The 56872-nt window shown below is 73.4% G+C and carries 50 protein-coding genes and 1 pseudogene (1 of these 51 cut by a window edge); 23 read left to right on the forward strand and 28 right to left on the reverse strand.

Features of this window, described 5'->3' with window-relative positions; genetic code table 11:
• Positions 1 to 80 precede the first annotated feature (80 nt).
• Positions 81 to 707, forward strand: coding sequence for an ankyrin repeat domain-containing protein (locus ACFVZH_RS32860; protein WP_384903127.1), 627 nt, complete (start codon positions 81 to 83; stop codon positions 705 to 707).
• Between the two features lie 22 nt (positions 708 to 729).
• On the opposite strand, the gene ligA is transcribed toward ACFVZH_RS32860, so the two are convergent.
• Both ligA and ACFVZH_RS32870 read right to left on the reverse strand, forming a co-directional pair.
• A complete protein-coding gene (gene ligA / locus ACFVZH_RS32865) occupies positions 730 to 2805 on the reverse strand; it encodes an NAD-dependent DNA ligase LigA (RefSeq protein WP_384903128.1) in 2076 nt (691 codons plus the stop codon).
• A 91-nt stretch (positions 2806 to 2896) separates the two neighbouring features.
• Positions 2897 to 3799: a sulfite exporter TauE/SafE family protein gene (locus ACFVZH_RS32870; RefSeq protein WP_384903130.1), complete on the reverse strand. Its 903-nt coding sequence runs from the start codon at positions 3797 to 3799 to the stop codon at positions 2897 to 2899.
• A gap of 85 nt (positions 3800 to 3884) precedes the next feature.
• Here ACFVZH_RS32870 and ACFVZH_RS32875 point away from each other — a divergent pair, with 85 nt between their 5' ends.
• Positions 3885 to 4664 carry an AraC family transcriptional regulator gene (locus ACFVZH_RS32875; protein WP_384903132.1) on the forward strand — a complete coding sequence of 260 codons (780 nt, stop codon included), beginning with the start codon at positions 3885 to 3887 and terminating at the stop codon, positions 4662 to 4664.
• Positions 4665 to 5167: 503 nt separating this feature from the next.
• Here the strand turns inward: ACFVZH_RS32875 and ACFVZH_RS32880 are convergent.
• Positions 5168 to 6448, reverse strand: coding sequence for a ricin-type beta-trefoil lectin domain protein (locus ACFVZH_RS32880; protein WP_384903134.1), 1281 nt, complete (start codon positions 6446 to 6448; stop codon positions 5168 to 5170).
• A 231-nt stretch (positions 6449 to 6679) separates the two neighbouring features.
• Between ACFVZH_RS32880 and tpx the strand changes: the two genes are divergently transcribed.
• Positions 6680 to 7180: a thiol peroxidase gene (gene tpx, locus ACFVZH_RS32885; protein ID WP_384903135.1), complete on the forward strand. Its 501-nt coding sequence runs from the start codon at positions 6680 to 6682 to the stop codon at positions 7178 to 7180.
• Positions 7181 to 7320: 140 nt separating this feature from the next.
• Here tpx and ACFVZH_RS32890 read toward each other — a convergent pair whose 3' ends face one another.
• Positions 7321 to 7731 carry a Fur family transcriptional regulator gene (locus tag ACFVZH_RS32890; protein ID WP_384903137.1) on the reverse strand — a complete coding sequence of 137 codons (411 nt, stop codon included), beginning with the start codon at positions 7729 to 7731 and terminating at the stop codon, positions 7321 to 7323.
• 199 nt (positions 7732 to 7930) lie between these two features.
• Between ACFVZH_RS32890 and katG the strand changes: the two genes are divergently transcribed.
• Both katG and thpR read left to right on the forward strand, forming a co-directional pair.
• Positions 7931 to 10162 (forward strand): catalase/peroxidase HPI, encoded by a 2232-nt coding sequence (gene katG, locus ACFVZH_RS32895; RefSeq protein WP_384903139.1) that lies wholly within the window; start codon positions 7931 to 7933, stop codon positions 10160 to 10162.
• Positions 10163 to 10375: 213 nt separating this feature from the next.
• Entirely contained in the window at positions 10376 to 10993 is a 618-nt protein-coding gene (gene thpR / locus ACFVZH_RS32900) for an RNA 2',3'-cyclic phosphodiesterase (RefSeq protein WP_384903141.1), read from the forward strand.
• A 101-nt stretch (positions 10994 to 11094) separates the two neighbouring features.
• Here thpR and ACFVZH_RS32905 read toward each other — a convergent pair whose 3' ends face one another.
• The 3 genes from ACFVZH_RS32905 to ACFVZH_RS32915 form a co-directional block, all read right to left on the reverse strand.
• Positions 11095 to 11517, reverse strand: coding sequence for a hypothetical protein (locus ACFVZH_RS32905; protein WP_384903143.1), 423 nt, complete (start codon positions 11515 to 11517; stop codon positions 11095 to 11097).
• Entirely contained in the window at positions 11514 to 11933 is a 420-nt protein-coding gene (locus ACFVZH_RS32910) for a MarR family winged helix-turn-helix transcriptional regulator (protein ID WP_384903145.1), read from the reverse strand. The genes ACFVZH_RS32905 and ACFVZH_RS32910 overlap by 4 nt, the downstream gene beginning before the upstream one ends.
• Positions 11934 to 12107: 174 nt before the next feature.
• Entirely contained in the window at positions 12108 to 12527 is a 420-nt protein-coding gene (locus tag ACFVZH_RS32915; protein ID WP_384903147.1) for a hypothetical protein, read from the reverse strand.
• 291 nt (positions 12528 to 12818) lie between these two features.
• On the opposite strand from ACFVZH_RS32915, the gene ACFVZH_RS32920 reads away from it, so the two are divergent.
• Positions 12819 to 14213 (forward strand): phytase, encoded by a 1395-nt coding sequence (locus ACFVZH_RS32920; RefSeq protein WP_384903149.1) that lies wholly within the window; start codon positions 12819 to 12821, stop codon positions 14211 to 14213.
• 785 nt (positions 14214 to 14998) lie between these two features.
• Here ACFVZH_RS32920 and ACFVZH_RS32925 read toward each other — a convergent pair.
• The gene (locus ACFVZH_RS32925) at positions 14999 to 15568 is read right to left on the reverse strand and encodes a DinB family protein (protein ID WP_384903151.1); all 570 of its coding nucleotides are present in this window, start codon (positions 15566 to 15568) and stop codon (positions 14999 to 15001) included.
• A 159-nt stretch (positions 15569 to 15727) separates the two neighbouring features.
• Here ACFVZH_RS32925 and ACFVZH_RS32930 point away from each other — a divergent pair, with 159 nt between their 5' ends.
• The 5 genes from ACFVZH_RS32930 (at position 15728) to ACFVZH_RS32950 (ending at position 20089) form a co-directional block, all read left to right on the forward strand.
• Positions 15728 to 17038, forward strand: a complete 1311-nt coding sequence (locus ACFVZH_RS32930) for a hypothetical protein (protein ID WP_384903153.1) — start codon at positions 15728 to 15730, stop codon at positions 17036 to 17038.
• Between the two features lie 465 nt (positions 17039 to 17503).
• Positions 17504 to 18007: an NUDIX domain-containing protein gene (locus ACFVZH_RS32935; protein WP_384903155.1), complete on the forward strand. Its 504-nt coding sequence runs from the start codon at positions 17504 to 17506 to the stop codon at positions 18005 to 18007.
• The gene (locus ACFVZH_RS32940) at positions 18004 to 19422 is read left to right on the forward strand and encodes a phosphotransferase (protein WP_384903157.1); all 1419 of its coding nucleotides are present in this window, start codon (positions 18004 to 18006) and stop codon (positions 19420 to 19422) included. The genes ACFVZH_RS32935 and ACFVZH_RS32940 overlap by 4 nt, the downstream gene beginning before the upstream one ends.
• The gene (locus ACFVZH_RS32945; RefSeq protein WP_384903159.1) at positions 19419 to 19544 is read left to right on the forward strand and encodes a hypothetical protein; all 126 of its coding nucleotides are present in this window, start codon (positions 19419 to 19421) and stop codon (positions 19542 to 19544) included. The genes ACFVZH_RS32940 and ACFVZH_RS32945 overlap by 4 nt, the downstream gene beginning before the upstream one ends.
• Entirely contained in the window at positions 19541 to 20089 is a 549-nt protein-coding gene (locus ACFVZH_RS32950; protein WP_384903161.1) for an NUDIX domain-containing protein, read from the forward strand. The genes ACFVZH_RS32945 and ACFVZH_RS32950 overlap by 4 nt, the downstream gene beginning before the upstream one ends.
• Positions 20090 to 20161: 72 nt before the next feature.
• Here the strand turns inward: ACFVZH_RS32950 and ACFVZH_RS32955 are convergent, their stop codons facing one another.
• A complete protein-coding gene (locus ACFVZH_RS32955) occupies positions 20162 to 20785 on the reverse strand; it encodes a hypothetical protein (RefSeq protein ID WP_384903163.1) in 624 nt (207 codons plus the stop codon).
• Positions 20786 to 20864: 79 nt separating this feature from the next.
• Positions 20865 to 21998 (reverse strand): FAD-dependent monooxygenase, encoded by a 1134-nt coding sequence (locus ACFVZH_RS32960; protein ID WP_384903164.1) that lies wholly within the window; start codon positions 21996 to 21998, stop codon positions 20865 to 20867.
• Between the two features lie 355 nt (positions 21999 to 22353).
• Between ACFVZH_RS32960 and ACFVZH_RS32965 the strand changes: the two genes are divergently transcribed.
• The 3 genes from ACFVZH_RS32965 (at position 22354) to ACFVZH_RS32975 (ending at position 27139) form a co-directional block, all read left to right on the forward strand.
• Positions 22354 to 23226: an alpha/beta hydrolase family protein gene (locus ACFVZH_RS32965; protein WP_384903166.1), complete on the forward strand. Its 873-nt coding sequence runs from the start codon at positions 22354 to 22356 to the stop codon at positions 23224 to 23226.
• 99 nt (positions 23227 to 23325) lie between these two features.
• Positions 23326 to 26295 carry a LuxR C-terminal-related transcriptional regulator gene (locus tag ACFVZH_RS32970; RefSeq protein ID WP_384903167.1) on the forward strand — a complete coding sequence of 990 codons (2970 nt, stop codon included), beginning with the start codon at positions 23326 to 23328 and terminating at the stop codon, positions 26293 to 26295.
• 76 nt (positions 26296 to 26371) lie between these two features.
• Entirely contained in the window at positions 26372 to 27139 is a 768-nt protein-coding gene (locus tag ACFVZH_RS32975) for a class I SAM-dependent methyltransferase (RefSeq protein ID WP_384903169.1), read from the forward strand.
• Between the two features lie 53 nt (positions 27140 to 27192).
• Here ACFVZH_RS32975 and ACFVZH_RS32980 read toward each other — a convergent pair whose 3' ends face one another.
• The 5 genes from ACFVZH_RS32980 to ACFVZH_RS33000 all read right to left on the reverse strand — a co-directional run bounded on the left by ACFVZH_RS32980 (position 27193) and on the right by ACFVZH_RS33000 (position 34965).
• The gene (locus tag ACFVZH_RS32980; protein ID WP_384903171.1) at positions 27193 to 29283 is read right to left on the reverse strand and encodes a pectinesterase family protein; all 2091 of its coding nucleotides are present in this window, start codon (positions 29281 to 29283) and stop codon (positions 27193 to 27195) included.
• Positions 29284 to 29475: 192 nt separating this feature from the next.
• A complete protein-coding gene (locus ACFVZH_RS32985) occupies positions 29476 to 29907 on the reverse strand; it encodes a hypothetical protein (RefSeq protein WP_384903173.1) in 432 nt (143 codons plus the stop codon).
• A 66-nt stretch (positions 29908 to 29973) separates the two neighbouring features.
• On the reverse strand, positions 29974 to 32010 hold the full coding sequence (locus tag ACFVZH_RS32990) for an NAD-binding lipoprotein (RefSeq protein WP_384903175.1): 2037 nt from the start codon (positions 32008 to 32010) through the stop codon (positions 29974 to 29976).
• Between the two features lie 96 nt (positions 32011 to 32106).
• Positions 32107 to 32916 carry an NPP1 family protein gene (locus ACFVZH_RS32995; protein ID WP_384903177.1) on the reverse strand — a complete coding sequence of 270 codons (810 nt, stop codon included), beginning with the start codon at positions 32914 to 32916 and terminating at the stop codon, positions 32107 to 32109.
• 57 nt (positions 32917 to 32973) lie between these two features.
• Positions 32974 to 34965 (reverse strand): ricin-type beta-trefoil lectin domain protein, encoded by a 1992-nt coding sequence (locus ACFVZH_RS33000; protein ID WP_384903179.1) that lies wholly within the window; start codon positions 34963 to 34965, stop codon positions 32974 to 32976.
• A 267-nt stretch (positions 34966 to 35232) separates the two neighbouring features.
• On the opposite strand from ACFVZH_RS33000, the pseudogene ACFVZH_RS33005 reads away from it, so the two are divergent.
• The 4 genes and pseudogenes from ACFVZH_RS33005 to ACFVZH_RS33020 form a co-directional block, all read left to right on the forward strand.
• Positions 35233 to 36204: pseudogene (locus ACFVZH_RS33005) on the forward strand (LacI family DNA-binding transcriptional regulator); the annotation flags it as partial.
• Positions 36205 to 36456: 252 nt separating this feature from the next.
• Positions 36457 to 37977 carry a glycosyl hydrolase family 18 protein gene (locus tag ACFVZH_RS33010; RefSeq protein WP_384903230.1) on the forward strand — a complete coding sequence of 507 codons (1521 nt, stop codon included), beginning with the start codon at positions 36457 to 36459 and terminating at the stop codon, positions 37975 to 37977.
• Positions 37978 to 38100: 123 nt separating this feature from the next.
• Positions 38101 to 39303 (forward strand): macrolide-inactivating glycosyltransferase, encoded by a 1203-nt coding sequence (gene mgt, locus ACFVZH_RS33015; RefSeq protein ID WP_384903181.1) that lies wholly within the window; start codon positions 38101 to 38103, stop codon positions 39301 to 39303.
• A gap of 29 nt (positions 39304 to 39332) precedes the next feature.
• On the forward strand, positions 39333 to 39731 hold the full coding sequence (locus ACFVZH_RS33020; protein ID WP_384903182.1) for a DUF4440 domain-containing protein: 399 nt from the start codon (positions 39333 to 39335) through the stop codon (positions 39729 to 39731).
• 55 nt (positions 39732 to 39786) lie between these two features.
• Here the strand turns inward: ACFVZH_RS33020 and secD are convergent, their stop codons facing one another.
• Together secD and ACFVZH_RS33030 are read right to left on the reverse strand one after the other, a co-directional pair.
• Complete coding sequence (secD, locus tag ACFVZH_RS33025) at positions 39787 to 42066, reverse strand: protein translocase subunit SecD (RefSeq protein ID WP_384903184.1); 2280 nt, start codon at positions 42064 to 42066, stop codon at positions 39787 to 39789.
• Between the two features lie 140 nt (positions 42067 to 42206).
• Positions 42207 to 42644, reverse strand: coding sequence for a hypothetical protein (locus ACFVZH_RS33030; protein WP_384903186.1), 438 nt, complete (start codon positions 42642 to 42644; stop codon positions 42207 to 42209).
• 204 nt (positions 42645 to 42848) lie between these two features.
• Here ACFVZH_RS33030 and ACFVZH_RS33035 point away from each other — a divergent pair, with 204 nt between their 5' ends.
• Positions 42849 to 43514: a lysophospholipid acyltransferase family protein gene (locus tag ACFVZH_RS33035; protein ID WP_384903188.1), complete on the forward strand. Its 666-nt coding sequence runs from the start codon at positions 42849 to 42851 to the stop codon at positions 43512 to 43514.
• A 27-nt stretch (positions 43515 to 43541) separates the two neighbouring features.
• Here ACFVZH_RS33035 and ACFVZH_RS33040 read toward each other — a convergent pair whose 3' ends face one another.
• Positions 43542 to 43994, reverse strand: coding sequence for a DUF4345 domain-containing protein (locus ACFVZH_RS33040; RefSeq protein WP_384903189.1), 453 nt, complete (start codon positions 43992 to 43994; stop codon positions 43542 to 43544).
• Between the two features lie 92 nt (positions 43995 to 44086).
• Here ACFVZH_RS33040 and ACFVZH_RS33045 point away from each other — a divergent pair, with 92 nt between their 5' ends.
• Positions 44087 to 44695 carry a TetR/AcrR family transcriptional regulator gene (locus ACFVZH_RS33045; protein WP_384903191.1) on the forward strand — a complete coding sequence of 203 codons (609 nt, stop codon included), beginning with the start codon at positions 44087 to 44089 and terminating at the stop codon, positions 44693 to 44695.
• A gap of 37 nt (positions 44696 to 44732) precedes the next feature.
• Here ACFVZH_RS33045 and ACFVZH_RS33050 read toward each other — a convergent pair whose 3' ends face one another.
• From ACFVZH_RS33050 to ACFVZH_RS33075, 6 genes are all read right to left on the reverse strand, one after another.
• The gene (locus ACFVZH_RS33050; RefSeq protein ID WP_384903193.1) at positions 44733 to 45656 is read right to left on the reverse strand and encodes a glutaminase; all 924 of its coding nucleotides are present in this window, start codon (positions 45654 to 45656) and stop codon (positions 44733 to 44735) included.
• On the reverse strand, positions 45653 to 46753 hold the full coding sequence (locus ACFVZH_RS33055) for an enoyl-CoA hydratase/isomerase family protein (RefSeq protein ID WP_384903195.1): 1101 nt from the start codon (positions 46751 to 46753) through the stop codon (positions 45653 to 45655). The genes ACFVZH_RS33050 and ACFVZH_RS33055 overlap by 4 nt, the downstream gene beginning before the upstream one ends.
• Before the next feature lie 459 nt (positions 46754 to 47212).
• Complete coding sequence (locus ACFVZH_RS33060) at positions 47213 to 47896, reverse strand: GNAT family N-acetyltransferase (protein ID WP_384903197.1); 684 nt, start codon at positions 47894 to 47896, stop codon at positions 47213 to 47215.
• 286 nt (positions 47897 to 48182) lie between these two features.
• On the reverse strand, positions 48183 to 48908 hold the full coding sequence (locus ACFVZH_RS33065; RefSeq protein ID WP_384903198.1) for a ribonuclease H: 726 nt from the start codon (positions 48906 to 48908) through the stop codon (positions 48183 to 48185).
• A gap of 79 nt (positions 48909 to 48987) precedes the next feature.
• Complete coding sequence (locus tag ACFVZH_RS33070; protein ID WP_384903200.1) at positions 48988 to 49923, reverse strand: AAA family ATPase; 936 nt, start codon at positions 49921 to 49923, stop codon at positions 48988 to 48990.
• Positions 49924 to 49925: 2 nt separating this feature from the next.
• Positions 49926 to 51131 (reverse strand): RNA ligase, encoded by a 1206-nt coding sequence (locus tag ACFVZH_RS33075; RefSeq protein ID WP_384903202.1) that lies wholly within the window; start codon positions 51129 to 51131, stop codon positions 49926 to 49928.
• A gap of 202 nt (positions 51132 to 51333) precedes the next feature.
• On the opposite strand from ACFVZH_RS33075, the gene ACFVZH_RS33080 reads away from it, so the two are divergent.
• From ACFVZH_RS33080 to ACFVZH_RS33090, 3 genes are all read left to right on the forward strand, one after another.
• A complete protein-coding gene (locus ACFVZH_RS33080; RefSeq protein WP_384903203.1) occupies positions 51334 to 51726 on the forward strand; it encodes a hypothetical protein in 393 nt (130 codons plus the stop codon).
• Positions 51727 to 51993: 267 nt separating this feature from the next.
• Entirely contained in the window at positions 51994 to 52575 is a 582-nt protein-coding gene (locus tag ACFVZH_RS33085) for a dienelactone hydrolase family protein (RefSeq protein ID WP_384903205.1), read from the forward strand.
• Positions 52576 to 52760: 185 nt separating this feature from the next.
• On the forward strand, positions 52761 to 53939 hold the full coding sequence (locus ACFVZH_RS33090) for a YncE family protein (RefSeq protein WP_384903207.1): 1179 nt from the start codon (positions 52761 to 52763) through the stop codon (positions 53937 to 53939).
• Positions 53940 to 54045: 106 nt separating this feature from the next.
• Here ACFVZH_RS33090 and ACFVZH_RS33095 read toward each other — a convergent pair whose 3' ends face one another.
• The 4 genes in view from ACFVZH_RS33095 to ACFVZH_RS33110 are tightly spaced (at most 4 nt apart) and all read right to left on the reverse strand, a layout consistent with a single transcriptional unit that may run on beyond the window.
• Positions 54046 to 54354 carry a hypothetical protein gene (locus ACFVZH_RS33095; RefSeq protein ID WP_384903209.1) on the reverse strand — a complete coding sequence of 103 codons (309 nt, stop codon included), beginning with the start codon at positions 54352 to 54354 and terminating at the stop codon, positions 54046 to 54048.
• Between the two features lie 4 nt (positions 54355 to 54358).
• Positions 54359 to 55276 (reverse strand): RimK family alpha-L-glutamate ligase, encoded by a 918-nt coding sequence (locus ACFVZH_RS33100; protein ID WP_384903211.1) that lies wholly within the window; start codon positions 55274 to 55276, stop codon positions 54359 to 54361.
• Positions 55273 to 56106: a hypothetical protein gene (locus tag ACFVZH_RS33105; protein WP_384903213.1), complete on the reverse strand. Its 834-nt coding sequence runs from the start codon at positions 56104 to 56106 to the stop codon at positions 55273 to 55275. The genes ACFVZH_RS33100 and ACFVZH_RS33105 overlap by 4 nt, the downstream gene beginning before the upstream one ends.
• A protein-coding gene (locus tag ACFVZH_RS33110) for a M6 family metalloprotease domain-containing protein (RefSeq protein WP_384903214.1) crosses the window boundary here: on the reverse strand, positions 56103 to 56872 show its 3' portion. Its footprint extends 982 nt past the window's final position; the window shows 770 of its 1752 coding nt (coding positions 983–1752); its start codon lies beyond the right edge, outside the window — the gene reads right to left on this strand; the stop codon is at positions 56103 to 56105. The genes ACFVZH_RS33105 and ACFVZH_RS33110 overlap by 4 nt, the downstream gene beginning before the upstream one ends.

Below are 56872 nucleotides of genomic sequence, written 5' to 3' on the forward strand. Positions count from 1 at the left end.
ATTAAACCCCCTGACACCGGCGCCACCCGTCCCCCCGTACGGGTGCCGCCGGCCCTCTCGTACGGACCTGGAGGACCGAGATGCGCGAGCTCAACCGCCGCCTGCTGGCGGCCGCCCGCCGGGGTGACGCCCACGAGGTCCGCGCCGCCCTGCACGCCGGAGCCTCCGTGGAGGCCCGCGACGAGGAGCTGCGCTCCCCTCTCCTGCTGGCCGCTCTCGGCAGCCACGTCGAGACCGCCCGCGTCCTGGTCGCGGCCGGAGCCGACCCCGACGCCCAGGACCGCCGCCACGACAGCCCCTGGCTCGTCACCGGCGTCACCGGCAACGTGGAGATGATGCGCGTCCTGCTGCCCGCGGGCCCCGACCTGACGCTGCGCAACCGCTTCGGCGGGATCTCGCTGATCCCCGCGAGCGAGCGCGGCCACGTCGCGTACGTCCGCGCCGTGCTCCGGGAAACCACCCTCGACGTCGACCACGTCAACGACCTCGGCTGGACGGCACTCCTGGAGGCCGTCATCCTCGGCGACGGCGGCCGGCCCCACCAGGAGGTCGTCGAACTCCTCCTGGCCGCCGGCGCCGACCCCGACCTCGCGGACACCGACGGCGTCCCGCCCCTCCGGCACGCGGAACGCCGCGGCTTCACCGCGATCGCGGCCCTGCTCCAGGCGGCGCGCGCCACGACAGGAGCCCCCTCCCCCGCCAGGTGAAGCACACCCCAGCCCGCCGGGTTCAGTCCAGGTAGGCGTCCACCAGCACGGCGAACGCCTCCGGGCTGAGGACCTCGACACCGAGCTCCCCGGCCTTGACCGCCTTCGAACTCGGCTTGCCGTTCGCCGACGGCGCGGCGACCAGGTACGTCGTCCTGGAGTTGACGCTGCCACCCACGCGCCCACCCGCCTTCTCGATCAGCGCGCCCATCTCGGAACGTCCCCATCCGTCGAGCGGACCGGTCATCTTCCCCGTCACCACGACGGTCCGGCCCGTCAGCGGCCCATCCGCCGGCTCCTCCGAGCTCTCCGGCCGCGGCTCGGTCATGTTGACACCCGCGGCGATCAACTTGTCGATGACCGGGGCGAGCGCGGCGACCTGCTCGACGATGACCGGCGCCTTCTCCGGACCGATGCCCTCCACCTCCTGGAGCGCGTCCGCGTCCGCCCCGCGGATGGCGTCCATCGTGCCGAAGTGCGCGGCGATCCGCCGGGACATGCTGCGTCCCGTGCCCGGTATCCCCAGCGCGCAGAAGACCCGGCTGAGCGGCCGTCCGGCGGCGAGCCGCATCTGCTCGGCCAGCTTCGCGCCCCGCTTGGCACTGCCGGCGGCGGCCGCGAGCTGCTCCTCGCCGAGCGCGAACAGATCGGCGACGTCCCGTACTTCACCCCCGGCGACCAGCGCGTCGACGTACTTCCTGCCCAGGCCGTCGATGTCCAGGATGTCGCGCCCGGCGGCGTACTCGATCAGCGGCGCGAGCGCACACGCGGTGCCCTTCCCACAGCGCCACCGCTCCTGACTCCGGTCGATCTCCCCACCGCAGTGCGGGCACTCCTGCGGCAGCGGGACCGGCACGGCGCCCTCGGGGCGCAGCTCGACCACGGCGGCCTGGACGCGCGGGATGATGTCGCCGGCCTTGTGGACCGTCACCGTGTCGCCGAGGTGGAGGTCGCGCCGGAGGATGTCGGCGGGGTTGTGCAGGGTGGCGCGGGTGACGGTGGAGCCGTCGAGCTCGACGGGGGCGAGTATCGCGGTGGGCGCGAGGACGCCCGTACGGCCGACTTCCCAGATCACGTCCAGCAGTACGGTCTGCCGCTCGACGGCCGGGAGCTTGTAGGCGATGGCCCAGTAGGGGAAGCGGCTGCCGACCCCCACCGCCGCCTGTTCGGCCGCGCTGTCGGCCTTGATGACGACGCCGTCGATGCCGAACGGCAGGGCGGTCCGCATCGCGGCGATGGCGTCGACCTTCCGGCGCGCCTCCTCCAGCGTGGCCACCACGTGCAGTCCCGCCGGGGTCGCGGCCGTCGTCCGGACCCCCGCCTCCTCCACCGCTGCCAGCGTCTCGGCATGGGTGGCCCCGACGGGCGGGAACGCCCCGCCGTCCAGCTCCACCGCGCCGTACGCCCAGAACGTCATGGCCAGCCGGTACGGCCGGTCCTTCGCCCTCAGCGTGCCCGCCGCACCGTTGCGCGGATTGGCGAACACCGCGGCCCCATGCGCGGTGCGCACCTCGTTCGCGGCCTCGAACTGCTCCTGCGTGAACAGAACCTCGCCCCGCGCCTCGAACGTCACCGGCACCGGCAACCGCTCGGGCAGACCCTCGATCGTGCCGATCACATGGCTGACGTCCTCCCCCTGCGTGCCGTCGCCGCGCGTGATGATCTGCACCAGCCGCCCGTCCCGGTACCGCGCGGCGACGGCCGCCCCGTCCATCTTCGGCTCGACGGTGAACCCTCCCACCGGCTCCTGCCCGAGCCGCCGCCGCAACGAGGCCCCCCACGCCTCCAGTTCCCCCGGCGTGAACACGTTGTCCAGGCTCAGCAGCCGCGCGGTGTGCACGACATCCCCGACAGGCGCCGCCCCATCCGCCACCCGCCCCGTCGGCGACGCCTCGACCACCCCCTCCGGATTCCCCGCCTCCCACTCCCTCACCGCCACCATCAGCCGGTCGTACGTCGCGTCGTCCATCACGCTGTACCCCGCCCCGAAGTACGTACCCGACGCCTCCCTCAACCGCCCGACGGCAGCCTCGTACTCTTCACGGCTGGACAGACCGGGCAGGCTGGAGCACGCCTCAACGGCGGAAGTCATCGTCATACCGATCATCCTTGCCCACAGCACTGACAACGCCCCTGACGTGCAGTTCCGTCGACCACAACCCCACCGCCACCACCCCGGCCGGGCGCACTCAGCCCGTGAGGCTCGTGTGCGACGACGGGTCCGACAGGAGCATGGCGAGGGCGACGGTGGTGAGCAGGCCGATGTAGGACCAGGCGTGGGTGCGGTCGGGGATGCGGGGTGGGCGGCGGCGGAGGAGGGCGATGACGGGGAGGGCGCCGAGGAGCAGGGCCGCGGCGGCGTAGGGGTCGACGAGGCCCACGAGGTCGGGGTGGGGCGCCGTGGTGTCGAGGGGTGGGGAGCCGGCGAGGGAGACGAGGGCGGCCGGGAGGGCGATGGCGAGGGTGAGGGGGTTGGCGAGCGCCGTCGCTCGTCGCATGGTGTGGCCGGCGCGGCGCATCGCGGGGACGGTCATGACGCTGCCGCCCACGCCGAGGAAGGCGGCGACGGCGCCGATGGGGAGGCCGGTGGCGGCGGGGAGCGGTCGGCTGGTGTCCGCCTTGGCCGGACGTGCCGGGGCACCGACTGAGCCGTGGGGGCCGGTGGCCCGTCCGCCGTCGACGTCGGCGTCGGCGTCGACAGGTCCGTTCCGGAGGAAGCCGGGGCGGAGGAGCAGGTCCAGGGCCGTGAGGGCGATGTAGGCGACGAAGGCCCAGCGGGCGAGGGTCGGTGGGGCGAAGCGGGCGGCGGCGGCGCCGAGGATCGCGCCGGTCGCGAGGAGGGGGAGGAGGGGGCCGGTCCCGCGCAGGGCGAGGAGGTCGCGCCGGGGGGTGACGGCGGTCGCGAAGGCGGCGTTGACGAGCATCACGAGGGCGGAGGTGGCGGTGGCGACGCGGATCGCGTCCGTGCCGAGGGCGGCGTCCGCCCACACCACGACCGGGACGGCGACGAAGCCGCCGCCGAACCCGAACAGCACGGTCGTCGCCCCGGTGAGGAGCCCGATCGCCACCAGCATCACCATGTCGATGTTCATGGGGTCCAGCCCACCAGGTGGGCGTACGTGCCCGCATGCGAAGGTCGGCGGTCTTCCTTCGCGTCTCGGCCACTACGGTGGCCCGGTGAAGAACATCCCGCTGGACGACGTCGATCATGTCGACCGGGCCGTCCTGCCCATCGGCACCGACTACCCGGACGGGCACGTCCTCGAATGGCACGAGCACCGGCGCGCGCAGTTCCTGTACGGCGCGACCGGCGTGATGGTCGTCGACACCGCCGACGGCACGTGGACCGTCCCGCCCGAGCGGGCCGTGCTGATTCCGGCCGCGACCCGACACCGGGTGCGGATGCTCGGCGTGAGCACGCGCAGTCTGTACGTGGAACCCGGCGCCGTTCCGTGGTGGCCGGCCCGCTGCACGGTCGTGGACGTACCTCCGCTGCTGCGCGAACTCCTGCTCTCCGCGGCCGACCTCACCGCCGACTACAGCCTCGCGGGGCGGGAGGGCGCGCTCGCCACGCTGCTCCTGCACGAGATCGCCGCGCGCGCCCCGCTGCCCTTCCACGTCGACATCCCCGCCTCCGGCGACCTCGCCGCCTTGTGCCGTGAGTACCTCGGCGCCCCGGACGCCGGTGTCACCAACACCGACTGGGCCGCCCGTACGGCCCTGAGCGAGCGGGCCTTCACCCGGCGCTTCCGTACGGAGACCGGTGAGAGCCCGGCCGTCTGGCGGGCGCGCGCACGGCTCCTGGCCGCCGTCCCCCTCCTCCGTACCGCCTCGGTGACCGATGTCGCCGGACGCCTCGGCTATGCCTCTCCCGCCGCCTTCACCGCCGCCTTCACCCGCGCGTTCGGCCTCCCGCCGTCCCGCTTCGGCGCGGGCCGTACGACCTCCCGGCCCTGACTCCGGCCGCTCAGCCCGGTCGCCAGGCTCCCCGCGCAGGCGCCCCGGCGGGAGCCGCCTTCCGTATGCCAGCAGGAGCAGGTCCTGCGCGGCGCCGCACAGGGGCCTCCCGCTGCCGAAGCTCCAGTCGACGTCGTCGGCACGGAGTTCGACGCCGCCGAGGCCCGCCCGGAAGAACGTGACGGTCCCGGCGTTCGGCGTCGATGGCCGCCTTGATGCCCGCGCGTGCGCCCGTGCGGGGTTTCCAGCCCCGTATCGCCTTCGAGGCCGCCGCCCCGTCGTTCCTCACGCGACTCGCGGCCCACGGGCTCGGCGTGGCGGTCGTGCCGGGCGTCCCCGCCGAGGGCGCGGAGGCTCACGGGCTGCACACCCTGGAGATCGTCGAACCCAGGATGCGCGGCGGCGTACGGCCCCTGGCGCCGAGCGCCCGCGGCAGAGTCGCGAAGCGGCAGAGCAGCGAGCGGCGAGCGGCGAGCGGCGAGCGGCGAGCGGATGTCAGCCGGTCATCGTGTCACCGTCCACTTCTGGTTGGGGGTGCCGGTGCAGGTGCAGATCCGGAGCCGAGTGCCGTCGGCGGAGCTTCTGCGGGCGGGGGCGAGGCACTTGTCGGAGCGGGGGTTGACGATCTCGCGGACGGAGTTGGCGGTCCAGCGCTGGGCTTCGGTGCCGTTGCAGTCCCAGAGCTGGACGGGGGTGCCCTCGGCGGTGCCGGCGGAGGTGACGTCGAGGCATTTGCCGAGTGCGCGGATGGTGCCGTCGGCCGCGAGGGTCCACCGCTGGGCGGCGGTGCCGTTGCAGCGGTACAGCTGGATGGGGGTGCCGTTGGCGGTCTTCGCGCCGGCGACGTCGACGCACGCGCCGCCGATGCCGGTGATGGGGCCGGAGGTGGTGGGGGCGTCGGCGGTGGTGACGCGGACGCGGTCGACGACGAGCTCCTGGGGGAAGGCGGTCGAGGCGTCGGGGTCGCCGGGCCAGTCGCCGCCGACCGCGAGGTTGAGAACGAGGAAGAAGGGCTTGTCGAAGACCCAGGTGTGCGCGCCGAGGTCGGCGGGTGTGCGGGTCTGGTAGACGGTTCCGTCGACGGACCAGGTGATCCGGCCCGGCGACCAGTCGACGGCGAAGGTGTGGAAGGCGTCGGCGAATGCCCGGCCGCCGGGCAGGGTGTAGGGGGCGCCGATGGCGTCGGTGCCGGAGTATCCGGGGCCGTGGAGGGTGCCGTGGACGGTGGCCGGTTCGGAGCCGATGTTCTCCATGACGTCGATCTCGCCCGAGTTCGGCCAGCCGACCTGCGGGAGGTCGTCGCCGAGCATCCAGAACGCCGGCCACATGCCCTGACCGCGCGGCACCTTCATGCGGGCCTCGATGTGCCCGTACCGTGTGCTGAACCGCCCGGAGGTGTTCAGGCGGGCCGAGGTGTACTCGCACGTTCCGTACCAGCACTGGTAGTTGCCGGGGTTGTCCTTGCGGGCGGTGATCACCAGGTGCCCCTGGCCGTCGAGGGCGGCGTTGCCCGTGCCCGCGGTGTAGTACTGCCGTTCGTGGTTGTTGACGTTGTCGCCGGTCTCCAGCTGCCACCGCGTGCCGTCGACGGCTGAGCCGGCCGGGCCGTCGAAGTCGTCGGAGAAGGTGACGGCGCCCGGCTTGGCCGCGGGGGCGGGCGCTGGGTCGGCGGCCGGGGCGGGGCGGGCGGATGCGGCGGGAGCGAGCGCCGCCACCGTCAGGGCGAGGGTCAGGGCCGTGACGGCGGAGGACAGGGGGCGTAGCCGTGAGCGGGAGGAGGGCATGACTCTCTCTTCCGGGGGGTGTGGGGGGACGGGTCGAGCCACTTCATCGCCTGTATGATTTAAGGAGTGAATTAACGAAGGGTCAAGGCTCGGGCGTTCTGCGGCGCGCCCTCCGCGACGGGGATACGCCACCCGGTCGACGCTCCCTCGGCGGCGCCCGTTTCGTTTCCGCAGGTCCGCACGCCGTACGATTCCCTCCGTTGCCGCTTACATCGTCCGAAGGAGATCCTCATGGCCCAGGTCACGCTGAAGGGCAGCCCCGTACAGGTCGGCGGCGCGCTGCCGCTCCCCGGTGGCAGCGCCCCCGACTTCACGCTCGTCGCCGAGGGACTGGCGGACAAGTCGCTGAAGGACTACGCCGGGCTGCGCAAGGTCCTCAACATCTTCCCGAGCGTCGACACCCCGACGTGCGCCTCCTCGGTCCGCGCGTTCAACGAGAAGGTCGCCGAGCTCGACAACACGGTGGTGCTCTGCATCTCCGCCGACCTGCCCTTCGCCCAGGCCCGCTTCTGCGGCGCCGAGGGCCTCGAGAACGTGAAGAACCTCTCGACGCTCCGCGGCCGCGAGTTCCACACCAACTACGGCGTGGACATCGCGGACGGGCCGCTGGCCGGTCTGACCGCCCGCGCCGTCGTCGTCCTCGACGAGAACGACAACGTCCTGCACTCGGAGCTGGTGGGCGAGATCGCCGACGAGCCGAACTACGACGCCGCCCTGTCGGTCCTGAAGTAGTCACCGCCGGATACGGCGTACGAGAGGAGCCCCTTCACCGGTCGCCGGTGGAGGGGCTCCTCTCGTGTGCCGTACGCGACCGCCGTACTCAGGAACAGCACTCACGAACAGCACTCACGAACAGGGCTCAGGGACAGCGCTCAGCAGCAGTCCGGGCACAGCCCGCGGTACGTCACGTCGGCCTTCGAGACGACGAAGCCGAAGCGCTCGGCGGGCGGGAGGGCGGCCAGCGGGTCGCCGTCCGGGTGGACGTCCCGGATGATTCCGCAGCCGGAGCAGACCAGATGCTGGTGGGGGCGGTGCGCGTTCGGGTCGTAGCGCTTCGCCCGCCCGTCCGTGGAGAGTTCCACGACCTCGCCCAGCGAGACGAGCTCGCCGAGCGTGTTGTAGACCGTCGCCCGCGCGATCTCCGGCAGCCGCGCCACCGCGCGCGCGTGCACCTCGTCCGCCGTGAGGTGTACGTGGTCCCCGGCCAGGACCTCCGCGACGACGCGCCGCTGGGACGTCATCCGCCAGCCCCGTGCGCGCAGTCGCTCCAGCAGGTCGTTCACGTCGGGTCACCTCTTCCGCTCGTCGATCGGCTCACCGGGACCTCGGGGCGCCGGCCGAGCCTCGGCCGGGCAGTTGGCGTGGTTCTTGACTTGGACTATGTCCATCGTAGGATCGGTTTCGTTGATGGCCAAGGCACTGGTCCCACCCATACGGCCGGTCCCGCGTCGACGAGGCCGCGGCCGGTCCGGAAGGATTCCCATGTCTGAGAACGCTGAGAACCACGACGCGATCGTCGCGAAGGCGGAGGGCGGCGGCTGTCCGGTCGCGCACGAGCGAGCCCCCCATCCCACCCAGGGCGGCGGCAACAGCCAGTGGTGGCCCAACCGGCTCAATCTGAAGATCCTCGCGAAGAACCCCGCCGTGGCCAACCCGCTGGGCGAGGAGTTCGATTACGCGGGGGCGTTCGAGAGCCTCGACCTCCCCGCGGTGAAGCGGGACATCGCGGAGGTCCTGACGACGTCGCAGGACTGGTGGCCCGCCGACTTCGGCCACTACGGCCCGTTCATGATCCGCATGGCCTGGCACAGCGCGGGCACGTACCGCATCAGCGACGGCCGCGGTGGCGCCGGCGCGGGCCAGCAGCGCTTCGCGCCGCTCAACAGCTGGCCGGACAACGGCAACCTGGACAAGGCGCGCCGCCTGCTGTGGCCGGTCAAGAAGAAGTACGGCCGGAACATCTCCTGGGCCGACCTCATGATCCTCGCCGGCAACGTGGCCCTGGAGTCCATGGGCTTCGAGACCTTCGGCTTCGCGGGCGGCCGCGCGGACGTGTGGGAGCCCGACGAGGACGTCTACTGGGGCCCCGAGACCACCTGGCTCGGCGACGCCCGCTACACCGGCGACCGCGAACTGGAGAACCCGCTCGGCGCGGTCCAGATGGGCCTCATCTACGTCAACCCGGAAGGCCCGAACGGCACTCCGGACCCGATCGCCGCGGCCCGCGACATCCGCGAGACGTTCCACCGCATGGCGATGAACGACGAGGAGACCGTGGCCCTCATCGCGGGCGGCCACACCTTCGGCAAGACGCACGGCGCCGGCCCGGCGGAAAGCGTGGGCGCCGACCCCGAGGCCGCCCCGCTCGAAGCCCAGGGCTTCGGCTGGAGCAACTCCTTCGGCACCGGCAAGGGCGGCGACGCGATCACCAGCGGCCTCGAAGGCATCTGGACGGACACCCCCACCGCCTGGGACAACAGCTTCTTCGACATCCTCTTCGGTCACGAGTGGGAGCTGTTCAAGAGCCCCGCCGGCGCCCACCAGTGGCGGCCGAAGGACGGCGCGGGCGCCGGCACCGTCCCCGACGCCCACGACCCGTCGAAGAGCCACGCCCCGACCATGCTGACGACCGACCTCTCGCTCCGTTTCGACCCCGCGTACGAGCAGGTCTCGCGCCGCTTCCACGAGGACCCGGCGGCCTTCGCGGACGCCTTCGCCCGCGCCTGGTTCAAGCTGACCCACCGCGACATGGGCCCCCTGGCCCGCTACCTCGGCCCGGAGGTGCCGTCCGAGGCACTGCTCTGGCAGGACCCGCTGCCCGAGGTCGACCACGACCTCGTGGACGCCGCCGACATCGCCGCCCTGAAGGCCGACGTGCTCGCCTCGGGCCTCACCGTCTCCCAGCTGGTCTCCACCGCCTGGGCGTCGGCCTCCTCCTTCCGCGGCAGCGACAAGCGCGGCGGCGCCAACGGTGCCCGCGTACGCCTCCAGCCGCAGAGCGGCTGGGAGGTCAACGACCCCGACGAGCTGGCGACGGTCCTGCGCACCCTGGAGGACGTCCGCGAGGCGTTCAACGGCGCCCGCACCGACGGAAGGCGGATCTCCCTCGCCGACCTGATCGTTCTCGCCGGCGCCGCGGGCGTCGAGCGTGCGGCGCGGGACGCCGGCTTCGACGTCGAGGTCCCCTTCCGGCCCGGTCGGGTGGACGCCGCCCAGGACCAGACCGACGTGGAGTCCTTCGCCGCGCTGGAGCCGGCCGCCGACGGATTCCGCAACTACCTCGGCAAGGGCAGCCGCCTGCCCGCCGAGTACCTCCTCGTCGACCGGGCGAACCTGCTCACGCTCAGCGCCCCCGAGCTCACCGTCCTCGTCGGCGGCCTCCGCGTCCTGGGCGCCAACCACCAGCAGTCCCCCCACGGCGTCCTGACCTCCACCCCCGGCGCCCTGACGAACGACTTCTTCGTCAACCTGCTCGACATGGGCACGACCTGGAAGGCCACCTCCGACGACGCCACCACCTTCGAGGGCCGCGACACCGCCACCGGCGACGTCCGGTGGACCGGCACCCGCGCCGACCTCGTCTTCGGTTCCAACAGCGAACTCCGCGCGGTCGCCGAGGTCTACGCGAGCGACGACGCCAAGGAGAAGTTCGTCCAGGACTTCGTGTCCGCGTGGGACAAGGTGATGAACCTGGACCGGTTCGACCTGTCCTGATCCGGAGCCCGGGCGCCGGTGAGCTGCCGCGCGCCCGGGCCTCCCCCATCGGCCGGGCGCGGGCCGCGGCCGACGCCCGGCCGCATTCCCCGCCCCGACGCCCGGCCGCATTCCCCGCCCCGGCGTCGGCCGCGGCCCCGACGACGCATACCCTCACCTGGTCACGGCGCACCGCACCCGGCGCCGGCGGCACCGCCAGGAGGGAACGGACTGATGACCGAGCTGCCCGCGAGCGACACGGACCGTCGCGCGGACGACGACGCCCGGGCGGCGACCGTGCGCGTGTTCATCGCCCTCGCGCCGCCCGACGACGCCAAGGACGAGCTGGCGCGGGCCCTCGGCCCCGCGTACGACGCGTATCCCCGGATGCGGTGGAACCGCATCGAGGACTGGCACATCACCCTGGCGTTCCTCGGCGAGCTCCCGGTCGCGGCCGTGCCCCCACTCCTTGCACCCCTGGAGGCCCTCGCGGCCTCCCGCCGCCCCGTGGAGCTGGCGCTGCGCGGGGGCGGGCACTTCGACGAGCGAGTGCTGTGGAGCGGGATCGACGGGGAACTGGAGGCACTGCACGACCTCGCCACCGACGTGCGTACCGCGGTCAGAGAGTCCGGCATCGCCTTCGAGGAGCGCCCTCTGCGCCCCCACTTGACCCTCGCCCGCGCCCGCCGCGACGACCTCGGCAGCGTCGTGGAAGCCGCCGCCGGCCTCTCCGCCTTCACCGGCCGCCCCTGGCCGACCGACCGCCTCCACCTGGTCGGCAGCAACTACGGCCGTGGCCCGGGGCCGATCCGCTACCGCGACATCCGCTCCTGGAGCTTCACGGGGCACTGAGTACGGCCCTGCCGCCTTGGTCCCGGCCGCCGCGCCCCTCCGCCGCCGGTCCTGCTGATCCCGCTGAGCCTGCTGGTCCCGCTGGTCCCACTGGTCGCGTCCTACCCGGGGAACGGGGCCAGGTCGGGCTCGACCCAGCCGTTCTTCGCCTGCGGGCCGGCCAACGTCGAAGGGCGGTAGAAGCGGGTCAGCAGACGCTTGTCGAGCAGCGCGGGGTTCCGGTCGAAGAACGCGTCGAACCCGCCCTCCCCGAATGCGGCCGCGTGGTGCCCTACCAGCTCCACCCAGGCCCGGCTGACGGTCGCATGGTACTTCTGGGGCGCGCCCGCGTAGCGGGCGGTGCGCTGGATGCCGTCGCTGACCAGACCGACCGCCGCGGGCACGCCGCACCGCCGCACGGCCAACCACGTCAGGTGGACGTGCTCCCGGTGGCCGAACCGCTCCGCGTTCGCCATCACTTCGGCCATCAACGCTTCGAAAGTGGGCGCGTCGTCGGCCCGCGCCTCGGGCTGGTGCGGGGTCACGAGGGCACCACCGTCAGGGCTTCCAGGGCGGTGCGCAGGGAGGCGACGACATCGGCCGTGAGGTGACCGAGCGCCCGATGCTCAAGGTCGGTGATGGTCTGCCGGATCGTGGTGGCGGCCAGGCGCCCGGAGGCGGTGAGCTCGATCAGCACCGCCCGACGGTCTCCCGCGCGGCTGCCCCGGGTGATGTGCCCACGTCGTTCCAGACGGTCCAGCACGCTCGTCAGCGTCGTGGGACGCGTACCCACGGCCGCCCCCAGCTCGGACACGGTCCGCCCGCGACCGTCCGCGAGGTTCGCCAGGGCATTGATCTCGGAGGCGGTCAGGTCCAGGTCGACGAGCTCAGCGGCGAGCACCTGGAGGGTGGCGTGGGTGGCCCGCTGGAGCGCCAGCAGGGCAGACCACTCGGATGGCACGGATTCGGATGATGCGGATTCGGATGATGCGGATTCGGATGTCACAATTTCGGACTATACGATTTCGTACTACCTGCTGCAAGTCCGGATCTTCGTCTGCGTCCCGGCCGCCGCCGAACACCTCACCGCCGACGACGGCCAGGGACGAGATAACTGCCCAAGTGGAGCCGAAGTTCAGCGGTACGGCTGATAGTCGTCGCGGTAGGCAGTGGCGCCGGGGACCAGCCGCCAGGAGCGGCTGTGCCAGGTCAGGGTCCATCCCTCCGGCGCGCGCTGCGCGGCGCCGATCCATGCGGCGAGTTCGGGCAGGGCCCGCTGCCGCAGGGCGTAGCGGGCGGCGGCCCGTTCGGTGGCCGGAAGCGGGGCGACGCGGATCCGGACGCTGGACCACAAGGTGGGGTGGATGCCGTTGCCGTAGTTGGAGGAGATCGGGGGGATCCACTCGACGTGCAGGAGGGTTCCGTCGTCATGGGGGCGCTCGTCGAAGCCCAGGTCGGCGGCACTTGTCACCTGCTCGCCGAGAGCGGCGCGGATGTCCGAGGTGGTGAGCGGCCACGAAAGGTCGCGGGGCAGGCGGCGGTTACGGGCTGGCATGGACATCAGGGTGACAGATGCCCCGGTGGAAGCGCGTGTGTATATAGCCCCGGGCCGGCGCTCTTCCCGGTCGCCCTACGCCAAGTCGGGTCGAATGCCGAGTGGAGACACCGCGGGGAGACAGGCGGAGGCCGGTCAGGGTCCCCGGCTCGGGCAAGGGGCCGCCGGTCTCCGCCCGTTCACCGGGCGTACGTCGGCGGGCGGGGTAACTCGTCATCCTGTGGCCGCCGTTGCGTCACGCGCGCCCAGCAGGGTCGGGCAAGGCCCATCCCCCTGCTGAGGAGATCCTGCGTGACGACCCCTCGAACGTTCCGTTCGCTCGTGCCGGCCGCGACCACCGCGCTCGTGGCTCTGGTGCTCGCCGGCCCGGCCCAGGCCGATCCCCTGTCCCGGTCCCAGGTGCCGTCCCAGGCCCTGGCCCCGTCCTGGACGCGGACCGCAGCCGACCCCCAGACCGCGTCCCTGGCCGCCGCCTCCCGCGACGCGCTGCCCGCCGTCACACCCCGGGCGGAGACGCCGGCGCTGCACGATGACGACGCGGGAGGGAACGCGGACGCCGATGACCCGGCGATCTGGCGTAACGCGGCCGCTCCGGGGCGGAGCCTGGTCGTCGCGACGGCGAAGGAGGGCGGGCTGCGCGTCTACGACCTGGAGGCGCGACCGGTACAGGCGATAGCCGCGCCGCCGGCGGCGCAGGAGGGGGATGCCCCCGGCCGGTTCAACAACGTGGACCTGGTTCACGGTATGAGGCTGTCCTCCGGTCGGGCCGATCTGGCCGTCACCAGCGATCGCGGGAACGACCGCCTGCGCTTCTACCGCATCGACCGGGACCGTGCCGGTGGCCCGCTGAGCGACGTGACCGACGCCGCCGCACCGGCCGTGTTCTCCAAGGACCAGGCCGAGGTGAACGAGCAGCGGACCGCCTATGGACTCGCGACCTGGACGGACCCGTCGAGCGGTCGCTCGTACGCACTGGTGAGCCGGCGCGAGCGTACGAGCATCGCCCTGCTGGAGCTGCTCCCGGCCGCAGGCGGGAAGGTCACGTACCGGAAGGTGCGCACCTTGGAGCTGCCCTCGACCTTCCGGCTGCCCGACGGCACCGCGTGGTCGCCCTGCGCCGAGCCCGACGAGTTGCCGCAGGTCGAGGGCATGGTCGTCGACGCTGCCGACGGCACGCTGTACGCGGGTCAGGAGGACATCGGCATCTGGCGCATCCGGGCCGACCTCACCGGCACGCCCGAACTGATCGACAGGGTGAAGGAGTACGGGGTCCCCGGCACCTACGACGAGCAGACCGAGGAGTGCACCCCGGGTGCCGACCCCGGCTTCGGCGGTTCCCGGCTCACCGCGGACGTCGAGGGCCTGACCCTGGTCACCGAGACGGACGGCGACGGGTACCTGCTGGCGTCCAGCCAGGGCGACGACACCTTCGCCGCGTACGACCGTGAGCGGGAAGACGACAACGAGTACGAGGGTGGCTTCCGGATCACGCCGGCCGGGACCGGCCTGGACGGTTCCGAGGAGTGCGACGGCGCGGCGGCCCTCAACGCGCCCCTCGGCTCCAAGTACCCCCACGGTCTGCTCGTCGTGCAGGACGGTCACGACTCCCCCGGGGACGACGACCGGCCCTCGACCAACTTCAAGTTCGTCGACCTGGGGAAGGTCCTCGACGCTCTCGACGACTGACCCGACGCACCGGCCCCACCGGCCCACCGATCCTGCGGGCCGGTCGGTTTCGGTCAGCGGCCGCCGTACATTCCGCGGCAGAGGTCGGCCGCGCCCATCGGTGCGTCGATCCCCTCGGCCTGGCGGCACAGCTGACGCATCTCGGGTGTCCGAGCGGGTGCCTGCTGCCGCTGACGCGCGGGCACCGAGCGGTTCCGCTTCGGAGTCCGGTGTTCGGCCGCCCGCTTGTCACCGGACTTCCCGGCAGCCGGCTTACCAGGCTTCGGCGCCGAGGCGCGCGGCCGCTTCGGCGCCCGCTCCGCATGGGTATGCGGGCGGCCGGGGGCCTTGACCCCGGCCGGCCGAGCGCCTTCCCGGGGTCCGGCATCGGGTACGGAGGCGGGCCGAGGCCCCGAGCGGGCCCCGGGGTCGACGGCACCGGGACCGGCATCGGTGTCGGCATCGGAGTCGGTGTCGATCAGGGCCTCCCGAGCGGCGGCCGGCGTCGGCGCGGGCCACGTCGGAAGCGGGGCCGGGGCGCGGTCCGCTGCGGGCGCCAGGTCGGCGGGACGAGCCGGTGGGGCGGGTGCGGGACCGTGCGGAACGGCGACGCATCCGCTGGTGAGGAGCGCTGCGAGGAGGAAGAGCGTGGTGCGACGGGGCTGCATGCGCCACACGCTGCCCGAGTGCGGCGGCGTGCGGCGCGCGGCACGGCCCGGGTCCACCATGACGAGTGAACCGGCCCGGCAGGTGGACAGGGCTCCGAAAGGCCGCCGGGGCCCGCTGACGTCAGCGGCGGGTGGTCCTCACTGGCCGACGCGGCCGTCGACGCACTCGCGCAGCAGGTCCGCGTGCCCGCAGTGCCGGGCGTACTCGTCGATCATGTGCACCAGCAGTTCGCGGATCGCGATGTCGTCCTTGCCCACGCGCTCGCCGAGGTCCGGGAAGCCGGCCAGGAGGGCGTCGGTGGTGGCCTGTTCGCGCTCCAGATCGGCGTACGCGGCGTCGACCACGGCCTGCTCGGCGACGGCACCGTGGAAGTCGGCGTCACGCTCGCCGTAGAGCTTCGGCAGCGGGTCGCCTTCGGTGACCCAGTTCTGCCAGTCCCGCTCCACCTCCGCGAGGTGGCGCAGGAGACCGAGCAGCGACATCGTCGACGGCGGGACGGAGCGCCGGGCGAGCTGCTCCGCGTCGAGTCCCTCGCACTTCATCTTCAGGGTGATGCGGTAGTCGACGAGGAAGTCCCGCAGGGTCGCGCGCTCACCGTCCGGGCTTGCGCCGTCCCTGTTGCGCGGGTCGTCGTCGGGGTCGGCCCACATGTCGGGGTAGACGGTTGCCTGGGTCCAGCGTGCGGGTTCGTCACTCATGGAGTCCATGATCGTCCCTCACGTACGCACTCTCCAGCGAGTTTCGCGATCGCTCCCAGGAGCCCGGCGACGGGGCAGGAAGTGATCTTGCATCGTCGCGGGAGTCATGGTCGGATGACATGTCTTTCACATGATCATTACTTTTGGGGGTAAGCAATGACCGGAAGCATGGACCGCCGTGCGCTCATACGCGGAATGGCGACGGCCGGTGCGGGGGTCGCGGCGGGGGCCGTGGTCGCCGGCGGTGGAACGGCCTACGCGGCGGGTGCCGGGGACGACCCGTACAGCGTCGACGTCATCAGCAAGGGCGCGGACCCGACGGGCGTCACGGCCAGCGACGCCGCCTTTCGGGCGGCCGCCGCGGAGGTGCTCGCCTCGTTCCAGCCCGACCCGATCTCGGGCGCGGTTCCGAAGAAGGTCCTGGTCATCCCGCCGGGCACGTACCTGCTCACGCAGCCCGACTCGCTGCTGCCGAACGTCGACGGCGAGGGGCACGGCGGGATCGTCGACGGCCTGTCGATCACCGGCTACGGCAAGCGGCTCTCGCGGATCGTGTACGCGCCGACCGCCGACGACACGACGCTCTGGACCAACTACCAGCGCTACAAGAACATCCGGATCTCCGGACTCACCTTCACCAGCACCAACGCCACGTCGAGCTTCTGCTACGCGTACTCGTCGGCCACGTACGGCGTCCAGGACACCTGGTACACGGACGTCGAGTGGCGCGGCAGCTGGAAGCGGGGCATCGGCCTGGACGGGCCGGCCACCACCTCCAACCTGAACAGCGAGATGGGCTGGGACCACTGTCAGGTCGGCGGCTCCTACTCCGACGCGTTCCTCGTCATCGGCATGACCCCGTCGGCGAGCCAGCAGGACCAGTTCCTCAACTACTGGTTCCGCGACTGCAAGGTGGAGTACCAGTCCGGGGTCTTCGTCAAGAACACCCGCGGCGGCTCGATGAACTTCACCGGCGGCTCCTACATCCTCACGGACACCGCGTCGACCGGCACCTTCTTCCAGCTCACCGCCGACGCCACCACCCGCGCCGACTCCACCATGCGCCTCTACGCGCAGGGCATCCGCTTCGAACTGCGCGGCACCGGCCACAAGGTCATCGACTCCCAGTGGTACAAGGGCAACATCACCTTCGTGTCGTGCGACGACACCGCGCACAGCTTCAAGTCCTGGGCCCCGAACGCCGTCACCCACGTCTACGACTACACCGCCAACGGCTCCCGCGGCCCCATGGTCCGCTACGTCGACTGCGCCCTCATGGGCTCCCACCAGGTCACCACCGGCAGCACCGCCACCACCTACGGCAAGCTCGTCTACGACGGCTGCCGCTTCATGGACATGACCACCGCCACCGGCCCCACCGGCTTCCTCCGCTGGACCGGCACCCTCGCCCCCCGCCACGAGGTCCGCGACTGCGTCGGCGCCTCCACCTACCTCCCCGACACCAAGAACCCCGCCTGACCCACGGGCCACCCCACCCGGCGCCGCCGCCCAGCCACCCCCGGCCGGCCGGCGGCGCCACCGCCCCCGCCCCCGCCCCGCACCATCGGACCACGACCTCGGGCCACGACCCCGTCATCGCGTCGGTCTGCCTCCGGTCACGGAGGGAGGGAAAGTCGTCGGTGTCGTGACGGCGTTTCGGACACGGGTCGCTCGGGGTGCGGCCGCGCGTCACCACGGTCGCCGCACGGGCCACGAACGAACTTTCGCGGGGGCAGGGGGTCCGGACTCCGTCCGAAACACAGGTGTTCGACATGCCTGTCTCCGTCGTTGAGCCCGGCATGAACGCAACTCCCGCCGTCGCGACGGCTGTCAGGTACCACGCTCCCCCGTCGAACGGCACGTCCCCGTCCTCTCCGCACGGAGAACCGGCCGGCACCCGGCGGGCCTCCCACCGGCCGTCTCCCCCGCGCAGGAGCTCCTGACATGGCGGCCTTCCCCCTCCCGTCCGGGGCCGTGCTGAACGTGGTCGGGGTGCATCTCTATCTGGAGCGCGACGGCATGGTGCTGCTGGGGCGGCGGCATCCCGACTCCGCGTACGCGGGCGGGTCCTGGCACACGTTGGCGGGGCACTGCGAGGCCGAGGCGGCGACCGCGTGTCTGGTGAGGGAGGCGTACGAGGAAGCGGGGCTGGTGATCGACCCGGGTGACGTCGACCTCGTCCACACCGTGCACATGGTCGACCGGCCGGGCGACCCGCCGCGGATCGGGTTCTTCTTCCGTGCGCGTCGCTGGCAGGGCACGCCCGAACTTCGGGAGCCGGACAAGTGCGTGGCCTGGAAGTGGTGGAGCGCGAAGGGCCTGCCGGAGCCGATCGTGCCCTACACCCGTGCGGCGATCGAGGGAATCCAGGCCGGTCGTGCCTACACGGAGCTGGGGTGGGGACTCCGCGCCACCGTCCGCGCCCCGCGCGAAGGAAGCGGCTCGTGAGCGGCGGCCCCCGCCACACCGTGCCGGTGGATGTGCACCTGATCGCGGTGCGCGACGGCGAGGCGGGGCCGGAGGTGTTGCTGTCCCGTCGGGCCGGTGATGTGTACGCGGCCGGTCTGTGGCATGCGCCGTCGGGGCATCTGGAGGACGAGACCGTCGTGGCCGGTGTCGTCCGCGAGACGTGGGAGGAGACCGGTCTCGTCGTGAATCCGGCCGACGTGCGCGCGGCCGTGACGGTGCATCACCGGCCGCCGGGTGGCCGGGCTCGGATCGGGCTCTTCTTCGAGGTCCGTCGCTGGCGGGGCACCGCGCGGATCAGGGAACCCGAGAAGTGCGACGCGATGGGGTGGTTTCCGCTCGACGCGCTGCCGGAGCCGATGGTGGCCTACTGCCGTGCCGGGCTGGACGCGTACCGGGCCGGCGCGCCGGTCGCGCTGCATTTCCAGACGCCCGCCGACCCGATCGCCCACGACCCGCGGTGCGACCGTCTCCACCTCGTCCCTGCCCGGGGTCCGGCGGAACAGGGGCCCGAGCCGGCGGTACGGGTCTTCACCGAGCGCTCCGTGGGCCGCATCGCCGCCTGGAGGGATGCCTCGTGGGCCCGGGAGAACAGCCGCGTGTGGCACGTGCGGGGCGCGGCGGGCGGCGAGTGGTTCGTGAAGGTGCACCAGAACCCGAGGTTCCATCGGCGTGAGGTGGCCGCTCTGCGGGGCTGGGTCCCCGGGTTGGGCGGTGCCGGGCCTCGTCTCGTGGCCTGCGACCCCGATCTGCTGACGGTCGTGGTGACCGTGGTCCACGGTCGGTCCTTGCACGGCGCAGTGCTGGCGGGGGCCGAGGAGCATGCGACGTTCGGGGCGATCGGCGCGCTCGCGGCCCGTATCCACGCGAATCCTCTCCCCCGGATCGGGGCCGAGGCCGCGCCGACGGGGCCGTACGACCGGAGGGATCGCTTCCTGGACACGGCACGGCCGCTGCTCGCGCCGGGTGACGAGGAGTGCGTCCGCTCGGCCGTCGCCGTAGCCCAGCGGCTCCCGCCGTTGGAGAGAGCGGTGACACACGGCGACCTCCAGCTGCGCAACCTCCTCCTCTCGGACGACGGCGCGGTGCACGTCATCGACTTCGAGCGGAGTGAACCACAGCCTCGTGTACGGGACTTCGTCCGGCTCCTCGGCTGTTTCGACGGCCGCCCCGATCTCGCCGAGGCGTTCTTCGACGGCTACGGCCGCCGCCTGTCCGCTGACGAGGTGACCCACCTGGTCGCGAGCACCGCCCTCGACGCGGTCTCCGGCATCGCCTTCGGGACCCGGGACGGCGACCCGGAACTCGTCGAGCGCGGCCGTCGCACCCTGGCCCGCCTGCGCGCGGGAACCATCTGGCCCCTGCCCGGCCATCCCCAAGGAGGAATCCCCCGATGAAGCCCGACACCGGCACACCGACGGCCGAAGCTCCCGCCCCGAAGCCGGGGGCCCCGATGGAGACCGCCGTCATCGCCCGGCCGTGCCACGCCGTCACCGTCTCCGGGGAGGGAGCCGTATGAGCTCGACGTGGCTGCCTCCGGAGGAGTACGCGGCCACGCTGCCCAAGGCTTCGCTCTTCGGCAGCGTGTTCTTCACGGACGAACACGAGCGGCCCGTCCAGCTCCACGCCGTCTACAGCCCGGAGCATCCCTGGCAGTGGCCCGGCGGGACGAGCGAGCCTGGCGAACGCCCCTGGGAGACGGCCGTACGCGAGACCCGGGAGGAGACCGGGCTTGCGGTGCAGGGGCCGCCGCGCCTGCTGGCGGCCGTGTTCGGACTGCCCGGCGTGGAATGGCCGCTCGCGACGGCGGGCTTCGTCTTCGACGGCGGAGTACTCACCGGCCGGCAGATCGCGGACCTCACACTCGACCCCGACGAGCACGACGAGGTGCGGATCCTCCCGGTCCACGAGTGGGAACCCCTCATGCCCGTACGGGACTTCGCCCGGCTCCTCGCCGTCATGGAGGCACGCCGGACGGGTGTGGCGGCGTACGTCGGAGCGTGGGACTGGGACATCGAACCCGGCGACGGGACGGTGATCACCGAGGGGACGGCAGGCCGCTGAGTTCGGCGTCCCGGCCCGCCGAACAGCGGGGCGAGCTCATTCCATGGGGTGACGGGCGGCTGGGCCCACCTCTCAGCTGCCGCTCAGCGGAGACGCCCACGTGGGGTCGTGTCGGGATCTCCTCGCGAGGTGGGCCAGCAGGTGCTCCGCCGCGATGGAGGCAGTGGCTTGCGGCGCGCCGACTGCGGTCAGGGCGGCGACAAGCCTTGCCGATGCTGTCTCCGGCACGTCCGTGTCGGTGAGGAGGGGAAGCAGCAGCAGGAAGCGGGTGGCCGTGTCCTGGACGCCTGCGGCCGCGAGGGACGGGCTGTCAGCGATCCGGATCAGTTCGTGCCATGTCAGCCCAGTGCCCGAGAAGTCTCCGTCCCAGCTGGCGATCTGCTCGACGTGGCTTCCGCCTGGATGGGTGAGGAGGTAGTCGGTGCCGTAGTCGCCATCCAAGTTGCGGTAGACCACCACGGCTCCGGGGCCGTCTTCTGCGGGCACCCTGAACGCCGGCCAGCGTTCAGGGTCGAAGAGGACCTCGGACAGGACATCGGCATCGGCGCCGTCCTCACCGAACCACTCCGGAACCGGGCGCTCGGCACACCCCCCGTCGCTGCACATCGACATGAGGTAGTTAGACCAGAAGCCCGGGTGGACCACCAGTGACTCGCCCGGCACCAACGGGCCGACGTCATATCCCTTGATCAGCACCTCTCCATCCTGTCACCAGCCACTGACACGGTCCGATCCGGTATCGGCAAGAGGGTGCTGCCCGGTTACGGAACAGCCCTCAGTACGGCTTCACCAGGGCGTGGGCGGCGCCGGGGATGCCGATTTCGAGGAGGGCGTCTTCCTCGGGGGTGGTGGGGGTGCCCATCTCCTGCTTGAGGACGGCGTGGGACAGGGCTTGGACCCAGAGGGCGCGGGGGCGGCGGCGGGACTCCCAGGTGTGGAGGGCGGTGGGGACGGAGGGGGTGGTGTCGAGGGATTGGGCGAGGACGAGGGCGTCTTCGAGGGCCATGGCGGCGCCTTGGGCGAGGTGGGGGGTGGAGGCGTGGGCGGCGTCGCCGGCGAGGACGACGCGACCCACGTGCCAGGGGGCGTCGACGGTGACTTGGGAGATGCGGGTGTAGACGATGGCCGAGGGGTCGGTGACCGTGGCGAGGGCTTCGGCGACGGGGCCGGAGAAGACGGCGAGTCGCTTCGCGAGCTGCTCGTGGGCGTGGTCGGGGTCGGGGCGGAAGTCCTCGGGTTCGGCGAACACGGCGCCCAGGTACATGAGTTCGTCGGTGATGGGGGTGAGGAGGGCCTTGGCCTCCTGTCCGGCGGTGGCCATGACCACGCTGCTGACGTCGGGGTGGCGCGGGACGGTGACACGCCAGTTGGCGAAGCCGGTGTAGGTGGGGGTGTACCGGTCGCCGTAGAGGTGGGTGCGGAGCGGGGAGCCGATGCCGTCGAAGCCGACGAGGAGGTCCCAGCGTGAGGTGGAGCCGTCGGAGAGTGTGACGGTGACGCCCTCACCGTCGTCGTCGAGGGCGGTGACGGTGGAGGCGTGCCGTACGGTCGCGCCGGCCGCGACGGCGGCGGCGTGCAGGATGGCGGCGAGCGCGGGTCGCGGGATGCCGTTGGCGGCGGGGACGTCGTCCATCCGCGGCTGGGGTATGCGCGCGAGGGTGTTGCCCGCCGGGTCGGCGATCGTCAGGAACTCCCAGACGAAGCCGGCCGCGAGGCATTCGTCGAGGACGCCGAGTTCGCGCATGACGTGGAGGGCGTTGGACGGCTGGATGATGCCGACGCCGAGCGCGGCCGGCTCGTCGCGGAGTTCGGCGACCTCCACGGTGTGGCCGCGGCGGGCGAGGGCGGTGGCGAGCGCGAGCCCGCCGATGCCTCCGCCGTTGATGAGGACGCGCAGGGCTGTGGTCATCGGGATCTCCAAAGCGTGAACAGGGAAGGGATCAAGTGCGGGGTGCGGGGGGGGCAGGGCTCGGGGTGCGGGGCCGGGGTTCGGGGGCTGGTCTGGCGCTTCATGATCACATTCCGGGTGCCCGCTGCGTACGGACTCGATGAGGGATCGGTGTGACGGGTGGGCGTTCCGGACGCTTCGGACCCTTTGAGGCCGAACGCCGGTGTGGGCCGGGGCTCTTCGGGTGAAGGCCGGTGATTCTGCCGATGCCCTTGGGACGTGCCGACCGGACAGTGGCGGGGCCAGATCACGGTGTGGCCGCGGCCCGGACGCTTCGGGCGGTGACCGCCCCACGACATGAGAGGACGACTCCGTCGTGACACGACTCTTCGGTGCGGCCGTGGCCGCTGCCTGTCTCACCCTGCTGCTCGCTCCCGGCGTCACCGCTCCCGCGGCCGCCGCGGGCAATCCGTACGAGCGCGGTCCCGCGCCGACCGTGGCGAGCATCGAGGCGCTGCGCGGCTCGTACGCCGTCGCCGAGACGGCCGTCTCGTCGCTGGCCGTCACCGGCTTCGGCGGGGGGACGATCTACTACCCGACGTCCACGAGCGACGGCACCTTCGGCGCGGTGGTGATCTCGCCGGGGTACACGGCCTACCAGTCCTCGATCGCGTGGCTCGGACCGCGGCTGGCCTCGCAGGGCTTCGTGGTGTTCACCATCGACACCCTGACGACGCTCGACCAGCCCGACAGCCGGGGGCGGCAACTCCTCGCGGCGCTCGACTACCTGACCCAGCGCAGTGCGGTGCGGGGACGCGTCGACGCGAGCCGGCTCGGTGTGATGGGGCATTCGATGGGCGGCGGGGGAACCCTCGAAGCGGCCAAGAGCCGGCCGTCGCTCAAGGCCGCGGTCCCCCTCACGGCATGGAACACGGACAAGACCTGGCCCGAGATCACCACGCCGACGCTGGTCGTCGGCGCGGACGGCGACACGATCGCGCCCGTCGCCACCCACTCCGAGCCGTTCTACGAGAGTCTGCCCGGCTCGCTCGACAAGGCGTACCTGGAGCTCAACGGCGCCACGCACTTCACCCCCAACTCGTCGAACACGACGATCGCGAAGTACAGCCTCTCCTGGCTGAAGCGCTTCATCGACGACGACACCCGCTACGAGCAGTTCCTCTGCCCGCTGCCGCGGCCGAGTCTGACGATCGACGAGTACCGGGGCACCTGCCCGCTCGGCTCCTGACGCTCTGTGCACCGTCACAGAGCCTGGTTCCCGGGTCTGGGCCACTGCCCAGCCCCGGGAACCTTCCGCCGTCCCGTACGGGTCGGTAGCGTGACCGCCGTGAGCGGAGCGACGCACACCGCCTCCCCCGGCCCGCGGCTGTACGACCGCGCGGCCGAACTCGCCGCCGTGGCCCGCCTGTCGGCCCGTGCCGCCGCCGGATCCGGCGGTGTCCTGTTCGTCACCGGCAGCCCCGGCGAGGGGCGCACCGCCCTGCTCTCCCGGGCGGCGTACGACTTTCCCGGGGCGGCGTACGTGGTGGCCGCACCCGGCCACCGGGGGCCGTGGAGCGCTGCTCGGGCGCTGCTCTCCGCGCTCGCCCCCACGCAGGCGGCCGGGCGCCGGGCGCTGCGGCTCGCACGGGGCGAGGGCGGTCTCGCCCGGGCCGTGGCCACGCTCACGGCCGAAGCGGGCACCGTACTGATCTGCGTGGACGACCTCCATCTGTGGGACGCGCATTCACGGGCCGCGCTCGCCGCGGCCTGGCGCGAGGCCGGGGGGCGGGGGCCCTCCGCGCCGGGGCGGGTGGGGTGGCTCGTGTCGGCCGCGCGCCATCACCGGTTCCCCGCTGTCCCGGGGGCGGAGACGGTACGGCTCGGCAGGCTGACCACGGCCGGGGCACGGGCCCTCCTCGGCGACCTGTGCCCGCTGGTCGCCCCGGCACCCGCGGTCGGGGAGCTGTTGCTCGACGAGGCCGCGGGGCATCCCGGTGTCCTCGCCGCGACGGTACGGCGCCTGACCACCGCTCAGCTCGCGGGGACGGTGCCCCTGCCACGGCCCGCGGTGGACGAGGGCGTCCTCGCCGAGGTGTACGGGGGGCTCCTGGACCGGCTCCCCTCGGCCTCCCGACGGCTGCTCGCCACGGCCGCCGTGGTGACCCTGGCGGGCCGCACCGGGGGTGTGGGGGCGGGCGCGGTGGCGTTCGGGGTCGCCGTCGGTGGCGGATCCGGCCCCGCCGGGACGCGGGGGGCTCGCCCGTCGGCCGAACCGCTGGAGGGGCTGGTCGCGGACGGGCTGCTGCGCCGGAGGGGCGGAGTGCTCGGCTTCGAGGACCCCTTCCTCGGGCGTGCCGCGCTCGCCTCGGCCCGGCCGTCCTGGCGAGCGGATGCGCGGGCCTCGGGGGCGAGCGGGTGGGTCGGGGGCGGCGGAGTGGCGTCGTCCGCCGCCGGGCCGTTGTCCACTGGAGAGGCGCCGTCGGCCGGAGGAGCGCCGTCGGCTGGAGGGATGTCGTCAGCCGCCGCACCGCGGTCCGCCGGCGGTACGCGGTCTGCCGGCAGGGCGATGACGGGCGCGGCACCGTCGGCGGATGGGGCGCCGACGACAGGGGCGGCCCCCTCGGTGGGCGACTCGACGGCGGGTACGGCGTCGACGATCGACGGCCCGGCTGCGGTCGCGCCCCGCCCGGTGGGCGGCTGTGAGGCGGGCGCGGCGCTCACGGCGGGCGGCTGTGAGGCGGGCGCGTGGCTATCGGCGGGCAGCCCGGCAACACGGGAAAAGTCGCTCTCGCGGAGTCAGAGCCATCGGGCCGATCGGTTGGGGCCGTCGGCCGCCGTGCGGGCGCTGTCGCCGGTGGTGCGGGGCCGGGCGCAGTTGGTGCGGGGGTTGGCGGCGTTGGCGGGTGGTCCGGTGATGGAGGCGCATGAGGCGCTGCTTCAGGCGGCGGAGCTGCTGCGGGGGCGGGCTCCGGTGGAGGCGTCGGATGCCCGGTTCCTGGCGATGGAGGCGGCGTGGGCGGGCGGGGACGTGGCGGCGTGCCTGGCGGCGCTCGACGGCGGTGAGGACGTGGGAGGTACGGAGCGGGACTTCGCCGATGGGCTGAGCGCGGCGTTGACCGTACGGCTGGACGAGGCGCGGACGGCGTTGGCGAGGGTGGTGGCGGAGGACGGCGGCGCGGACGATCCGAGGCTGCTGCTCCGGGCGGGGTCGGCCGCGTTGGTCCTGGGCGACACCGCGGCGGCGGCGCGGGTGCATGCGCGTGCGCTCGCCCGGGCGCGGGCGGAGCACCGCACCGCCCTGTTGCCCCACGCGCTCGAACAGCTGGCGTACGCCGAGCTGCGGGCCGGCCGGTACAGCCGGGCCGCGCGCACCGCGCGGGAGGGGCTGCGGACGGCGGAGGCGACGGGACAGCACAACGTGGCCGCGCACCAGCACGCCGTACTGGCGCTTGTGGCGTCGGTGGAGGGTGATGAGCCGGCGGTGGCGGAGCATGCCGGGCGCGCGCTCGCGACGGCGGGTCCGCACGGTCTCGTCCAGGCCGCGACGCTGGCGGAGTGGGCGCTGGCCCGGGACGAACTGGGCCGGGGGCTGGCCGGCCAGGCGGCCGCACGGCTCGTTCCGTTGGTCCGGCCGGGCCCGCGGGGCGGTCATTTCGCGCTGCGCATGCTGGCCGTCCCGTGCTTCGTGGAGGCCGCCGTCGCGGCCGGCCGGGTGGCGGAGGCCCGGGACGCGGCCGAGGAGTACGCGGCGTGGGCCGCCCTGGGCGTCGACGGTCCAGCCCAGGCGCAGTCGGCGCGTTGCCGGGCGCTGCTCGCGGAGGGCGAGGGGCCGGCGTACTGGTTCGGTGAGGCGGTGCGGCGCCACGACAGCTGCGGCAACGAATTCGAGCGGGCCCGCACCCTGCTCGCGTACGGCACGTGGTTGCGGCGCCGTCGGCGGCCGGGTGACGCGCGCGGCCCGCTGCGCGACGCTCTCGTGACGTTCGAGCGGGCGGCCGCCGGGGGCTGGGCGGAGCACGCGCGGTCCGAACTCCGCGCCACGGGGGGTGCCTCGGGCGGTACGACGGACCCGGCGGCGCTGTGCGAGCTGACCCCGCAGCAGCAGCGCATCGCCCGCCTCGTGGCGCGCGGGGCCACCAACCAGGAGGTCGCGGACCATCTCTGTCTCAGCCCTCGTACGGTCGATCACCACCTGCGGGGCGTCTTCGCGCGGCTGGGCATCCGTTCCCGTGTCGAGCTGCCCGGTGTGGTGGACGGCTGGGACGCGGACCGGCAGGCGCGGGTGTCCGCGTCGCCGCGGGTGCGGGGGCGATGATGCCGCCCGAGAGCGGCGGAGGGCGTTTCGGCTGGTCGCCCGGGGTGGTGGGGCGGTCGGCACGGATGATGAGGGGATGACGCGCACTTTCGAAGATCTCGTGGCGGAGGCGTCCGAGGCGTCCGTCGACGGCTGGGACTTCTCGTGGCTCGACGGGCGGGCGACGGAGCAGCGGCCCTCGTGGGGCTATCACCGGTTGCTCGGTGCCCGGCTCGCGCACGCCTCGGCCGGGCTCGACGTGCAGACGGGCGGCGGGGAGGTCCTCGCCGGTGTGCCGACGCTGCCGCGGACGATGGTGGCGACCGAGTCGTGGCCCCCCAACATCGCGCGGGCCACCGCGCTCCTGCATCCGCGGGGCGCCGTCGTCGTGGCGGATCCCGACGAGCCTCCGCTGCCGTTCGCCGACGCCGCGTTCGATCTCGTCACCAGCCGCCACCCGGCGACGGTGTGGTGGGCGGAGATCGTCCGCGTCCTGCGGCCGGGTGGCACGTACCTCGCCCAGCACGTCGGCCCCGCCAGTGTCTGGGAACTGGTCGAGTACTTCCTGGGGCCGCAGCCGGAGGCGGCCCGGCACCGGCACCCCGACGACGAGAGCGCGGCGGCGCGCGCCGCCGGTCTCGAGATCGTCGATCTCCGGTCCGAGCGGCTGCGGATGGAGTTCCACGACATCGGCGCGGTCGTCTGGTTCCTGCGCAAGGTGATCTGGATCGTGCCGGGGTTCACGGTGGAGGCCCATCTGCCCCGGTTGCGCGCGCTCGACGCGCGGATCCGCGCGGAGGGGCCGTTCGTGGCCCACTCCGCGCGGACGCTGATCGAGGCACGCAGGCCGGACGGCGACACCTGAGGCACCGGGCGTGCCTCCGCCCGGCCGTCAGCCGGCGTGCCCCCGCCCGGCCGTCAGCCGGCGGTCGGAGTCCAGCCGCCGAGCCAGTTCGCGGCGGACTGGGCGGCTGCCTCGGTGTCCGTGAGGTGGGGGCGGTCGGGGCCGGCCGGGCCTGCTCCGGGTCCGGTGTTGTGGTACTCGGCGAAGCGGTCGGCCTTCCAGGAGAAGCCGCCCATGTCCGTCCAGGGTGTGGTCCTGACGCCGGCGCCGAGCACGCTGTCGCGGACGGTGGTCTGGGGGTCGAGGGTCGCGTCGCCGCCGGCGTGCCAGGGGCGGCCGAGGTGGAAGGTGCCGGCGGCCACGTCTCCGTTGACGGTGGAGCGGGTGATGAGGAAGCCGTTGCGGCCGGCAGGGGTGCTCGGCGCGGTGAGGTAGCCGGCCGAGGTGCCGTCCCAGCGCTTCTTGAGGGTGAGGACCGACCGGTCGATGACGGCCGTGGCCCGGCCGAAGACGAAGTCGACGTTGCCGATGACGTAGGAGTTGGTGACGTGGACGCGGCCGGTCCTGTCGCGGGCGGCGGTGTCGAGGAGGAGGGTGTCCTGGTCGCCGCTGATGACGAGGCTGTCGAGGACGATCCGGTCGGCGGCGGTGCGCAGGGCCACCGCCTGGTGGCCGTCCAGTGTCCGGTGGGCCGCTTCGTCGAAGTCGTTGGAGATGCTGAGGTTGCGGGCCTGGAAGTCGTCGGCCTCGACGGCGACGGTGGCGCTGCCGCCCGTGCCGTACGTCCCGGAGCCGTCCGGCTTGGGGGTACCGGAGGCGTGGCCCTCGACGATGAGGGTGTCCTTGCGGCTGCCGCCCGTGCCCTCGATGGTGACGTGGGGCTTGTTCGCGGGGATCTTGACGGTCTCGCGGTAGACGCCGGGGGCGACGCGGATCACGACGCGGGAGGTGTTGCCGGCCGGGACGGCGTCGACGGCCTTCTGCACGCTGGTGTACCGGCCGCTGCCGTCCTTGGCGACGGTGAGGGTCGTCGCCGCGACGGGCGTGGCCGAGGTCCGTGCCGGCGTCGGGGTCGGAGTCGGAGTCGTGCCGATGGTCGTACGGGGTCCGGCGCCGGACTTGAGCAGTGCGGGCACGTCGGCCGTCGGGTCGAGCGTGTACGGGTAGGAGGACTTCGGGTCGAAGGCCGTGCCGCCGCTCTCGTTGCGGCCGGTGGTGCCGGAGAAGAGGTTGCCGCGCTGGACGAGGGCGGCGCCGGCGTCCTTGATCACCGGGTTGTTCACACCCTGGAAGTAGCTGTTCTCCAGGACCATGCGGGTCTTCCCGCGGGCGTAGTTGCCGTAGGACGAGGTGATGGCCGTGCCGGTGTCGTCCTGGAGGAAGTTGTTGTAGAGGTGCGCGTGGGCGACGTTGTCGGTGGACGGGTTGCGCTGCTCGGTCTCGCGGAACCAGTTGTGGTGGACGGTGAGGTCGGCCGTGACGTTCTCCGTCCACCCGATGCCGAAGGTCTTGTTGTTGTTGCTCAGCCGGTTCCAGGACACCGTGACGTACGTGGTGTCCTTGCGGCTGTCGATGAGGCCGTCGGCCATGTGCCGCAGGTCGTTGTGGTCGATCCACACGTGGTGGGCGCCGTCCATCTGCACGGCGTCGAAGTCGTGGTCCTTGTCGTTCCAGATGCCCTGGTAGGCGTCTCGGATCGTCAGGTTCCGGATGATCACGTTGTGGACGCCGGGGCCGAGGAAGAAACCGCCGCCGACGATGTGGCCGGCGGTGCCCGAGCCCACGATCGTCTTGTCGGAGGCGACCCTGATCTCCTTGCCGACGGGGTTCATCGCGATCGTCCCGGCGACGACGATGACGTACGGCTCCGGGGCGGTCGCGTACTTCTCCAGGTCGGAGAGGGTCCGTACCGTGACCGTCGCCCCGTCCCGACCGCCGTACGTGCCGTGCTGACCGAGCGCGTCGACCGAGGCGAATCCGTCGGCGACGGCCCGCGCCCAGGCGGGCGCCTGCGCGGCCGTGGCCCGGGGGCGCGCGTCCTCGCCGAACGCGCCGAAGGCCGTGCCGTACGCCAGGAGTCCGGCCGCGGCGAGGACCGCCGGGACGCCGATCGCCCATGCCCTTCCGCGCCGGCGGTGCCTCGCCCTGCTGCGGGTCTCACTCACGTCGTGGGTCCTTCCGTCCGTGGGGGGTGGCCCTGGCCTCGGGAGAGGCCGGGCGAGGGTGAGTCGCCACCACGGCGGGAAAGGTTGCCGCGCCACGCGCGTCGGTTTCGCGTTCGGTCCGCAGTCGGTTTCGCGGTCGGTTCGCGGTCGGTTCGCGGCCAGTTCCCAGTCGGTTTCGCGTTCGGTTCGCGGTCAGTTCGCGATGAGGGCCTCGGCGAGACCGATCGCGGGACGGCCGAGCAGCGTGGTGAGTGCCTGCCGCTGGCGTTCCGTCAGGGGCCACAGGAAGACCGCCGCGTCGGCGTCGGCGTGCGCGCAGGCGGCGGCCGCCTCGTGGATCTTGCCGTGGCTCAGCACGGTCCGCCGGGAGAGCGGCTGGGACATCTTCCGCGCTCCGCCGCGGGAGACGCCGCGCCGCTGGACGACCTGTCCGACGACGCGGGCGCCGCGGGCGGCGAGTTCCGTGGCCGCCTCGTCCATGAGGGCCTGGAAGTCCCGCTGTCCGGCGGAGAAGTAGCCGACGAGCACGATGTCGGCCCCCGTGATCGTCACGGTCGCGGCCCGCCGCGGGGGTCGTGCCGCGCGGCGGGCCGGTTGCCGGTCGCGTCGGTGGAGGTGGTGCACGGACCGAAGGTTAGCGGGGCCGCCGTCCGAGGAGGTACGGGGTTTCCCGTCCGGTCCGTGGCCCGTTCAGTCGCCCGCCGCGATGACCACGACCTGGTCGGCGGGGTGCCAGTGCCGGACCTGGGCCTTGGGCGGGTTGAGGCGTACTCCGTGGTGGGGGGCGGTGGTGGAGTGCTCGTGGGAGCGGTAGCCGATGGCGCAGGCGCCCTGGCGGGCGGCGGATTCGACGACGGCGGCGAAGGAGGTCGGGCGTCCGGTGGCGACGTAGTGGGCGGCGGGGTGGAGGTGGACGGAGTTGCCGTCCGCGGCGAAGAGCTCCTCGAACACGGCTGCCAGGTGGGGGTTCTGGGAGATCTGGGTCATCAGGAGTCCGATGGTCCTGCCGCTGACGACGAAGTCGGCCGCGGCGGCGCGCGGTGCGATGAGGCTGTTGCGGTCGTCGGTCAGTTCGGCGACGACGGGGACGGGGTGCCCGCTGCGACGCTGGCGTTCGCGCAGGTGGAGGAGGGTGACGAGGGTGCGGTCGTCCGGGTCCTGGCCTCGGCGGCGGTCGGGGCCGAGCACGACGACGGCGTCGTAGCCGGTGAGGTCCCGTGCGTCCGTGGTCTCCGGCAGAGTGGGATCGCCGGGGTGGTGCAGGAGCGTCAGACGGTGTCCCACGGACGCGGTGACGGCGCGGAGGGCGGCGAGCGTCGCCGCCGCGGGTTCGGCGACGACGTCGAGGGTGGAGCCGGGCGGCGTGCGTCGCGCCAGCTGGTCGGCGAGCCGGGGCGCCCGGCGGTTCCACCCCAGGAGGAGGTACCGCTCGGGAGAGGCCGCGGCCGGGCGCGGCGGCTGGGCGAGGGCCGTCGGGTCGTAGGGCGGCGGAAGGTCGGTGAGGTGGGTCGTGTCCGTGTCCTCGGCGACCACGATCAGACGGTCGCCGGGTTCGAGGGGGGTGTCGGCGGGCGGGTTGAGCAGGACGGTCCCGTCGCCGTGGACCAGGCCGACGGCGCACGATTCCGGGCAGCGGGCGGATGCCTTCCTGAAGGTCAGGCCCGCCGGGCCCGGTGCGGGCAGGGTGTGGAACTCGTGGCCGGCGAAGTCCAGGAGCTCCTGGTGGACGAGGGAGAGCCCGGGCCCCCGCGCGTACTGGGCGAGGAGCCGGGCGGAGATGTCGTCCGTGTGCAGGACCGTGGCCCGGGGTCCGCCGGCGAGGCGGGCGGCGGTGAGGTGGCGGTCGCCCCGTACGGCGGCGATGACCCGCACCGGGTGGTCCTCCCCGGCGGCGGCCGTCAGGGAGAGCAGGGTCTTCACGGTCTCGGCGTCGTCGTGGGGTGTGTCCCGGGGCAGGACGAGCACGGCTTGCGCGGTCGTCGGGCTCACGCGGGCGAGCGCGGTGGGATCGGCGGGGCGGCCGGTGCGGCAGATGACCCGGGGGCGGCCCGTCGCGCCGACGGCCGCGCGGAGCTCTTCCTCCATCGCGGTCTTGACCCGGTCGGCGAGGACCGTGACGATGCCGCGGCCCCGGCGGGCGACGGAGACCTGGGCGGTGAGGAGTTCGGAGACGACGGTGGGGATCTGCTCGGACCAGCCGAGGACGACGGTGTGGCCGCGCTCCAGGACGGTGGAGTGGCCCCGGTTGAGGGCGATGAGCTTGTCGGTGATGCCGGTGGTGATGAGGCTGACCAGGGTGGAGACGTACAGGAGCGCGATGAGGGCGAGGAGTACGGAGAGGGCGACGCGCAGCGGCGGGCCGACCTCGCCGCCCAGACGCAGGGTCTGTCCGGTGTTCCGCCAGACCGCCGCGACGCGGGAGCCGAGCGAGGCGGGGGCGCGGTCGTCGGTCCACACCAGCAGGGCGCTGACGGGGACGACGAGCAGCAGGCAGGCGAGGGCGAGCCAGCCGACGAGTGCGGGGGTCCCTCGGGTCAGGACGGTGTCGAACCAGTAGCGGAGGCGTGCCTCGGCGGAGTCGGTCCGGTAGCGGAGCCGTGCCTCGGCGGGGTCGGCCCGGTAAGGGGGCCGTCCGAGGGGTGCGGGTGGTGTGACGGCCCTGCCCGTACCGGGTCGATGTGCGGTGTTCCGCTGTGCGGGAACCACCTTGTTGCCTTCTTTGCGCACGTCAGCAGCGTGGCGCCCCGCTGTGGGCGGCGGGGCGCCATCGCGGCATATTCATCCCTTCGTGATCACCGGCCGGTGCGCGGGGCGGGCTTTCGTTCAGGCGTACGGGTCGAAGGGGATCCCGGACGGCTTCGCCTTGGCGAGGTGGGCGGCGAAGTTGGCGTCCTTGAGGCCGAAGACGGCGCTGCCGAAGTCGGCCTGGCTGAGCTTCTCGCGCAGTCCGGCGGGGTAGCCGTTCCAGCCGACCAGGCTCGGGTACTGCCAGGTGTGCTGGTGGTTCTCGGGCGGTTCGTCGTTGGTGTTCGCGGGGCGGAAGCAGTGGGTGCCGATGCCGTCCTTGTGGTAGACGACCTTGGGGTGGGTGCCGTCCCAGCGGATGCGGTCCCGGCCGTTGATCACGAAGTTGCCGTGGGCCGAGGTGGAGACGTACTGGGCCTGGTTGTTCTGCACCCACACCACGACGTGCTCCCAGTCGTGGCGGTGTCCGCCGAGGCCGCTGCCGGCCACGGCCTGGTCCTTCTCGAAGTACTGGCCGTAGATGACGGCGCACCAGCCGTTGTTGCACTTGGAGCGGGCGTAGCCGTTGGTGTTGGTGAGGTCCGATGCGTCGCGGCACTGTCCGTTGAGGGCGCCCGACGGGTTGAGGCCGCCGTTGAGCGTGCCGTCGGGTCCGATCGCGGGGGTGGGGTAGCAGCCGTCCGTGTCGTAGTCGAAGGCGGGCTGGAAGGTCTGTTCCAGACCGTCGGCGTTGGCGGGCAGGGCGGTGGGCGGTGCGGCGAGGGCGCTGGCCGGGAGGGCGATGATCAGGGCGAGGGCGCCGGTGAGGGCGAGGGCTCCTCGGGTGAGGTACGCCGGTGTCTTCACTATGTCCCCTTGGGTCGGGCGGCATGGCGCGGGCTCGCCCATATTGGCATGCCCACCTCAGATACGCGGGCTTTCCCCGCGCACCCGCGTCTGCGGTCCTCAGCCGAGGCGCCACTTCTGGTTGGCCGCGCCCGTGCAGGTCCAGATCTGCGCCCGGGTCCCGTTGGCCGACGTGTTGCCGGTGGCGTCGAGGCACTTGTCCGCCGCGATGTCGACCAGGTCGGCCGAGGTCTGCTCGTGGCGCCAGCGCTGCGCGCCGGAACCGTTGCAGGTGTACAGCTGGACCTTGGCGCCGTCGGCCGTCGCGCCGCCGCTGACGTCCAGACACTTCCCGAGCGCCTGGACGGAACCGTCGGCGCGCAGCGTCCAGGTCTGCGCGGCGCTTCCGTTGCAGTCCCAGAGCTGGACCGGCGTGCCGTCCGCGCTCGAACCCCCGGCCACGTCGAGGCACTTGCCGTCGAGGCCCCTCAGGACGCCGGTCCGGTCCTGGCCCTCCGCGGGGGCACCCGCCCAGGTGAAGGTGGCGGAGGTCTTGCCGGGAAGCGAGTAGGTGAAGCGCTGCCCGCCCCAGTCGACGGTCATCGCCTGCGCGCTCGCGGTGTCGTTGTAGGCGATGAGCGCCTTGGATCCATCGGGGTTGCGCCAGGCCACGTTCGGTACGGCCCCGGTGGTGGAGGCGATCCGCTGGGCGCCCGGCTTCACGAACTTCGTGAGGTGGCCCATGGTGTAGTACTCGACGGTGTAGTCGACCTGGCCGTGGCGGGCGTCGCCGTTGTGGACCGTGATCAGGCCGTCGCAGGTACCGCAGCCGCCGTTGTGCGGGCCGCGGTTCTGGTCGACCGCGAGGGACCACTTGGTGACCGACTTCGCCCAGTTACGGGTGTAGTCGATGATGTTCGTCATGTCCTCGCGCTGCTGGTTCGCGATCCAGGTCCCGCCGGAGTGCTCGGTCTGGAAGGCGTCGAGCTGCGGGTGGCGCTGGTGGATCTCGGTCTGCTTGGCGATGTCGCCGCCGTAGCCGTGCCAGGCGACCCCGCCGAAGTTGGGGTGACTGCGCACCGCTGCGTCGTCCACGGTCTGCGCGGCGTACGCGTCGTAGGTGTCCCAGTTCCAGTCGTGGGCGAGGACCTTGGTGGGCAGGCCGGCGGCCTGGAGCTTCGGCAGGAGTTCGCTCTTGGTGAAGTACGCGAGCCCCGAGCCGTTCCAGCTCATCGACGGGTAGCCGGAACAGCAGGTCGGCTCGTTCTGCGCGGTGACGTAGTCGACGGGGACGCCCTGGTCGCGCCAGCCCTGGAGGTACTTCACGAAGTAGTCGGCGTAGGTGCCGTAGTTCTCGGCCTTGAGCCGGCCGCCGTTGAGCCCGCCGCCGTCCTTCATCCAGGCCGGTGCCGTCCAGGGCGAGGCGACCAGGGTGAGCTGGGGGTTCAGCTGCCGGGCCTGCCGGGTCAGCGGCAGTACGTCCTGGAGGTCGTGGGCGAGGGAGAACTTCGCAAGCGCCGGATCGGTCTGCCCGGCGGGGACGTCGTCGTAGGTGTAGCCGAACCGGGCGAGGTCCGAGCCGCCCATCGGGTTCCGCACGAAGGAGAGGCCGATGCCCTCGGTCGGGGAGAAGAGTTTCCGCATGGTCGCGTCCCGGGTCGCCTGGGTGAGGGCGCCCGAGCCCTTCATGAGCCAGGCGGCGGTGTCGGTGAACGAGGCGCCGCCGCCGGTGAAGGTCTGGTAGCGGGTGTTCTCGTCGACGGTGATGTTCGCGCCGGCGCCGCCGTTCCCGGCCTGGAAGGCCAGCGGGGTCTGCTGCTGGAGGCCGCGCGTGACATGGCGGCCACCGGCGTCGTCGGTGGTGGTGAGCCAGAGGTTCACCTGCTCTCCGGCGGCCTGCGCGGGGGCGGCACCGAGGCCGGTGAGACCCGTGAGACCTGCCGTGGCGAGCGCGCCGGCGAGCAGCGCGCGCGTCAGCCGGCCGGCGACGGGTGCGGGTCGGGACGTCGTGCGCGGTGCGGCGTGCGGTGCGGCTTGCGGGGCCGTGCGCGAGGTCGCCTGCGGGGCCGGGTGCGAGGTCCTGTGCCGTGTCCTGTGCGTCGAACGGAGCATGGGGGTGCCCTTCTCGGCGGGGGTGGGTGGGGGGTCCGCGGACCGAGTCGTGTTCCGAGGCGTGAGTGAACTGCCGCGGCGGTGGGTCCGTCAAGACTCCGCGCATTCAGATCTTGAACGCACAACTCGCTTTCATGGCCGGATACTTGGCCTGACGCTGATGATGTCGTGAAGTCTTGATGGATGGGCCGTACGACTGTTGACTCGCGGGGCGGCGCCGGAACCGGTTCCGACAGCGATGTCGCCGCCCGGCGGACGGAGGCTCCGATGCGTGTCACGATCGTCGACGTCGCACGTCGGGCGGGGGTCAGCAAGACGACCGTGTCGCGGGTCCTGAACTCCGGTGCCGAGGTGGACGCGGCGACCGCTGCCCGCGTTCGCGAAGTGATCGACGCGCTGGGCTACGTACGGAGCTCCGGCGCGGTCGGCCTGGCGCGCGGCGCCAGCCGCACCGTGGGCATGCTGACGCCCTCGCTCACCTGGCCGTGGATGGGCGAGGTCCTCCAGGGTGTCGCCGACACGGTCGAGGCCGCCGGTTACGGGCTGCTGCTCCACACCTGCCATCGGGGCGCCGACTCGGTGCGCCACTTCACCGACCAGGTGTCCGCCCGCACCTTCGACGGGCTGCTCGTGGTGGAGCCGGAGAACACCCTGGACACCCTCACGGCCCTGCACCGCCGCGGCCTGCCCGTCGTCCTGATCGACGACCGCGGCCACCGCCCGGCGTTCCCGTCCGTCGCGACCACGAACCGCGAGGGCGGTGCGGCGGCGGCCGCCCATCTGCTGGCCTCGGGCCGCTCCCGCCCGCTCGTCGTCACCGGTCGCCGCGACTTCGGCTGCGTACGGGAGCGGCTGGCGGGGTTCCGCGACGTGCTGCCCGGCGGGCTCGTCGCCGAGGGGGAGTTCACCGAGGCGACCGGCCGTGCGGCGGTCGAGCGGACGCTCGCCTCGGGGCGTGACTTCGACTGCGTCTTCGCGCACAACGACCTGATCGCGGCGGGAGCCCTGCGCTCGCTGCGGGCGGCGGGCCGACGGGTGCCCGACGACGTCGCCGTCGTCGGCTTCGACGACCTCCCCATGGCCCGGCACACCGAGCCGCCGCTCACCACCGTCCGCCAGCCCATGCGGGAGATGGGCCGCGCCGCCGCCCGGCTGCTGCTCGCCGGACTCGGGGGCGAGCCGATCCCCGACGAGCCGCTCGTCCTCCCCACGGAACTGGTCGTCCGCGGCTCCGCGCCCGGCGCCCGACGGCGGTCACGCGCGCCGTACTTCTCCGCGGACGTGGCTCACTGGACCAATCCGGGCGCCCGGGCGCATCGCGCCAGCACGCGCCCGGGCTCGCTCGATGCACCACGCAACGAATCCGGGAATTGGTCTAGTCCAACTTTGGTCCAGGCCATTGACGTGCCCCTGACGACAGGGCAGCTTCCTGTGTCGACCACCGTGTGCGGCAGCCCTGTTGACGCACTCCCCCACCGTCATTGGATTCCCATGAGACGCGTACGTTCGCTCCGCTCGGCCCTCACCGCGGCCGTGACCGCCGTGGCCGCCCTGGGCCTGTCCACGCTCGCCACCTCGCCCGCCCAGGCCGCCACCCCGCTTCCCGAGCACGTCTTCGCCCCGTACTTCGAGGCATGGACCGGGGAGAGCCCGGCCGCTCTCAGCGCCCAGTCCGGGGCCAAGCACCTCACGATGGCCTTCCTCCAGACGGCGACGAAGGGCTCGTGCACCGCGTACTGGAACGGTGACACCTCGACGCCGGTGGCGGCGGCCTCGTTCGGCGCCGACATCAAGACGATCCAGTCCCGCGGCGGCGACGTCATCCCCTCCTTCGGCGGGTACACGGCCGACACCACCGGCACCGAGATCGCCGACAGCTGCACCGACGTCAACCAGATCGCCGCCGTCTACGAGAAGGTCATCACGACCTACGACGTCACGCGGCTCGACATGGACATCGAGGTCGACTCGCTGGACAACACCGCCGGCATCGACCGGCGGAACAAGGCCATCAAGGTCCTCCAGGACTGGGCCGCGGCCAACGGGCGCCAGATCCAGGTCTCGTACACCCTGCCGACGACCACCCGCGGCCTCGCCGCCGGCGGTCTCGCCGTGCTGAAGAACGCCGTGGCCAACGGCGCGAAGGTCGACGTCGTCAACATGATGACCTTCGACTACTACGACAACGCGGCCCACGACATGGCCGCCGACACCAAGACCGCGGCCCAGGGCCTGTACGACCAGCTCGCCAAGCTCTACCCGACCAAGACGCCTGCCCAGCTCTGGGGCATGATCGGCATCACCGAGATGATCGGCGTCGACGACTTCGGCCCGGCGGAGACGTTCACCCTCGCCAACGCCCGCACGGTGTACGACTGGGCGGTGTCCAAGGGCATCAACACGCTCTCGTTCTGGGCGCTCCAGCGGGACAACGGAGGCTGCCCCGGCGGTGCCGCCGCCGACAACTGCTCCGGCATCCAGCAGAACACCTGGGACTTCTCCCACGTCTTCGCCCCGTTCACCAGCGGCACCACCACCCCGGCCGACGACTTCTCGGTGACGACCACCCCGGCCGCCGTCACGGTCGCCGCGGGCTCCTCCGCCTCCGCCACGGTGAAGACCGCGGTGACGGCCGGCGCGGCGCAGACGGTCGGCCTCACGGTCAGCGGCGTGCCCGCGGGCGTCACCGCCTCCCTCAGCCCCGCCTCGGTCACGGCCGGCGGCTCCTCGACGCTCACCGTCGGCACCACGGCGGCCGCGGTCTCGGGCACGTACCAGATCGTGGTCAACGGCACGGGCCCGTCGGCCGCCCACGCGGCCGTCCTCACCCTGACCGTGACCGGCGGCGTCAGCCAGTGCACCGCGACCCCCTGGGTCACCACCGCGGTCTACACGGGCGGTCAGCAGGTCTCGCACAAGGGCCACACCTGGAAGGCCAAGTGGTGGACGACGGGCGAGGAGCCCGGCACCACCGGCCAGTGGGGGGTCTGGCAGGACCTCGGCGCCTGCTGATCCCTCCCCTCCCTGCCCAGGGCGTGTCCGACGAGTCCCGTCGGGCACGCCCTGCGGCGTACGGGCGGCATCCCGACGGACAAAGAAGTAGACGATACGTATCGTCTCGCTTAAGGTGGCGTCATGACCACCGCCTCCCCCGCGCACATCGCCATGTTCTCCATCGCCGCCCACGGACACGTGAACCCGAGCCTGGAGGTGATCCGCGAGCTCGTCGCACGCGGCCACCGGGTCAGCTACGCCATTCCCGCCTCCTTCGCGGAGAAGGTCGCCGCCACCGGGGCCACGCCTGTCGTCTACACCTCGACACTGCCGACCGACGACGACCCGGACGCCTGGGGCACGGAGCTGATCGACAACCTCGAACCCTTCCTGGCCGACGCCGTGCAGGCACTCCCGCAGCTGGCCGCGGCCTTCGACGGCGACCGCCCCGATCTGGTGCTCCACGACATCACGGCCTACCCGGCACCGGTCCTCGCCCACGGCTGGGGCGTTCCCGCGCTGTCGCTCTGGCCGAACCTGGTGCCCTGGGAGGGGTACGAGGAGGAGGTCGCCGAGCCGATGTTCGCCGAGCTCAAGGCGTCGCCGCGCGGCAAGGAGTACTACGCGCGGTTCGAGGCGTGGCTCGCCGGCCACGGCGTCGACACGCACCCCGACCGGTTCGTCGCCCGCCCCCGCCGCGCCGTCGTCCTCATCCCGAAGGCGCTCCAGCCCCACGCCGACCGCGTCGACGAGTCCGTCTACACCTTCGTCGGCGCCTGCCAGGGCGCGCGTGCCGACCAGGGCGAGTGGCGGCGCCCGGCGGGCGCGGAGAAGGTGCTCCTCGTCTCACTGGGGTCCTCCTTCACCAAGCAGCCCGGCTTCTACCGGGACTGCGCCGAGGCGTTCGGCGACCTCCCCGGCTGGCATGTCGTCCTCCAGATCGGCAAGTTCGTCGACCCCGCGGAGCTGGGCGAGCTGCCCGCCCACGTCGAGGCGCACCCCTGGGTACCCCAACTGGCCATCCTCCGCGAGGCCGACGCCTTCGTCACGCACGCCGGTGCCGGCGGCAGCCAGGAGGGACTCGCCACCGCCACCCCCATGGTCGCCGTGCCCCAGGCCGTCGACCAGTTCGGCAACGCCGCGATGCTGGAATCCCTCGGCGTCGCCCGCCACCTGCCGATGGAGGAGGTCACCCCGGCCCGCCTGCGCGAGGCCGTCCTCTCCCTGGTCGACGACCCCGAAGTGGCGCGCCGCGCACGGGAGATCCAGGAGTCGATGGCACACGAGGGCGGCACGGCGCGCGCCGCCGACCTCGTCGAGGCCGAGCTCGGCCGGCCCTCCTAGGAGGGCCGGGCCGCGCGTAGGGTCGCGGCATGTCCAAGACCGAGATAGACGTGGTGACCGCCGAGTTCTACGGCGCGTTCGACAATCGCGGCGGCAGGACCGCCGATGTGGCACGGATCCGCAGGCTCGTCCTGCCGCAGGGGGTGATCGTCTGTACGGCGCCCACGTTCACGGCGTACTCCGTGGAGGAGTTCGTGACGCCGCGGGAACGGCTGCTCGCGGACGGGCGGCTCGTCGAGTTCTCGGAGTGGGAGACCTCCGAGGAGACGCGGGTGGAGGGTGATCTCGCGTCGCGGTTCGGCACGTACCGCAAGTCGGGCGTCTTCGACGGGAAGCCGTACGAGGGCACGGGCACCAAGACCCTCCAGTTCGTGCGGACGCCGGACGGCTGGCGGATCGCGGCGCTGTCCTGGTACGACCACCCCTGACCCGGACGGCGGCCCGTCGCACCGCGACGCGGGGACGGGCCGCCGTGAGGCGAGGTCAGACCACGGCGCCCGCCGGCCGTCGGGGGACCGGGGCGGGAGCCGGGTGCCGCGCTTCCAGGACGACGGCCAGCGGCATCGCGGTGACGACGGTGGACGCCATGCCGAGGACGACGCCCGCCAGCAGCGCCACGGAGAAGTCCGTGAGCGAGTCGCCGCCCAGGACCGCGAGCGCCACGAGCACGAACAGCGCGCCCATGCCGGTGTTGACCGTACGGGGCAGGGTCTGGGCCACGGCCCGGTCGGCGAGCTCCGCCGTCGGAACGCCCCCGCCGCGGTGCCGTAGTTCCCTCAGCCGGTCCAGGACGACCACCGAGTCGTTGACCGAGTAGCCGACGACGGTCAGCAGCGCGGCCAGGAACACACTGTCGAACGGCTTGCCCAGCCAGGCGAAGAGACCGGCCACGAGCAGCACGTCCTGGGTCATCGCGGCCACCGCCGCCGTCGCGTACGTCCAGCGGAACCGCAGGGTCAGGTACACGAGTTGGGCCGCGACGGCCAGGCCGAGGGCGAGCAGCGCATGGGTGCGCAGCTCACCGCCGAGGCTGGGTCCGACGAGGTCGTCGCGCTCGACGGACACCGGGCCCGCGACGCCGGTGAGCGCCTCGCGGATCTCCCGCTGCTCGGCGTCGCCGGTCTCCCGGACGCGGACCGAGACGTCGCCGTCGCCGGTCGACTGCACGACGGCGTCGGGGAAACCGGCGGCGGTGACCGCCGTACGCGCCGTGTCGGCGTCCACCGGGCGTTCCGCCGCGTACTGGACGACACGGCCGCCGGTGAACTCGACGCCGAACTCCACTCCCCGGACGCCGATCCCCGCCAGGGCCACGAGGAGCAGCCCGGCGCAGCCGATGAGCCAGCGGCGCCGGTGCGCCATCACGCGCGGGGGCCGGCGGAGCAGGCGCGTCCGCAGCCGGCCGAGTGAGGCGATGCCCGTGAGCGCCGGGCGCCTGCGCACCGCCGGAAGGCTCAGGACCGCGTCGGCGAGGAGCCGGGTGATCACCATCGCGGTGAGGAGCGAGGTCACGACCCCGATGGCGAGTGTCACGCCGAAGCCCTTGACCGGGCCCGTCGCGAAGGCGAACAGCAGGCCGGCCGCGAGCAGGGTGGTGACGTGGGAGTCCGCGACCGCGCTCCACACCTTGCCGAACGCCGCCGCGACCGGCCGCCGCGGGTCGCGCCCCGCGGCTCGGCCCGGTGCCGCGTACTCCTCCCTGGCCCGTTCGAAGACCAGCACGTTGGCGTCCACGGCGATGCCGACGGCCAGGACGAACCCGGCGAGGCCGGGCAGGGTGAGGGTGGCGCCCACGGCGACCACGGCGGCGTACGAGATCAGCCCGTACAGCAGCAGGGCGACGGTGGCCAGCGCGCCGAGCAGGCGGTAGACCACGATGACGAAGAGTCCGGTGCAGGCCAGACCGATCACCGCGGCCAGCGCGCTGGCCCTGATCGCCTCGGCGCCGAGCGTCGGGCCGACGGTGCTCTGCTCGACCGTCGTCACCGGAACCGGCAGCGCGCCGCCCTCGACGAGCGCCGCCAGGTCGCGTGCCTCCTGCGCCGAGAACCCTCCGGTGATCTGCGCGGAGCCGCCGCCGATTCCCGACCCGCACGGGACCCCGGCCTGCATGCCGGGCGCGGAGACGATCCGGTCGTCGAGCACGATCGCCACCCTGCGCGCCGGGTCGGCCGGTGCGGCGCAGGCCGCCTCGCCGGTCAGCCGCGCCCAGCCGTCCGCCGCCCGGTCGCGGAAGGACAGGTCGACCGTCCACCCGCGGCCGCTCGTCGTGTCGAGGACGGCCTCGGCGCTCCTGACGCCGTCTCCGGTGAGCGCGGGCGGCGCCAGAGCGAGGAAGCGGCCCGGTGCGTCCGGGTCGGCCAGGACGCGTTTCCCGTCCGGGCCCGCGGCTCCGGCCGGCCCCCCGGCCTCCCCGGTGACGGCGTGGAAGGTGAGCTGCGCGGTGCGGCCGATGACCTCGGCCGCCTGGCGCGGGTCGCGCAGTCCGGGCAGTTCGACGACGATCCGCCGCTCGCCGGCCCGGGCGAGCGAGGGTTCCGCGACCCCGAGGCCGTCGACGCGCTTGCGCAGCACCTCGAGGGCGCGGTCGGTGGCCGCGGCATCGGCGCGGGTGGTGGGTCCGTCCTCGGTCTGGAGGACGATGCGGGTCCCGCCGCGGAGGTCGAGTCCGAGGCGGGGCGGGGTGGTCAGGGCGATCCAGAGGGAGAGCGCGACGACGGCGAGCGCGAGGAGCGCGCGCCCGAGCGCGGGACGAGCGGACATGGGTACTCCACAGGCAGCGCACGGAGCCGGCCCGGCCCCTGTGGCAGGGGCGTGCCGTCCGTGCCGGACGTACGGTCGGATGCGCGTCGTCGACCGGTACCGGGGCATGCCGATGACCCGGACGGCGACGCGGAGGAACGTCAGTCGTGCCGGGGGGAAGGGGGTCCGCGGGGATCCCGCGGACGGTGCGAACCGCCGGGCGGCGCCCGCTCGCGGCGGGGGTCGCCCACCAGGACTCCCCGTACGGGTACGGGGACGTCCACGGGCGCGACGTCCGGGGCCACGGGAGCTCCCGGGAACCGCACGTGGTTCTCCACGGCGGCCGGGAGCCCCACGACGGCGCCGGCCGCGAGATGCGGCTCCGGCGGCGTGAGGTGAGGGGAGCCGGGTGCGGCCGGGGTCGCGGGGACCGATGAACTCGCGGCGGGGAAGGCCGGGAAGGCCCGGGCCGGGGCGCTCGTGGCGGACGCCGCCTCGACGGTGGCCGGGGCCGGGGCCGGGGGGACGAGGATGAGGGACCAGATCGCGCAGAGCAGTGCGGGCAGGAGCGTCACGAACCGTCGTGGAGAACGCTTCACCGTCCCGGCCCTCCCCTCCGCTGGTTCCTCGTGCCGCCGCCCCGTCGGGGCTCAGCGTAGACCGGGGGCGGAACGCGCCTGTCACCGAGGCCCGTACGCAGTGCTGTTGGGTACCGGGATGAGTACGCGTGCTCATCCCCGCACCCCCGCGGGCCGGTGACGATGGACCGGTCAGCGCATCCTTCCCGGAGTCAGGGGTCGTCCGTGCTCAGTCGTCTCGCCGCCCGCGTCGTGCCGTTCTTCGGGCGGCTGACCGTCACCACCGCCGCCGACGCCCGCATCGCGCCCGGCAGCATCCTGGTCGTGAACCACACGTCGACGGCCGACCCGGCGCTCGTCCTCGCCGCGCTCCGCAGGCGACTGGCCGTCGAGCCGGTCGTCCTCGCCACGGCGGGGCTGTGGCGCGTGCCGGTACTCGGCCGGGCCCTGACCCGCGAGGGCCATGTGCCGGTCCACCGGAACTCCGCCCGGGCCGCAGCCGCCCTCGACGCCGCCGCGGTCGCGCTCGCCTCGGGCCGGCACGTCATGCTGTACGCCGAGGGCCGCATCCCGCCCCGCCGGGACTCGTCGGAGAACCCGCCGGAGATGTTCCGCACCGGCCTCGCCCGCCTCGCGCGGGCCACCGGCGCCCAGGTCGTGCCGATCGGCCAGGCGGGCGCCCGCCGCATCACCTCCGGCGGCCGTGTCAAGCAGATCGCCGGCGTCCTCACCTCCCCTGTCCGCCGCCCCTGCCTCCACGTCCACATCGGTGCCCCGATCCGCCTCCCCGACGACGTCGCCGCCGCGACGGCACTCGCCCACGGCGCCGTCACCGACGCCTGGCGGGCGGCCGCCGGCGCCCTGGGCGAGCCGGCGGCCCTGGACCGCTGACCGGCGGCGCGCCGGGGCGGCCCGGCGTCAGGCGGTCTCGTTCCCGTCGCGTGCCGGCGGGTGGTCCCGCTCGGGCGAGTCCGCGTCCGCAACCGCAACCGCAACCGCGTCCGCGTCCGCGAGAAGGAACAGCAACGGGGAGAGAGCGAGTTCGAGGGCGGCGAGGACCAGCTGGAACCCGTGGGGCCGTCCTTCGACCGCGAGGGAGAGAAGCCTCCCGAGGCCCCCCGCGAGGAAGACCGCGGTGAGCCACCGCACAGCGGTGGCGGGGATCGGCGACTGCCTCGCCGCCCAGAGCCAGGCGAGTCCGTATCCGGCGAACACGGCGCCGATGAAGCGCCCGAAGCTGTCGATCGTGGCGCCCGCGTCCGTCGCGCCCGGGATCGCGGCGTTGCCGAGCAGGACGTGGAGCAGGCCGATCGCCGTACAGGCGTATCCCATGGCCAGGACGAGTCCTCGGAGCGCCTTGGCTCTGGTCATGTCTGGACCCCCTCTAGTAGACATGCGTCCAGTAAGCGTGCGGGCAGCAGCGTACGGCCACTTACTGGACACATGTCAAGTAGCATGTCGGGGTGCCCACCCGCCGACGCCTCAGCCCCGCCGCACGCCGCGCCCAGCTCCTGGACGTCGCGGCACACCTCTTCGCGGCGCGGCCGTACGACGAGGTGCTGATGGAGGAGGTGGCCGAGCGGGCCGGGGTCTCCCGCGCCCTGCTCTACCAGCACTTCGCCACCAAGCGTGATCTCTTCGCCGCCCTCTACCAGGAGGTCTCCGCGCAGCTGCTCGCCCAGACCCGGCTCGACCCCGCCGACACGCTCGTCGAGCAGCTGGTCGAGGGCCTGGACGCGCACATCGCGTACTTCGCGGAGAACCGTCACACCGTCCTCGCGGCGAACCGTGTGCTGGCCGGCGACCTCCTCGTCCAGACGATCATCGCCGACGAGCTCGACGCGCTGCGCGAGCGTCTGCTCGGTGTGCTGCCGCTCGCCGACGCGCGGACCCGGGCGACCGTCTCCGGTGTCCTGAAGAGCTGGCTGGTCTTCGTGCAGGTGCTCTGCGTGGACTGGCTGACCGACGGGACCGCCTCGCGCACCGAGCTGCGCGACGTGTGCGTCGGCGCGGTCGTCGGCGCCCTCCGCCCGCTGTTCGACGAGGACCCGGCCCCCGACTGGCCCCGCTGAGCGGGCGGCCCCCCGGCCACCCGCCTCGGCGGCGCGGTCAGAAGACGGACAGGCCCGTGATGGTGGTGAAGCGGTCGAGGGCGGTGACACCGGCGACGGAGTTGCCGCGGGCGTCGAGGCCGGGGCTCCAGACGCAGAGGGTGCAGCGGCCGGGGACGACCGCGACGACGGCTCCGCCGACGCCGCTCTTGCCGGGGAGTCCGACGCGGTAGGCGAAGTCGCCGGCGGCGTCGTAGGTGCCGCAGGTGAGCATGACCGCGTTGATCTGCTTGGCCTGGCTTCGGGTGAGCAGCCGGGTGCCGTCGGCGCGGAGGCCGTGCCGGGCGAGGAAGCCGGTGGCGAGGGCGAGATCGGCGCAGGAGGCTTCGAGGGAGCACTGGCGGAAGTACTCGCGCAGCAGGCCGGGGACGGGTCCCGTGATGTTGCCGTAGGAGGCCATGAAGTGGGCGAGGGCCGCGTTGCGGTCGCCGTGGGTGGCCTCCGACGCGGCGACGTCGGTGTCGAAGGCGAGGCCGGGGTTGCCGGTCTCGGCGCGCAGGAAGGCGAGCAGGCTGCCGGAGGCGTCGCCGGTGAGCCGGTGCAGGCGGTCGGTGACGACGAGGGCGCCCGCGTTGATGAACGGGTTGCGCGGGATGCCGTTCTCGTACTCCAGCTGGACGAGGGAGTTGAACGGGTCGCCCGAGGGTTCCCTGCCGACGTGGGCCCAGAGGGCGTCGCCCTCCCCCGCGAGGGCGAGAGCGAGGGTGAAGACCTTGGTGACGGACTGCGTGGAGAAGGGGTGCTGCCAGTCCCCCACCCCGTAGACGGTGCCGTCGAGTTCGGCCACGGCCATGCCGAAGCGGTGCGGGTCGCCCGCGGCGAGGGCGGGGATGTAGTCGGCCGGGGTGCCCCGGTCGGCGAGCTCCGCGATCTCCTCGGCGATGCGGTCGAGGACGGGCTGGAACGAGGTGATCGCGGTCACGCTCCGCCCCGGGCGTCCCGGTCCTGGGTCGTGGTGGGGGCGCCGGCAGGCGTGCCGGCGAGGCCGAGGTCGCCGCCGGGCGGTACGGCGAGGTAGCGGGCGACGTCCTCGTCGGTGACCTCGGCGAGGGTGGGCGGGGTCCAGCGGGGGTTCCGGTCCTTGTCCACCACCTGGGCGCGGATGCCCTCGACGAGGTCGGCGGTGGCGAGGGCGGCGCAGGAGGCGCGGAACTCCAGTTCCAGGACCTCCTCCAGGGTGGGGAGGGCGCGGGCGCGACGGATGGCCGCCAAGGTGGCCTTCAGGGCCGTGGGGGACTTCGTGAGGAGGGTGGTGGCGGCTTCCTTGGCGGCGGGGACACCGGTATCGAAGAGCCGCTCGACGACGGTCTCGACGTCCGCGGCGCCGTAGCAGGCGTCGATCCACTCCCGCTGTTCGGCGAGGACGCCGGGCGGGGGCGTGGCGGCGTGGCGGGCGACGGCCTCCGCGGCGGGGAGGCGGGTCAGGTCGCGGACCAGGGCGGGCAGTTCGGCCGCGGGGACGAAGTGGTCGGCGAGGCCGGTGAGGAGGGCGTCGGCCGCGCCGACGACGCCGCCGGTGAGGGCGAGGTGGGTGCCGAGCTCGCCGGGGGCGCGCCCGAGGAGGTACGTACCGCCGACGTCGGGGACGAAGCCGATGCCGGTCTCGGGCATGGCGACGCGGGAGCGTTCGGTGACGACGCGGACGGAGCCGTGCGCGGAGACGCCGACGCCGCCGCCCATGACGATGCCGTCCATGAGGGCGACGTACGGCTTGGGGTAGCGGGCGATCCGCGCGTTGAGCCGGTACTCGTCGCGCCAGAAGGCTTCCGAGGCGGAGCCGCCGGCGCGGGCGTCCTCGTGGATGGCGCGGATGTCGCCGCCGGCGCAGAGGCCCCGCTCGCCCGCGCCCTCGATGACGACGGTGGTGACGGCGGGGTCGTGCTCCCACTCCGCGAGGGCCCGGTCGGCGGCGAGGACCATCGGGTGGGTGAGCGCGTTGATGGCGCGGGGCCGGTCGAGGGTGACGAATCCGGCGCGGCCCTCCGTCCGGAGGAGTACGTCGGGGGTCCCGGTCGTCACGTTCACTCGGTCCTTTCGCGGCGCGGCTCGCTGTCCCGGTCACCGTACCGGGCGGGGGCGGAGGGCGGCGCGTGTGATCGAACACCGTGTGCGGGGTGCCGCGAGAGGGCCGGACGGGCCGCTTCCGGAGCGGCCGGGTGCTCGGGGCGGTCGGGCCCTCAGGACGCCAGGGTCCTCGGGCGATCGGGTCCTCGGAGCGGCCGGGCCTCAGGAGCGGCCGGGCGCTCGGGGCGGGAAGGACTCATCCGCTTCTCGCGGATCCTGATTGCACGGTGCGCGGCTCGCAGAAGACCGCTACTCCGTGTCCTCACACCGAGCCCTTCCCGTCGTTTCCATGGAACCACCGGCGGGACCGGCGCGCTAGCGCCCGGGGCGGCCGGGAGACGGGTGGTGCCGCTCCGGTCGCGGGGCGGGGGTGTCCGCCGGGCGGCCGGAGCGGCCGATGGGGTGCCTCGTGGATCAGGCCGGGAGCAGGTCCTGCGGGACGCGCACCTGGCGGGGGGTGGACATGCGGAGCTCGATGATGTCCCGGACGGTGGGCCATTCCTCGTCGAGGATCGAGTAGAAGGCCGTGTCGCGGACGGCTCCGTCGAGACCGCGTGAGTGGGCCCGGCGGACGCCTTCGCAGGTGGCTCCGAGCCGTTCGATCGCGATCCGGGACCGGGTGTTGCGGGCGTCGGCGCGCAGGGTGATGCGACGGACGCCCCAGGCTTCGAAGGCATGCCGGAGCATGAGGTACTTCGCCTCGGTGTTGATGCCGGTCCCCCGGGCGGCGCCGGAGATCCAGGTGTTCCCGATCTCGGCGGCGTCCGGCACGGCGGTCAGCGGATCGCCGTGGGGCATGCCGGGGACGGGGGGCCAGACCAGTGGTCCCCTCCAGTAGTCGAGTTCGAGGAAGCGGGTCGAACCGATGACGTGTTCGTCGGCCGTACTGATCAGGGCGAAGGGCAGGCACCGGCCTGCCGCCTGATCGGAGAGGGCTCGGGCGATGTAGTCGAGGGCCGATTCGAGGCCGTCGGGCACGGGGGTGAAGGCGTAGGCCGATCGGTCCGCCCCGCCGGCCCGGGCGAGGGCTTCGGCGTGCCGCATCGCCAGCGGCTCCAGGCGCACGGTGCGCCCGGTCAGGAGAACAGGTACTGGCACGGAACCTCGGGTCTTTCACGGGCAGGGAAAGCTTCCGCCGCGGGGGCCGCAGCGGCAGCAGGAGGGAGGTTCTCGCCGGGTGCCGATCATGTCGTGAGAACGACGAACAAGCAGGTAAAACGGTTCGTCACCAGGTGCGAGGAGGAACAGTATGCAGCCACAACCGCTCCGAGAACAGAACCCCGGACGAACCTGCGCCCACAGCTGGGTGAAGCCTGCCGCGCACCCCTGTTCACCGGTCTCACAAGCCGGACGGGGCCGCCCGCCAGTCGGACGGCCCCACCGTTCAGACGCAGGTGGGATGGCCCCAGCCGTCCGGGTTCTTGGCGATCGTCTCGCCCTTGCCGTAGGGCTTTCCGCAGCGGCAGCGGCCGGGGAACTTCGCCTTCAGCGTTCCGCCGGACGGGCGACTCCGACGCGGGGACGACACCGGGGAGGAGGCCGAGGAGGAGGCCGCCGAACCCGCTGAGGAGCGCGACGGCGCGGCGGAGCGCGCCCGGGGCGCGGAGGCGCGCGTCGACGCCTCGGGCGGGGGGACCGGTGCGCCGGTGGCCGAGCCGGTGGGCTCCTGGGTGCGGGCGGTGTGACTGGCCGCGCGGTCGGCGGCGTCGTTGAGGGGGTCGCCGTCGACCTGGTGCGCGGGCGTGTAGACGAAGGCGACGTCGCGGCCGGTGAGCAGCTCGTCGATGCGCACGACGAGCTCCTTGTTGGCGACGGGCGTGCCCGCCGAGGTCTTCCAGCCCTTGCGGCGCCAGCCGGGCAGCCAGGTCGTGACCGCCTTCATGGCGTACTGCGAGTCCATGCGGACCTCGGCCGGGACCGCGGGGTCGAGGGCTTCGAGGAGCCGTTCCAGCGCCGTGAGTTCCGCCACGTTGTTGGTCGCCCGGCCCAGGGGCCCGGCCTCCCAGCGGTCCACCTCGCCGTCGGAGCGGCCGATGACCCAGGCCCAGGCCGCGGGGCCGGGATTTCCCTTCGACGCGCCGTCGCACGCCGCGATGATCTTTTCCACCATCCCACGATCCTGACACGGCGGCGGGGGTGGGCGGTCCCGCCCCTGCCGGACGTGCCGCGGGCGGCCGGAGTGGTGCCTGTCAGAAGGCCCCGTAGTTGACCTGCCAGGTGGGAAGGCCCATACGGCGCCAGAGCGCGACGACGCGGTCGCGGTCGTCGAGGGAGACGCGGACGGCGTAGCGGTGGCGCACGTGGGCGTCGAAGAGCTCGGCCTTCACGATGTCGTCGCCGCGTCCGTCGCCGGAGGCGCGCATCCACAGCTCGTCGTAGGGCACCTCGTGCCGGGCGAGCCATGCCTCGGTGAGGGCACGGTGGTCCTCGCTGCGGCCGGACAGCAGGACGATCCGGTCGCGCTCGGCGTTCCGGAAGGCACGCAGGGCGTCCCGTACGGAGGGGTTGAGCAGGTCCTCGCCGCAGCGGGTGAAGTCGTACGGGCCGCGGTCGCCCCGCAGGGCGAGGGTGCCGTCGATGTCGCACATGACGGCCGACGGGAGGGCCGGGTCGGCGACGTAGGGCACACCGGCGGGCCGGTCGTTGAGCCACTCCGCCGTGAGGCGCCAGCCGCCGCGGGTCGCCTTGGCGTGCTTGTCGGCGAGGATCCGGATGATCTCCTCGCCGACGGGCCGGGCGCGCGCGGCGTCGCGGCGGACGCACTCGTCGACGGGCACGCCGGTGAAGTCGTGGACCACGAAGGTCGCCTCCCGTCCGGCGACGGCGGCCTTGAGGCGCTTGGGGATGTGCGGGGTCAGGTGGGTGTTGTCGACGACGACGTCGAAGCCGTCGTCGACGGCCGCGCGGACGGCGGCGTCCTGGATGCCGAGCACGGTCTGCTCGTGCGCGGGCGAGCGCCCGTCCCCGCGCCCGTCCCCGCGCTCGGCCGCGGGGAGGTCGAGCATGGAGCGCAGGTCGTCGAGGTTGACGCGGCGGACGCGTCCCTCGGCGGCGGCCTGGAGGGCGCGGGCGGCCGTCGTCTTCCCGGAGGCCGGGAGGCCGGTCATGACGTGGACGACAGGCACGGTCAGTTCTCCTCGTGGGTGAAGGGGTCGGTGGCCTCGGGGCGTATCTGGCGCCATACGACGAGGTCGGTGGGGCGCCCGTCGAGGCGCAGGAAGAGGGCCGCGCGCAGTCCGCGGTCGGGCTCGCGCGCGGCGGCGCGGGCGAAGGCGGCCCGGTCGCCGGCGAGGTGGGCGAGGCGGTCGTACGCCTCGTCGACGGCCCGTTCGCGGCGGCCCGCGGCGTCTTCGAGGCGCGCGATCACCTCGCGCACCCAGGCGTCGAACTCGTCCGGGACCTGTTCGAGGAGGGCGTCGAGCGGCTTCCCGCCGGATTCCTCCACGTCGGCGACGGAGCAGCCGATGCCCTGGGCGAGCCGGGCCGCGGGCACGGCGGCGAAGCGCTGGATGCCGTGGCCGCGCCAGATGTCCCGTTCGGTGACGCCGGTGAGCACCTTGTGGAGGCGGACGTACTCGGTGAGCTTGGCCTTGGCGCGCAGGCCGGAGGCGAAGCGGAGCACGAAGCCCTCGGCGTCGGTGCCGGTGGCGCGGGCGCCGCCGGGGAGGGTGTTGGACTCGGTCAGGGCGGTGAGTTCGGCGACGCTCATGGCGGGCCAGGTGCGGACGACCGAGCCGATGGGGTGCCAGCAGGCGGCGGCCTCGGCGAGGGGGAGCTCGGTGCCGTCCCGGTCGAAGGCGGCGAGCAGGACGAGGTCGCGCCGGTCGCCGTAGTCGACGACGATCCGGTTGTGCGGGTGGAGGATCTCGGCGAGGTAGGTGACACCGGGCGTCAGGCCCGTGGTGTCGGCGGCGTCCAGCCGGTGCTGGGCCCAGGTGGCCTGGTTGCTGGTGAAGGAGCCCTTGGAGGCGGCGTGCCAGCGGTCGTCGTAGTGGAAGATCACGCCGAGGCTGCCGTCGACCTTGTCGTACACCTCGAAGGGCTCGTCGGGCAGCGGCGGCGCGTAGGGGCGGCCGGTGGCGTGTTCGGCCAGGTTGAAGAACTTGGGGAGGGGGAGGGCGACGATCCGTCCGGTGGCGTCGTCCGCGACGAGGCCGCGGCAGCGGGTCGTGGCCCGGTTCCAGTGCTGGGCGTACTGGCACGCGCGCGTGTACGTGTAGATCGACAGCGGCAGCTCGGGGTGACGCTTGCGTGTGACGTGCCCCTCGGCGAGCGCGGAGTCGAGCTCGTCGGACGGCATCAGGTCGTGCAGAGTCAGGGTCGCCTGGCTCATGGGGTCCCTCCCGGTCGTTCGGTGATCCATTCTGGGTCGGGCGGGCCCCGGAGCGCAGCGAATTTCCGGTGGAGGGGGTGGCGGGAGGCCCGGTTCCGGGACGGTGGGCGGGCTCCCGTGCCCGGGCGTGTCGGTGGTGCCCCGTAGACTCGCCGTCGCCCCGTCGGTGTCGGCACCGGCGCAGTCGAAGGAAGCGAGCCCCATGAACCACGCGGACGGCACCGCACCGATCTACGCCGAGCTCATACGCGAGCGGGGGGATGTTCCGGGTGACGTCCGCCAGGTCGCCGAGGAGGTTCTGCGGGACCTGAGCCGGGTCATCCAGATGCCGCCGCAGGGGGTTCCCGGGCAGCAGGGGCCCGTCGCGCACGCGGGCGTCGGCAACCAGCTGGCGGTCGCCGGGCACCAGGGCGGCATGGGGCAGCACGGCATGGTCCAGGGCGGTCTGCCGCAGGGCGGCATGGGCCAGCACGGCATGGTCCAGGGCGGTCTGCAGCAGGGCGGCATGGCACCGAACGGCATGGGTCAGGGCGCTGCCGTGATGTCCCACACGCAGACGGGTGCCGCCGTGATGCCGCACCGGCCGCTGCGCTGACCCGACCGGGGCCGCGGGACGAGCCGCGCTGACCGTGTCGGTCCCCGCCACGAGCCGCGCAGACCCTGCGGGTCCCACCACGTGCCGCGCCGCCGGTCGCGCCGGGCCCGTAGGGCCGGGCCCGTCGCGCCCGGCCGATGCGAGCCTTTTCGGCCGAGTCGGTCGGCGGGGCCGGGCGTTGTCGGTGCCGTGGGCGATGCTGTCCCCGCAAAGGGTCTGCGCCGCATCGGGGGGCGGGCCGCGTACGGGTGACCAGGGGATGACGACATGGCCGAGGTTCTGCTCTTCCACCACTGTCTCGGGCTGACCGAGGGGGTCGCCGCGTTCGCCGGCGAGCTGCGGCGGGCCGGGCACACGGTGCACACGCCGGACCTGTACGAGGGGCGGACGTTCGAGGACCTGGAGGCGGGGGTCGCCCATGCCTCGGAGGTCGGCTTCGACGCGCTCGTGGAGCGCGGGGTGCGGGCGGCCGAGGAACTGCCGGAGGAGATCGTGTACGCCGGGTTCTCGCTCGGTGTGCTCCCCGCGCAGAAGCTGGCGCAGACCCGGCCCGGGGCGCTCGGCGCCCTGCTGATCAGCGCGTGTGTGCCGGTGAACGCGTTCGGCGCGGCCTGGCCGGACGGCGTGCCCGCGCAGGTGCACGGCATGGACGCCGATCCCTTCTTCGTCGACGAGGGGGATGTCGACGCGGCGCGCGCGCTGGTGGCGGACGCCGACGACCGGCGGTTGTTCCTGTACCCGGGGACCTCGCACCTGTTCGCCGAGCGCGGTGCGCCGTCCTATGTGCCGGAGACGGCCGCGCTCTGTGTCGAGCGGGTGCTCTGCTTCCTGAGCGGCCTCAAGCGCTGAGCCGGCTCCCCCGCGCGGGATCCCGGGTCAGCCGATCGGTGGACCCCGGGGTCGTCCGTCCCGCCGTCGGGCGGGGGCCGGGCGGCGGACCGTGCGGGGCGGGGTGCGGGCGGAGGATCGGGGCAGGGCACGGACCCGTCTCGTGGCGGGCCGGCCGCCCGGTCCGCCGTACCGAGGAGTCCGCCATGGCAGCGTTCCGCCGTTCGTCCCGTTCCGCCCGGGTGCTGGTGCCCGCGGCGGTGGCCGTCGTTCTGCTCGCGGGGTGTGCCCAGGGCTCCGGCGGGGCGGCATCCGCCGCGGGCCCGACATCGCGTGCCGGGGAGACCCCCGCGGCCGCGCCGCCGTCCTCGGGCGCGTCCGTCACCGTGACGCCCACGCCGTCCGGTCCGGCCGCCCCCGGGACCCTGCTGGTGACCGACTTCGGTTCCGAAACCGTCACCTTCGTCGATCCCTCCCGCGGGTCGACGGGCTCGGTGAAGGTAGGCACCGCGCCGTACGGGCTGGTCGTCGGCAAGGACGGGCGCGCGTGGGTGGCGACCGCCGAAGGGGTGGCGGTCGTGGACACGGCGACCCGGGAGCGCCTCGCGCTCGTGCCGTACCGGACGGACACCGGGCCGGTGACGACGGGCGAGTACCGCGGCGGGGGCATGGGCATCGCGCTCTCGCCGGACGGGCGCCGGGTGTACGTGGGGGTCAACGTGCCCGGCGGGAACGGCACCCTGGAGGTCGTCGACACCTCGTCGCTGCGGGTCACGGACGCCGTGGAGGTCGGCAGGCGCCCCTTCGACGTGGACGTGTCGCGGGACGGCTCGGAGGTGTACGCGACGAACCACGACTCCTTCGACGTCACCGTCGTCGCCTCGGACACCCTGCGGACGCGCCGGGTGGAGGTGGCCCCGTACGGCACGGAGGGCGGGCTCGGTTCGTGGCTCAAGCCGCACTACGCGGCCGTGCGCCCCTCGGACGGCAAGCTGCTGCTGCCCTTCGAGGGCGAGCGGCTTGCGGTGGTCGACCCGCGGACCGGCCGGACGACGATCGAGCCGATGACCGCCGACACCCACCAGCACGGCGTCACGGTCACCGCCGACGGGACGCTGTTCGCGGTCGGCACCGGGCCGATCGACCCGGACGAGGACCACGGGCCCTCCCTGACGGTACGGACGCCCGCGGGCGCCGAGCGGGTCTACCCGCTGGAGGGACCGCACGAGAGCGTGGCCGTGTCCCGGGACGGGCGCACCGCCTATGTGACCGGCGGGTTCACCCGGGACGGCTACTGGGACGGGCTGACCGTCGTCGACCTCGCCTCGGGCGACACCCACCGGCTCGCCGCGGGATCACGTCCGCTGGGGATCGCGGTCCTCTGACGGCCGCTCTCGAACCGGCGGCCGGTTCCGGGTGGGCGGACGGGGGCGTGCGAGGGCGTGCGGGCCGCCGGTGCGACGGCGGCCGGTCCCGGCGCTCGGGCCCCGGTCAGGGCCGCTCGACCCGGAAGTCGCCGACGGCCGGGTGGGGTTCGGCCAGGATGTCGCCCGAAGAGCCGAGTCTCGCCCGGAGGTGGAGGGTCGCCCCGGGCACCACGTCCCGGAGGAGCTCACGCCGGATGCCGAGGCTCAGCCGGGAGCCCGTGAGACCGGAGGAGATCAGGTCGGCCAGGCCCGGCACGGGGAGTGCGGCGAGTACCTCGCAGGTGGCGAGGTCCCACTCGTCGAGCCGCGGGTGGGCGGTCCGGGCGAGCAACCGGAGGGTGAGCGCGGTGAGGTTCTCGACGGCCTTGACCATCAGTTCACGCCCCCACGGGAACCGCGGCCCGGCGGCCGCCGAGATGGGAGACGAGCGCCGCGGCGATGGGCAGACCGGTGTGCGCCTCGTAATAGCTGTAGGCCGGCATGGGATTGACCTCGAAGCACACCCACCCGCCCTCGGGTGTGCGGCGCAGGTCGATGCCCGCGAGCGGCAGGCCGAGCGAGGCCGCGAGCTCCACGCAGCGCCGGGCCGTGTCCGGGGGCAGGTCGTGCGGGGCGAGCCGGGCGGACTTCCCGCCCCGGTCGGCGTAGCGGTAGTCGATCGCGTCGCTGTCGACGGCGGCCGCGTAGGTGTCCGCGCCGACGACGTGGACGCGGACGTCCTGGCCCGGCACGTACGCCTGGAACTGCGTCGGGAGTCCGCGGACGAGCGCGAGGCGGCTCTCGTCGGCGTCGGTGAACTCCCTGACGACGGAGCGGATTCCGCTCACCGACTTGTAGACGATCCGGCCGTGCCGGGCGCGGAACGCGAGGATCTCGTCGGGGTCGTCGCTGACCAGCGTCTCCGGTACGGCGAAGCCGGAGCGTCCGATGAGCTGGGCCTGGTAGGGCTTGGAGGCGTTGGACTCCATGGCGCGGGGCCGGCTGACCACGAGGGCCGGGGTCGTGTCGAGCCAGCCGACGAACCACTCCTGGAACGCCGCCGCCCGCGCCCGCGCGGCCGCGTCGCCGTCGTCGGGTGGCGCCAGCGGGCGGGCGTACACGGCCGACACGTCACCGAGCGGGACCCGCGTCCCCTCGACGGTCACCCGGGCGTCCAGCGCCTCCGTTCCGACGACGAGGTCGTACCGGGCGGTGCGGGACTGGTCGATCACCAGGTGGCGCAGGCCGGCGTCCCGGGCCGCGCCGATCGCGAGGGTGAGGGGCGGGTCGTCCGTACGGCCGAAGAACAGGATCATTCGGGCCTCCTCGTGTGCTGTGCGGCGACGTCCATCAGGAGGGAGGCGGTGGCCTCGACGTGCGGCGGGTCCTCCAGACGCGGCCACAGGCGCACGTCCGTCACGACGGCGCCAGTCGCGCGGGACGCGAACCGAAGCTCGAAGTGCCGTGTGCCGAGGGCGTCGGCGAGGCGCAGGCAGCGCTCGCTGAGGGCGTCGGCACGGGGACCGATCACACGGTCCCCGGCGACGAGCAGGGTGTCGAGGTGCGCCGCCGGCGCCTCCGACAGCACGTCGACCGGGACAGGCGATCCGGGGCCGCCCGGCCAGGCGAGGCGCGGTACGTGCCGTTCCCCGGGGACGGCCGGGCCCACCAGGCCACCGCGGGTCGCCCCGCCCCTCCGGGCCACCGGCAGGCCGCACTGTTCGGCGTGGACGAGGGCCGTCGTCGGGGAAACGGTCCCGTACGCGGTTCCGTACGCGCTGACCAGGCCGATCACCCGGGGCGCGACGGACAGCAGCCAACTGGCGACCAGGGCCTGTCGCTCGCTGCGTGTGTAGAAGGCGTCCTTGGCGCGGGGGCCCGCCGCGCCGACCTGGAACGGCAGGCCCGGCAGGCGGTGCAGCACCGCGCCGATGGTCCGGTCGTCGAGCACCTGCCCGGTGGGCAGGGCGATCCGGGTGGACGCCTCTCCCCGGCCGTTCACCCGGTGGCTCCACCGGGCGCGGGCGAGGTCGGCGGGCGTGAGGGTCAGGACGCCGGCGTGGCCGTCCCGGTCCGACAGGGCGGCGGCCACCGCCGCCGCGCCGCCGTCGCCGGGTGCGGCGAGGAGCAGGAGGGTTCCCCTCACTGCGGGGGAAGGCTGTCGTACGACCGCTTGGCCTGCACGTCGCCGTCCTCGACGGCTTCCCGCAGCGCGTCGGTGCCCGGTCCGTACTGCGGTCCGCCGATCAGGTCGGGCCGCAGGTCGGCGCCGATGAACGGCTCGGCTTCGCCCTCGCCGCCGGCCCTCCCCACGGTGTGCTCCAGTGCGGCGATCCGGGTCTGCAGATCCGTGATGACGTCGGCGGCGGGGCCGTGCTCCGCGCCCGCCGACCGCGCCACGTCCGGAGGGTTGTCAAAGTCGTCCTTGATCTCCTTGTGCGGCGTCTTGTGGTCCCTGTGTTCCTTCGCGTCCTTCCACTCCTTGGTCTCCTTCAGTTCCTTCGCCTCCTTGCTCGGGTCCTTTGCGCAGGTGACGGCCACGGACGCGGTCATGGTGGCCGCCGAGGGCGAGATCCGGGTGACGGAGACGCAGGAGCCGGCGCCCGCGTGGGAGTGGGAGGAAGGGGCGCTGGAGGAGGTGAACGCGGTGTTGCCGCTGCTTCCGGGGTACGGGTCGCCGGCGTCGCCGCGGTTCTGGTTGAGTTCGAGTTTGCGTTGGTTGTCGGCCTGTACCAGGCCGACCTTGTAGTGGTTCTCGTCCCGGTTGTTCGGCTGGTTCTCGTCGATGTGCCAGATCAGCAGACCGTCGCCCGGCAGCGAGACGTCGTACCCGGTCCGCTGGCGGTTCTCCAGGAGGAAGTACTCGCTGCCGCCGGCGCCGTCCTTCCAGAGCCGGTGGACGGTCTGGCTGG

The organism is Streptomyces sp. NPDC059534 (assembly GCF_042743475.1).
Classification (GTDB): domain Bacteria; phylum Actinomycetota; class Actinomycetes; order Streptomycetales; family Streptomycetaceae; genus Streptomyces.

Coding starts and splice junctions, on each gene's coding strand:
- ACFVZH_RS32995 (WP_384903177.1), bottom strand. CDS start 32,916: ATGGGCGAGCCCGCGCCATGCCGCCCGACCCAAGGGGACATAGTGAAG.
- ACFVZH_RS32860 (WP_384903127.1), top strand. CDS start 81: ATGCGCGAGCTCAACCGCCGCCTGCTGGCGGCCGCCCGCCGGGGTGAC.
- mgt (WP_384903181.1), top strand. CDS start 38,101: ATGACCACCGCCTCCCCCGCGCACATCGCCATGTTCTCCATCGCCGCC.
- ligA (WP_384903128.1), bottom strand. CDS start 2,805: ATGACGATGACTTCCGCCGTTGAGGCGTGCTCCAGCCTGCCCGGTCTG.
- ACFVZH_RS32915 (WP_384903147.1), bottom strand. CDS start 12,527: ATGCCAGCCCGTAACCGCCGCCTGCCCCGCGACCTTTCGTGGCCGCTC.
- ACFVZH_RS32880 (WP_384903134.1), bottom strand. CDS start 6,448: ATGCCCTCCTCCCGCTCACGGCTACGCCCCCTGTCCTCCGCCGTCACG.
- ACFVZH_RS32945 (WP_384903159.1), top strand. CDS start 19,419: ATGAAGCCCGACACCGGCACACCGACGGCCGAAGCTCCCGCCCCGAAG.
- ACFVZH_RS32870 (WP_384903130.1), bottom strand. CDS start 3,799: ATGAACATCGACATGGTGATGCTGGTGGCGATCGGGCTCCTCACCGGG.
- ACFVZH_RS32935 (WP_384903155.1), top strand. CDS start 17,504: ATGGCGGCCTTCCCCCTCCCGTCCGGGGCCGTGCTGAACGTGGTCGGG.
- tpx (WP_384903135.1), top strand. CDS start 6,680: ATGGCCCAGGTCACGCTGAAGGGCAGCCCCGTACAGGTCGGCGGCGCG.
- ACFVZH_RS33010 (WP_384903230.1), top strand. CDS start 36,457: ATGAGACGCGTACGTTCGCTCCGCTCGGCCCTCACCGCGGCCGTGACC.
- thpR (WP_384903141.1), top strand. CDS start 10,376: ATGACCGAGCTGCCCGCGAGCGACACGGACCGTCGCGCGGACGACGAC.
- ACFVZH_RS33100 (WP_384903211.1), bottom strand. CDS start 55,276: ATGATCCTGTTCTTCGGCCGTACGGACGACCCGCCCCTCACCCTCGCG.
- ACFVZH_RS32975 (WP_384903169.1), top strand. CDS start 26,372: ATGACGCGCACTTTCGAAGATCTCGTGGCGGAGGCGTCCGAGGCGTCC.
- ACFVZH_RS32930 (WP_384903153.1), top strand. CDS start 15,728: ATGGACCGCCGTGCGCTCATACGCGGAATGGCGACGGCCGGTGCGGGG.
- ACFVZH_RS33080 (WP_384903203.1), top strand. CDS start 51,334: ATGAACCACGCGGACGGCACCGCACCGATCTACGCCGAGCTCATACGC.
- ACFVZH_RS32950 (WP_384903161.1), top strand. CDS start 19,541: ATGAGCTCGACGTGGCTGCCTCCGGAGGAGTACGCGGCCACGCTGCCC.
- ACFVZH_RS33075 (WP_384903202.1), bottom strand. CDS start 51,131: ATGAGCCAGGCGACCCTGACTCTGCACGACCTGATGCCGTCCGACGAG.
- ACFVZH_RS33040 (WP_384903189.1), bottom strand. CDS start 43,994: ATGACCAGAGCCAAGGCGCTCCGAGGACTCGTCCTGGCCATGGGATAC.
- ACFVZH_RS33085 (WP_384903205.1), top strand. CDS start 51,994: ATGGCCGAGGTTCTGCTCTTCCACCACTGTCTCGGGCTGACCGAGGGG.
- ACFVZH_RS33065 (WP_384903198.1), bottom strand. CDS start 48,908: ATGGTGGAAAAGATCATCGCGGCGTGCGACGGCGCGTCGAAGGGAAAT.
- ACFVZH_RS33095 (WP_384903209.1), bottom strand. CDS start 54,354: ATGGTCAAGGCCGTCGAGAACCTCACCGCGCTCACCCTCCGGTTGCTC.
- ACFVZH_RS32960 (WP_384903164.1), bottom strand. CDS start 21,998: ATGACCACAGCCCTGCGCGTCCTCATCAACGGCGGAGGCATCGGCGGG.
- ACFVZH_RS32925 (WP_384903151.1), bottom strand. CDS start 15,568: ATGGACTCCATGAGTGACGAACCCGCACGCTGGACCCAGGCAACCGTC.
- ACFVZH_RS33090 (WP_384903207.1), top strand. CDS start 52,761: ATGGCAGCGTTCCGCCGTTCGTCCCGTTCCGCCCGGGTGCTGGTGCCC.
- secD (WP_384903184.1), bottom strand. CDS start 42,066: ATGTCCGCTCGTCCCGCGCTCGGGCGCGCGCTCCTCGCGCTCGCCGTC.
- katG (WP_384903139.1), top strand. CDS start 7,931: ATGTCTGAGAACGCTGAGAACCACGACGCGATCGTCGCGAAGGCGGAG.
- ACFVZH_RS33000 (WP_384903179.1), bottom strand. CDS start 34,965: ATGCTCCGTTCGACGCACAGGACACGGCACAGGACCTCGCACCCGGCC.
- ACFVZH_RS33020 (WP_384903182.1), top strand. CDS start 39,333: ATGTCCAAGACCGAGATAGACGTGGTGACCGCCGAGTTCTACGGCGCG.